The 57,128-nt window shown below is 61.5% G+C and carries 53 protein-coding genes (2 of these 53 cut by a window edge); 26 read left to right on the forward strand and 27 right to left on the reverse strand.

From position 1 onward, the window contains the following. From DH08_RS03625 to DH08_RS03635, 3 genes are all read right to left on the reverse strand, one after another. On the reverse strand, window positions 1–834 hold the 5' portion of the coding sequence (locus DH08_RS03625; protein ID WP_192177934.1) for a hypothetical protein. 21 nt of this gene lie to the left of the window's left edge; only the first 834 of its 855 coding nucleotides appear in the window; its start codon is at window positions 832–834; its stop codon lies beyond the left edge, outside the window. Window positions 835–968: 134 nt separating this feature from the next. Further along, a complete protein-coding gene (locus tag DH08_RS03630) occupies window positions 969–1,835 on the reverse strand; it encodes a hypothetical protein (protein WP_192177935.1) in 867 nt (288 codons plus the stop codon). A gap of 133 nt (window positions 1,836–1,968) precedes the next feature. After that, window positions 1,969–2,682, reverse strand: coding sequence for a GntR family transcriptional regulator (locus DH08_RS03635; RefSeq protein ID WP_192177936.1), 714 nt, complete (start codon window positions 2,680–2,682; stop codon window positions 1,969–1,971). A gap of 263 nt (window positions 2,683–2,945) precedes the next feature. Between DH08_RS03635 and DH08_RS03640 the strand changes: the two genes are divergently transcribed. The 6 genes from DH08_RS03640 (at window position 2,946) to DH08_RS03665 (ending at window position 8,913) form a co-directional block, all read left to right on the forward strand. Further along, entirely contained in the window at window positions 2,946–4,034 is a 1,089-nt protein-coding gene (locus DH08_RS03640) for an ABC transporter ATP-binding protein (protein ID WP_192177937.1), read from the forward strand. Between the two features lie 34 nt (window positions 4,035–4,068). Then, entirely contained in the window at window positions 4,069–5,358 is a 1,290-nt protein-coding gene (locus tag DH08_RS03645) for an ABC transporter substrate-binding protein (RefSeq protein ID WP_192177938.1), read from the forward strand. A 225-nt stretch (window positions 5,359–5,583) separates the two neighbouring features. Then, a complete protein-coding gene (locus DH08_RS03650) occupies window positions 5,584–6,498 on the forward strand; it encodes an ABC transporter permease (RefSeq protein WP_192177939.1) in 915 nt (304 codons plus the stop codon). 1 nt (window position 6,499) lies between these two features. Next, complete coding sequence (locus DH08_RS03655) at window positions 6,500–7,318, forward strand: ABC transporter permease subunit (protein ID WP_192177940.1); 819 nt, start codon at window positions 6,500–6,502, stop codon at window positions 7,316–7,318. Between the two features lie 8 nt (window positions 7,319–7,326). Continuing rightward, window positions 7,327–8,073, forward strand: coding sequence for an aspartate/glutamate racemase family protein (locus tag DH08_RS03660; protein ID WP_192177941.1), 747 nt, complete (start codon window positions 7,327–7,329; stop codon window positions 8,071–8,073). A gap of 6 nt (window positions 8,074–8,079) precedes the next feature. Next, the gene (locus tag DH08_RS03665) at window positions 8,080–8,913 is read left to right on the forward strand and encodes a GNAT family N-acetyltransferase (protein WP_192177942.1); all 834 of its coding nucleotides are present in this window, start codon (window positions 8,080–8,082) and stop codon (window positions 8,911–8,913) included. 62 nt (window positions 8,914–8,975) lie between these two features. Here the strand turns inward: DH08_RS03665 and melA (DH08_RS03670) are convergent, their stop codons facing one another. The 6 genes from melA (DH08_RS03670) to melA (DH08_RS03695) form a co-directional block, all read right to left on the reverse strand. After that, window positions 8,976–10,346 carry an alpha-glucosidase/alpha-galactosidase gene (melA, locus tag DH08_RS03670; protein WP_192177943.1) on the reverse strand — a complete coding sequence of 457 codons (1,371 nt, stop codon included), beginning with the start codon at window positions 10,344–10,346 and terminating at the stop codon, window positions 8,976–8,978. 21 nt (window positions 10,347–10,367) lie between these two features. Beyond that, window positions 10,368–12,035 carry an ABC transporter ATP-binding protein gene (locus DH08_RS03675; protein ID WP_192177944.1) on the reverse strand — a complete coding sequence of 556 codons (1,668 nt, stop codon included), beginning with the start codon at window positions 12,033–12,035 and terminating at the stop codon, window positions 10,368–10,370. A 10-nt stretch (window positions 12,036–12,045) separates the two neighbouring features. After that, entirely contained in the window at window positions 12,046–13,185 is a 1,140-nt protein-coding gene (locus DH08_RS03680) for an ABC transporter permease (RefSeq protein WP_192177945.1), read from the reverse strand. A gap of 1 nt (window position 13,186) precedes the next feature. Further along, entirely contained in the window at window positions 13,187–14,194 is a 1,008-nt protein-coding gene (locus DH08_RS03685; RefSeq protein WP_192177946.1) for an ABC transporter permease, read from the reverse strand. 94 nt (window positions 14,195–14,288) lie between these two features. Beyond that, entirely contained in the window at window positions 14,289–16,373 is a 2,085-nt protein-coding gene (locus tag DH08_RS03690) for an ABC transporter substrate-binding protein (protein WP_192177947.1), read from the reverse strand. Between the two features lie 117 nt (window positions 16,374–16,490). Further along, window positions 16,491–17,957 (reverse strand): alpha-glucosidase/alpha-galactosidase, encoded by a 1,467-nt coding sequence (gene melA, locus DH08_RS03695; RefSeq protein ID WP_192177948.1) that lies wholly within the window; start codon window positions 17,955–17,957, stop codon window positions 16,491–16,493. Between the two features lie 305 nt (window positions 17,958–18,262). Here melA (DH08_RS03695) and DH08_RS03700 point away from each other — a divergent pair, with 305 nt between their 5' ends. The 6 genes from DH08_RS03700 to DH08_RS03725 all read left to right on the forward strand — a co-directional run bounded on the left by DH08_RS03700 (window position 18,263) and on the right by DH08_RS03725 (window position 26,223). Beyond that, entirely contained in the window at window positions 18,263–19,060 is a 798-nt protein-coding gene (locus DH08_RS03700) for an AraC family transcriptional regulator (RefSeq protein WP_246800679.1), read from the forward strand. Window positions 19,061–19,289: 229 nt separating this feature from the next. Beyond that, window positions 19,290–20,681, forward strand: a complete 1,392-nt coding sequence (gene eglC, locus DH08_RS03705; RefSeq protein ID WP_192177950.1) for an endo-1,3-1,4-beta-glycanase EglC — start codon at window positions 19,290–19,292, stop codon at window positions 20,679–20,681. 478 nt (window positions 20,682–21,159) lie between these two features. Beyond that, a complete protein-coding gene (locus DH08_RS03710) occupies window positions 21,160–22,401 on the forward strand; it encodes an FAD-dependent oxidoreductase (protein WP_192177951.1) in 1,242 nt (413 codons plus the stop codon). Between the two features lie 10 nt (window positions 22,402–22,411). After that, the gene (locus tag DH08_RS03715; protein ID WP_192177952.1) at window positions 22,412–22,663 is read left to right on the forward strand and encodes a sarcosine oxidase subunit delta; all 252 of its coding nucleotides are present in this window, start codon (window positions 22,412–22,414) and stop codon (window positions 22,661–22,663) included. A 1-nt stretch (window position 22,664) separates the two neighbouring features. Then, window positions 22,665–25,559 (forward strand): FAD-dependent oxidoreductase, encoded by a 2,895-nt coding sequence (locus DH08_RS03720; RefSeq protein WP_192177953.1) that lies wholly within the window; start codon window positions 22,665–22,667, stop codon window positions 25,557–25,559. A 169-nt stretch (window positions 25,560–25,728) separates the two neighbouring features. Then, complete coding sequence (locus DH08_RS03725) at window positions 25,729–26,223, forward strand: hypothetical protein (RefSeq protein WP_192177954.1); 495 nt, start codon at window positions 25,729–25,731, stop codon at window positions 26,221–26,223. Window positions 26,224–26,367: 144 nt separating this feature from the next. On the opposite strand, the gene DH08_RS03730 is transcribed toward DH08_RS03725, so the two are convergent. Then, on the reverse strand, window positions 26,368–28,203 hold the full coding sequence (locus tag DH08_RS03730) for a patatin-like phospholipase family protein (RefSeq protein WP_192177955.1): 1,836 nt from the start codon (window positions 28,201–28,203) through the stop codon (window positions 26,368–26,370). 243 nt (window positions 28,204–28,446) lie between these two features. Then, complete coding sequence (locus DH08_RS03735; RefSeq protein ID WP_282595015.1) at window positions 28,447–28,755, reverse strand: NnrU family protein; 309 nt, start codon at window positions 28,753–28,755, stop codon at window positions 28,447–28,449. 1,444 nt (window positions 28,756–30,199) lie between these two features. Between DH08_RS03735 and DH08_RS37050 the strand changes: the two genes are divergently transcribed. Continuing rightward, window positions 30,200–31,048: an OmpA family protein gene (locus DH08_RS37050; RefSeq protein WP_345892341.1), complete on the forward strand. Its 849-nt coding sequence runs from the start codon at window positions 30,200–30,202 to the stop codon at window positions 31,046–31,048. 329 nt (window positions 31,049–31,377) lie between these two features. Here the strand turns inward: DH08_RS37050 and DH08_RS03745 are convergent, their stop codons facing one another. The 5 genes from DH08_RS03745 to DH08_RS03765 form a co-directional block, all read right to left on the reverse strand. Further along, a complete protein-coding gene (locus DH08_RS03745; protein WP_192177958.1) occupies window positions 31,378–32,193 on the reverse strand; it encodes an oxidoreductase in 816 nt (271 codons plus the stop codon). Window positions 32,194–32,265: 72 nt separating this feature from the next. After that, window positions 32,266–33,567, reverse strand: a complete 1,302-nt coding sequence (gene fabF, locus DH08_RS03750; protein WP_192177959.1) for a beta-ketoacyl-ACP synthase II — start codon at window positions 33,565–33,567, stop codon at window positions 32,266–32,268. Continuing rightward, on the reverse strand, window positions 33,568–34,827 hold the full coding sequence (locus tag DH08_RS03755) for a multidrug effflux MFS transporter (RefSeq protein WP_192177960.1): 1,260 nt from the start codon (window positions 34,825–34,827) through the stop codon (window positions 33,568–33,570). It lies immediately after the preceding gene. Beyond that, window positions 34,827–35,309 (reverse strand): PaaI family thioesterase, encoded by a 483-nt coding sequence (locus DH08_RS03760; protein ID WP_246800680.1) that lies wholly within the window; start codon window positions 35,307–35,309, stop codon window positions 34,827–34,829. The genes DH08_RS03755 and DH08_RS03760 overlap by 1 nt, the downstream gene beginning before the upstream one ends. 2 nt (window positions 35,310–35,311) lie before the next feature. Continuing rightward, window positions 35,312–35,917 carry a TetR/AcrR family transcriptional regulator gene (locus DH08_RS03765; protein WP_192178022.1) on the reverse strand — a complete coding sequence of 202 codons (606 nt, stop codon included), beginning with the start codon at window positions 35,915–35,917 and terminating at the stop codon, window positions 35,312–35,314. Window positions 35,918–36,047: 130 nt separating this feature from the next. On the opposite strand from DH08_RS03765, the gene DH08_RS03770 reads away from it, so the two are divergent. After that, window positions 36,048–37,112, forward strand: coding sequence for an efflux RND transporter periplasmic adaptor subunit (locus DH08_RS03770; protein WP_192177961.1), 1,065 nt, complete (start codon window positions 36,048–36,050; stop codon window positions 37,110–37,112). Next, window positions 37,112–40,222, forward strand: coding sequence for an efflux RND transporter permease subunit (locus tag DH08_RS03775; protein WP_192177962.1), 3,111 nt, complete (start codon window positions 37,112–37,114; stop codon window positions 40,220–40,222). The genes DH08_RS03770 and DH08_RS03775 overlap by 1 nt, the downstream gene beginning before the upstream one ends. 381 nt (window positions 40,223–40,603) lie before the next feature. Here the strand turns inward: DH08_RS03775 and DH08_RS03780 are convergent, their stop codons facing one another. Continuing rightward, complete coding sequence (locus DH08_RS03780) at window positions 40,604–41,359, reverse strand: SDR family NAD(P)-dependent oxidoreductase (RefSeq protein ID WP_192178023.1); 756 nt, start codon at window positions 41,357–41,359, stop codon at window positions 40,604–40,606. A 362-nt stretch (window positions 41,360–41,721) separates the two neighbouring features. On the opposite strand from DH08_RS03780, the gene DH08_RS03785 reads away from it, so the two are divergent. The 7 genes from DH08_RS03785 to DH08_RS03815 all read left to right on the forward strand — a co-directional run bounded on the left by DH08_RS03785 (window position 41,722) and on the right by DH08_RS03815 (window position 47,535). After that, window positions 41,722–42,318 (forward strand): L,D-transpeptidase, encoded by a 597-nt coding sequence (locus DH08_RS03785; RefSeq protein ID WP_192177963.1) that lies wholly within the window; start codon window positions 41,722–41,724, stop codon window positions 42,316–42,318. A 205-nt stretch (window positions 42,319–42,523) separates the two neighbouring features. Beyond that, complete coding sequence (locus tag DH08_RS03790; protein WP_120019056.1) at window positions 42,524–42,664, forward strand: ABC transporter; 141 nt, start codon at window positions 42,524–42,526, stop codon at window positions 42,662–42,664. A 141-nt stretch (window positions 42,665–42,805) separates the two neighbouring features. After that, a complete protein-coding gene (locus DH08_RS03795; RefSeq protein ID WP_192178024.1) occupies window positions 42,806–43,378 on the forward strand; it encodes a hypothetical protein in 573 nt (190 codons plus the stop codon). 159 nt (window positions 43,379–43,537) lie between these two features. Then, window positions 43,538–44,131: a protein-S-isoprenylcysteine O-methyltransferase gene (locus DH08_RS03800; RefSeq protein ID WP_192177964.1), complete on the forward strand. Its 594-nt coding sequence runs from the start codon at window positions 43,538–43,540 to the stop codon at window positions 44,129–44,131. A 9-nt stretch (window positions 44,132–44,140) separates the two neighbouring features. Next, a complete protein-coding gene (locus DH08_RS03805) occupies window positions 44,141–44,920 on the forward strand; it encodes a hypothetical protein (protein WP_192177965.1) in 780 nt (259 codons plus the stop codon). Beyond that, window positions 44,917–45,807 (forward strand): SDR family NAD(P)-dependent oxidoreductase, encoded by an 891-nt coding sequence (locus DH08_RS03810; protein ID WP_192177966.1) that lies wholly within the window; start codon window positions 44,917–44,919, stop codon window positions 45,805–45,807. Before DH08_RS03805 ends, DH08_RS03810 begins: the two co-directional genes overlap by 4 nt. A gap of 252 nt (window positions 45,808–46,059) precedes the next feature. After that, window positions 46,060–47,535 carry a histidine kinase gene (locus DH08_RS03815; protein ID WP_192177967.1) on the forward strand — a complete coding sequence of 492 codons (1,476 nt, stop codon included), beginning with the start codon at window positions 46,060–46,062 and terminating at the stop codon, window positions 47,533–47,535. Between the two features lie 101 nt (window positions 47,536–47,636). Here the strand turns inward: DH08_RS03815 and DH08_RS03820 are convergent, their stop codons facing one another. Further along, window positions 47,637–47,879: a hypothetical protein gene (locus DH08_RS03820; RefSeq protein ID WP_192177968.1), complete on the reverse strand. Its 243-nt coding sequence runs from the start codon at window positions 47,877–47,879 to the stop codon at window positions 47,637–47,639. A 683-nt stretch (window positions 47,880–48,562) separates the two neighbouring features. On the opposite strand from DH08_RS03820, the gene DH08_RS03830 reads away from it, so the two are divergent. After that, window positions 48,563–48,775, forward strand: a complete 213-nt coding sequence (locus tag DH08_RS03830) for a hypothetical protein (protein WP_192177969.1) — start codon at window positions 48,563–48,565, stop codon at window positions 48,773–48,775. Window positions 48,776–49,094: 319 nt separating this feature from the next. Further along, entirely contained in the window at window positions 49,095–49,268 is a 174-nt protein-coding gene (locus DH08_RS03835; RefSeq protein ID WP_192177970.1) for a hypothetical protein, read from the forward strand. A gap of 326 nt (window positions 49,269–49,594) precedes the next feature. Here DH08_RS03835 and DH08_RS36780 read toward each other — a convergent pair whose 3' ends face one another. The 9 genes from DH08_RS36780 to DH08_RS03880 all read right to left on the reverse strand — a co-directional run bounded on the left by DH08_RS36780 (window position 49,595) and on the right by DH08_RS03880 (window position 56,207). After that, complete coding sequence (locus tag DH08_RS36780) at window positions 49,595–49,729, reverse strand: hypothetical protein (RefSeq protein WP_282595012.1); 135 nt, start codon at window positions 49,727–49,729, stop codon at window positions 49,595–49,597. A 30-nt stretch (window positions 49,730–49,759) separates the two neighbouring features. After that, entirely contained in the window at window positions 49,760–50,449 is a 690-nt protein-coding gene (locus DH08_RS03845) for a recombinase family protein (RefSeq protein WP_192177971.1), read from the reverse strand. A 307-nt stretch (window positions 50,450–50,756) separates the two neighbouring features. Next, complete coding sequence (locus tag DH08_RS03850) at window positions 50,757–51,188, reverse strand: hypothetical protein (RefSeq protein ID WP_192177972.1); 432 nt, start codon at window positions 51,186–51,188, stop codon at window positions 50,757–50,759. Between the two features lies 1 nt (window position 51,189). Beyond that, window positions 51,190–52,437, reverse strand: coding sequence for a site-specific DNA-methyltransferase (locus tag DH08_RS03855; RefSeq protein ID WP_192177973.1), 1,248 nt, complete (start codon window positions 52,435–52,437; stop codon window positions 51,190–51,192). 140 nt (window positions 52,438–52,577) lie between these two features. Next, window positions 52,578–53,588, reverse strand: coding sequence for an AAA family ATPase (locus tag DH08_RS03860; protein ID WP_192177974.1), 1,011 nt, complete (start codon window positions 53,586–53,588; stop codon window positions 52,578–52,580). Further along, window positions 53,582–54,007 carry a hypothetical protein gene (locus tag DH08_RS03865; protein WP_192177975.1) on the reverse strand — a complete coding sequence of 142 codons (426 nt, stop codon included), beginning with the start codon at window positions 54,005–54,007 and terminating at the stop codon, window positions 53,582–53,584. The genes DH08_RS03860 and DH08_RS03865 overlap by 7 nt, the downstream gene beginning before the upstream one ends. Window positions 54,008–54,136: 129 nt before the next feature. Beyond that, entirely contained in the window at window positions 54,137–54,343 is a 207-nt protein-coding gene (locus tag DH08_RS03870) for a hypothetical protein (RefSeq protein ID WP_192177976.1), read from the reverse strand. A 6-nt stretch (window positions 54,344–54,349) separates the two neighbouring features. Then, window positions 54,350–54,565, reverse strand: coding sequence for a helix-turn-helix transcriptional regulator (locus DH08_RS03875; RefSeq protein WP_192177977.1), 216 nt, complete (start codon window positions 54,563–54,565; stop codon window positions 54,350–54,352). Between the two features lie 139 nt (window positions 54,566–54,704). Further along, window positions 54,705–56,207, reverse strand: coding sequence for a hypothetical protein (locus tag DH08_RS03880; protein ID WP_192177978.1), 1,503 nt, complete (start codon window positions 56,205–56,207; stop codon window positions 54,705–54,707). 439 nt (window positions 56,208–56,646) lie between these two features. Between DH08_RS03880 and DH08_RS03885 the strand changes: the two genes are divergently transcribed. Beyond that, on the forward strand, window positions 56,647–57,087 hold the full coding sequence (locus DH08_RS03885) for a DUF2924 domain-containing protein (RefSeq protein ID WP_192177979.1): 441 nt from the start codon (window positions 56,647–56,649) through the stop codon (window positions 57,085–57,087). Continuing rightward, window positions 57,084–57,128 carry the 5' end (the start) of a recombinase family protein gene (locus tag DH08_RS03890; RefSeq protein WP_192177980.1) on the forward strand. Its footprint extends 1,287 nt past the window's final position, so the window shows 45 of its 1,332 coding nt (coding positions 1–45); its start codon is at window positions 57,084–57,086; the stop codon falls past the right edge of the window. The genes DH08_RS03885 and DH08_RS03890 overlap by 4 nt, the downstream gene beginning before the upstream one ends.

The following is a 57,128-nucleotide window of genomic DNA, read 5'->3' on the forward strand; positions in this document are numbered from 1 at the left end:
GAAGGCAGCATCGATGATGGCGAGCTTGACGGCCTGGGCGGTCATGTATTCGCGGTAGAAGTCGTTCGACACCCACATCACCGAATTGCCGCGCTGGCCGAGCCAGCCGACGCTGCCGAGCTCCTCGGCGTCGCGGAATTTGCGCCCGAGATGGGTGCGCGAGAGCTTCAGCCATCTGGCGAAGTCGCCGATCGAAACCACGCCGGTCGGAATGTGGTCGAGGCCGGCATGATCGGGGTCGACGCCCGAGATCAGCCAGTCCATGACGACGCCGCCATTGTTGAGCCAGGTGAACAGCGAAAAGGTCTGCCTGGGTTCGCGCACCGGGTTGGAGGAAAGCAGGCCCTCCGCCACCAGCGGCTGCAATCCGGCCAGCATTGCCGGCTGCTCGAGGAACCGGGTCAACCGGGCCCCGCCTTCGAGGCTGTCCAGCGTCTGCAGATGGGCAAGCATCCAGTCCGTCACCGCCTCCAAAGTGAGCTGCGTTGGTTGCAGGGGCCGAATGCGCCCATCCTCGCTCGCCGGCACAAGCTGGATGAAATTGTAATGCAGCATCTCCTTGACGAAGGCGTCGGCGGTGTTGCGGCTGGCCACCTGATGCTGGCGGATCACGTCGATGAAACGGGCGGTCGTCAGCTCCTTGCGGTAGTCGCGCGGATCGCGCCTGAAGTGCAAAGCGAGCCCGATATGCGCCATCAGCCAGCGCTGCTGGGTGGCAAAGACGGAAGCAAGTCGCGGGTTCCCTTGATAGGCCCGGAGCAATGCCAGCGCCTGCGCCCGGACACAGCGGTGCAATGCCGGATGACCGGAAATCTCTTCAGCGTTCAGCGCCATCCCCCGAGATCCCGCTCACGTCTCGTGACTATCAAAAAGCCGATAGCAGTTTCCATTTGCCGCCGCCAGACTGCGGACCGACAATGCCGAAGACATGATCAGGCGTGCGCGGGAAAGCCGCTGCGCGTTGGCGCTCAGCGATCTCCCGATGGCGGAAAACAGGCTTCGAAGGCGGCATCGACGATGGCGAGCTTGGCCGCCTGGACGGTCATATATTCCTGGTAGAACCCCTTCGAGACCCACATCAGCGAATGTCCGCGCTGGCCGGCCCAGCCGATGCTGCCGAGTTCCTCGGCGTCGTGCAGTTTGCGGGCGAGGTGGGTGCGCGAAAGCTTCAGCCATCTGGCGAACTCGCCGATCGACACCACACTGGTCGGTATCTGGTCGAGCCCGGCATTCTCGGGATCGATGCCGGACATCAGCCAGTCCATGACGATGCCGCCATTGTTGAGCCAGATGAACAGCGAGAAGGTCTGCTTGGGCTCGCGCACCGGCACTGATGCCAGCAGGCCATCCGCCACCAGCGGCTGCAGTTTGGCGAGCTGTTCAGGGTGCTCGAGGAAGATGGACAAGCGGCTGCCGCCGTCGAGGCTGTCCAGGGTTTGCAGATGGGCGAGGACCCAGCCAGTGAATGTCCGCACGGTGGCCGCCGTCGGTTGCATGGGATGAGCGCGCCCGTCCTCGCTGGTCGAAAGATATTCGGCGATCTTGTAGTGCAGCATCTCCTTGAGGAAGGCTTCGGCGGTGTTGCGGCTGGCGACCGAATCCCGGCGTATGGCCTCGATGAAACGCGCCGTCGTCAGCGCGGTATGGCGGTCGCGCGGATCACGCCTGAAATGCAGGGCAAGGCCGACATGGCCCATCAGCCAGCGCTGCTGGGTGGCAAACACGGCGGCGAGCCGCGGACTCGTTTCAAAGATCTCTATCAGCGCCCGCGACTGTGCCTGAACAGCGCGGTGCAACGCCGGATGGCCGGCAATATCTTCGGCTTTCAGCGCCATCCTCCAGTGCTCCGATTCAGCCCCCCGAACCGTGAAACACACATCACATTTTCAGCCTTAACCGTCTGTGTCCAGCGCCGAAAACCCGGCAAAAAGGTCCAAACGGATTGCGGCCGGGCATGAAGAGCGCTTTTCAGAATTCGAGCGCTTGCCTCAGCGCCGGTCCGCTCCTGACGCGGAGGTCGAGATCGGCCTCGATATGGTCGATGTGGTGCAGCATCAGCGCGCTGGCGCGGCTGGCATTGCCGGCCTCGAGCGCCTCGAGGATCTGCAAATGCTCGTTGTGGCCGCAGCTCGAAATGCCGGAGCGGCCATAGAGCGCGATCACCAGCGAGGAGCGTGCGACCAATTCCTCCATGAAGCGCTGCAGGATGACGTTGCCGGCCACCGATGCCAGCAGCAGATGGAAATCGCCCGACGCCTTGATTTCCGACCGCCTTGCGGTTGGTCCGCGTTCGGCAATGAAGCGGCCCTCTTCCTCGAGCTGGGTCTTGAAGGCAGCGACATCAGCCGATGTCATGCGACCGGCGGCGGCGATGGCGATGCCGGGTTCGATGAGCCGGCGTGAGGCAAAGACCTGGCGGGCTTCTTCCGGCGAAGGGTTGGCGACGAAGGCGCCGCGATTGCGCTCGGTGCGCACCAGACCCTCGAAGGAAAGCATCTGCAGGGCTGCGCGTGCCACGGTGCGGCTGACGTCGAACAGCGTGCCGACCTCGCCCTCCGACAGTTTGGTTCCGGGCGCCAGACGGCGGTCGACGATGGCGTCGCGCAGCTGGTCGCGGATCGCCTGGGCGCGATCCTCGTTAGCGCCGTCGATAGCAGGGAATGTCTGGTCGGCTATGTTCATGGCGGCAAGGTTCCCAAAACCCTTCTAGCCTGAATCGGGTTACTTGGACGAGAGCCAAAGTGAACGCGATCTTGGAAAAGATTGCATACGATTTCTGCCGACATCGCAGACAATCGCCCATAATTTGTGCACCGCACAAGGGTGCTGTTTCTCGGGCAGGGGGCTTCGGTGCCGATTCTTGCAGGGATTCAATTACTTGATGATCGCCGCGGGCAATTGGCACGCATGATGCTTTGGTTCAGGCGACCAAAGCGAGGAACGGAATGTCCAAAGCCGCCGAAATCGACATCGTGTCCGTTTCGAAAGTCTATGGAACGACGACTGCCGTCGAGGCCATCAGCCTGAAAATCCCGGCAGGCACCTATTGCTGCCTGCTCGGCCCGTCCGGCTGTGGCAAAACTTCGACGCTGCGCATGATCGCCGGGCATGAGAGCATTTCGAGCGGTGACGTCCGCCTCGGCAATACCGTCGTCACCGACCTGCCGCCGGCCAAGCGCGGCACCGCGATGATGTTCCAGTCCTATGCGTTGTTTCCGCATCTCGATCTCATCGACAACGTCGCTTTCAGCCTGAAGATGAAGGGCGTCGGCAAGGAGGAGCGCCGAGCCAAGGCGCTCGACATGCTGAAGCTGATGCAGATGGAGGCTTATGCGGCGCGCCGTCCGGCGCAGCTTTCCGGCGGCCAGCAGCAGCGCGTGGCGCTGGCCCGCGCCCTGATCACCGATCCCGAGGCGCTGCTGCTCGACGAGCCGCTTTCGGCGCTCGACCCGTTCCTGAAAATCCGCATGCGCGCCGAGCTGAAGAAGCTGCAGACCTCGCTCGGCATCACTTTCGTCCACGTCACCCATAGCCAGGAAGAGGCGATGGCGCTGGCCGACCTGATCGTGGTGATGAATGACGGCCGCATCGAACAGGCGGCACATCCACGCACCGTGTTCGAGCGGCCGGCCACCGCTTTCGTCGCCCGCTTCATGGGCGACCACAACGTCGTTGCTGGCCGCGTCACCGGCAGCCGCGACGGCATGGTGGTGTTCGACGTGCCGGGCGGTGCTTCGCTCGCCGCCAGCGGGCAGGGCCGGGAGGTCGGCGAGCCGATCGACATCGCCATCCGCACCGACCATGTGCGCATCGGCGAGCCGCCGGCTAAGGGGCTTGGCTTCACCGGCATCGTTGCCAACGTCGAATACCGCGGCTCGACCGTGAAGCTCTCCGTCAACGGCGCCGGCATTGAGGATTTCACTGTCATCGTCGACGACACCGACTTCTTCGCCAAACCCGTCGCCGTCAGCGATGCGGTGCCGATTGCATGGGATGCCGAGGACGCAATCGTCCTTGGCCGTCTCGATTCCTGAACCAGCATAACCAACCAGAACAGGGGAACTGACCATGACCAACACAACAAACAAGAAAGCAGGAATTTCACGTCGCTCGCTGCTGAAGACGGGTGCCGCCGCCGTCGGCTTTGCCGCCGGCTCCGGCGCGATCACCGGCTTCCCGACCATCTGGGCGCAGACGAACATCACGCTGCGCCAATTCGGCACCGGCGTGTCGAACCTCAACGCCATCGCCGACAAGTGCAAGGCCGATCTCGGGATCACGCTGGAGATGACGGCGACCGATTCCGACGCCGCCGCCCAGCGGGCCGTGACGCAGCCCGACAGCTACGACATCGCCGACATCGAATACTGGATCTGCAAGAAGGTGTTCCCCACCGGCGTGCTGCAGCCGATGGATGTCAGCAAGTTGAAATATTACGACGAGCTGGTGCCGCTGTTCAAAACCGGCAAGCTGACGCCGGACAGCGTCATTGCCCAGGGCACGGCGCCGCACACGGTAGGCTATGTCGAGGCGCAGGACAGCAAGGTCTTCGCCAAGGCGCCGACCAACTGGTTCACCATGGTGCCGACCATCTACAATGCCGATACGCTCGGCATCCGCCCCGACCTCGTCGGCCGCGACATCACCACCTGGGCCGATATCATGGACCCGGCCTTCAAGGGCAAGACCGCGATTCTCAACATCCCGTCGATCGGCATCATGGACGCGGCGATGATCATGGAAGCCATGGGCAACATCAAATATGCCGACAAGGGCAACATGACCAAGGAAGAGATCGACAAGACGATCGACTTCCTGATCAAGGCCAAGCAGGATGGCCAGTTCCGCGCCTTCTGGAAGTCCTTCGACGAGAGCGTCAATTTGATGGCTTCGGGCGAAGTGGTGATCCAGTCGATGTGGTCGCCTGCCGTCGCCGCCGTGCGCTCCAAGGGCATCCCCTGCCGCTTCCAGCCGCTCAAGGAAGGGTATCGCTCATGGGGTGGCGGCCTTGGCCTTGCTGCCCATCTCAAGGGTGCTGAGCTCGATGCGGCCTATGAATACATCAACTGGTACACGTCGGGCTGGGTCGGCGGCTATCTCAACCGCCAGGGCTATTACTCGGCCAACATGGTCTCGGCCAAGAAGTTCATGTCCGAGGACGAATGGGGCTACTGGATCGAGGGCAAGCCGGCCAAGGGCGAGATCAGGGCGCCGGACGGCACCGTCATGGAAAAGGCCGGCGCGGTTCGCGACGGCGGCTCTTTCGAAGAGCGCATGGGCAGGGTCGCCTGCTGGAACTCGGTGATGGACGAGGACCGCTACATGGTGAAGCGCTGGAACGAGTTCATCGCGGCGTAAAGCGGACGCGTTCACTGTGATGCTGCGATCCTTCGCGCCCCCCTCTGTCCTACCGGACATCTCCCCCACAAGGGGGGAGATTGGCAGCTTCATGGCCGGCTCTTCCTTAGCAACGTTGGAGATTGGCGAAGGCAGTTGTGAGAGTTCAATCTTCCCCCTCGTGGGGGAGATGTCCGGTAGGACAGAGGAGGGCGCGAAGGATTGCGGGTCAGGAGGCCTTTCCCCATGACCGTGGCTCTCGACCAGCCTGCGGCCACGACGGTGGCCAAGCCCGCCAGACGCCGCCGCTTCTCGCTCGGCGCCGTCGCGCCGTATCTGCAGTCGGCGCCGCTGGCGCTGATCCTCGGTGCCTTCCTGCTTTTGCCGATCATCATGATCGTCGTCGTCTCCTTCTGGGACTACGACTTCGCCGCCATGTATCCGGATTTCCTGACCACCAATTATTCCGATGTGCTGGGCTCCTGGGTCACCTGGAAGACCTATCTCAACACCATCAAATTCGCGGTCATCGTCTGGGCGCTGACCTTGTTCATCGGCTTCTGGGTCGCCTATTTCCTCGCCTTCCACATCCGCACCACGGCCATGCAGATGGTGCTGTTCCTGGTCTGCACCGTGCCGTTCCTGACCTCCAACATCATCCGCATGATCTCGTGGATCCCGGTGCTTGGCCGCAACGGGCTGATCAACTCGACGCTGGTGCATATGGGCCTGGTGCCGAAGCCGATCGAATGGCTGCTCTATTCCGAATTCGCCGTGGTTCTCGCCATGGTGCATCTCTACACGCTGTTCATGGTGACGCCGATCTTCAACACGCTGATGCGCATCGACCGCTCGCTGTTCGAGGCCGCGCGCGACGCCGGCGCGTCCGGCTGGCAGGTGCTGCGGAACGTCGTCATCCCGCTGGCCAAGCCCGGCATGGCGATCGGCACTATCTTTGTCGTCACGCTTGTCATGGCCGACTTCTCGACGGTGCAGGTGATGTCGGGCGGGCAGAGCGCCTCGGTCGCGCTGATGATGAAGAACCAGATGTCGCTGCTGCAATATCCGGCCGCCGCCGCCAACGCGGTTGTGCTCCTGGTGCTGGTGCTGCTGATGGTCGCCGGCATCCTGCGCATCGTCGACATCCGCAAGGAGCTCTGATGTGAGCCACGAGAAGCGCACCCTCGAATTCTACGTGCTGGCGGTCTTCTTCGCGCTGTTCGTGCTGTTCCTCTACGGCCCGCTTTCGGCGATCCTGATCCTGTCCTTCCAGGGCGAGAATGGCGGCCTGACCTTTCCCCTCAACGGTGTGTCACTGCACTGGTTCGCCAATCTGTTCGAACGCCAGGCGGTCGGTGACTTCGGCGGCAGCTTCAAGCGTTCGCTGGTGCTGGGGGTGATGGTGATGGTCGTCACCGTCGTGGTGTCGCTGCTGGCGGGCCTCGCCTTCCGCCGCAGGTTTCGTGGCGCGACGGCGCTGTTCTATCTGGCTGTCGCCAGCCTCGTCGTGCCGTCGATCATCATCAGCCTCGGCATCGGCGTCGTCTTCCAGCAGATCGGCTTTCGGCCGGCCTGGTACACATCCGCTTTCGGCGCGCATCTGACCTGGACCTTGCCGTTCGGTGTGCTGATCATGTTTGCCGTCTTCAACCGCTTCTCGCCGGCCTATGAGGAGGCCGCGCGCGACCTCGGGGCATCTTCCTGGCAGACCTTCGCCCATGTCGTGCTGCCGATGATCGCGCCCAGCCTGATCGGTGTGGGCCTGTTCGGTTTCACACTCTCCTATGATGAGTTCGCGCGCACGCTGATGACCTCGGGCACGTTCAACACGCTGCCGCTCGAAATCTACGGCATGACGACGAATGTGACGACGCCGGTGCTCTACGCGCTGGGCACGGTGACAACCGTGTTCTCCTTCCTGGTGATCCTGCTGACGCTCGGCGCCATCCTCTATGTCGGCCGTCGCCGGGCAAGGGCTTGAGAACCGCAGTGCAGATCCTTGTCGTCAATCCGAACACCACGGCCAGCATGACCGCAATGATCGGCGGCGCCGCGCGATCTGTCGCCGGCGCCTCGACCGAAGTCGTCGCCGTCACCTCATCCATGGGGCCGGTGTCGATCGAAGGCTATTATGACGAGGCGCTGGCCGTACCGGGCCTGCTGGTCGAGATCGCCGCCGGCGAGCGCGCGGGGGCGCAGGCGGCCATCATCGCCTGTTTCGACGACACCGGGCTGGACGCCGCGCGCGCCATGGCCAACATCCCGGTCGTCGGCATTTGCGAGGCGGCGCTCAGCATAGCGTCGTTCACCGCCCAGCGTTTCACCGTCGTGACGACGACCAAGCGGTCGTGGGTTCCCGTCGAGGCGCTGGTGCAGCGCTACGGCATGGCCGGCCGGGCGCGCGTTCGCGCCGCCGACATCCCGGTACTGGCGCTTGAGGACCCGGCTTCGGGCGCGGCCGGGAAACTGCGCGGCGAGATTGCGCGCGCGCTCGACGAGGATCGCGCCGAGGCGATTGTGCTCGGCTGCGCCGGCATGGCCGATCTCGCGGCAGAGCTGCAGCGGGAATTCGGCGTTCCGGTGATCGACGGCGTCGGCGCCGCCGTCAAACAGGCAGAGGCGCTGATTGCACTTGGCCTGTCGACATCCAAACGCGGTGCCTATGCAAACCCGCTGGCAAAGCCCTATCTTGGTGCATTGGAATCCTTTGCCCCTGGTGCCGTCGCCGCCGAGTGATCGCAAATGCCCCGAACGATCCGGACCCTGACCTCAAAGGAGGTTGAAACGCTTGTCGACTGGGCGGCGGGCGAGGGCTGGAATCCCGGTCTCGGCGATGCCGCCCTGTTCCAGGGGGCCGACCCCGAGGGTTTCATCGGCGCCTTCGTCGACGGCGAGATGGTGGCCGGCATTTCGGCCGTCGGCTATGGCGCCGGGTTCGGCTTCATCGGCCTCTATATCTGCCGCCTGGACAGGCGCGGCGAGGGGCATGGCAAGGCGGTCTGGGACGCCGGCATGGCGCGGCTCGGCAACCGCAGCATCGGGCTCGACGGCGTCGCCGAGCAGCGGGCCAACTACCGGCGCATGGGGTTCGTGCCAGCCTATGAGACCGTCCGCTACAGCGGGCGTGTCGCCGGCCTCGCCGGCGGCGGTAGCATCAGACCTGTGGCAGCCGAGCACATCGCCGACATCCTGGCTTACGACCGCAAATGTTTCCCCGCGCCACGGCAAGCTTTCCTCAACGGTTGGCTGCAGCCGCCGCACATTGCGCTCGTGGCGATGAATTCAGCAGGCGTTTCCGGCTATTGCGTGGCGCGACAGTGCAGGGAGGGGTTCAAGGTCGGACCGCTCTTGGCCGACGATACGCACGTCGCGTTGCAATTGCTGGGGGTGCTGGCAGCGGCGATGGCGGGGGACGCGCTTCACATCGACGTGCCCGCGGCCAACAGCGGTTTCATCGCCGCGCTTCAGGCGGGCGGCTTGACACCGGGCTTCACGACAACCCGCATGTACCGGGGAAGCGTGCCCAGGATTGCCTCGTCAAAGGTGTTCGGGATCACGACCCTGGAACTGGGCTGATCCCGACCTGAAATCTCACGCACGAGCAAGCTCCCGCCAGCCGGCGGGATCGGCAGCGAATGTCAGGCCGCCCGGACCCCGGGCGTCTTGCGCGCCCAGGCCGGCAGCCAGTCGCCATGCGTGGCGAGCAGTTCATCGACCAGCGACCATATCTGGTCGAGGTCGAGTTCAGCCGCCGTGTGCGGGTCCATCATCGCCGCGTGGTAGATATGCTCGCGGTTCTCGGTCATCAGGGCCTGGACCGTCAGTTCCTGCACATTGATGTTGGTGCGGATCAGCGCCGTCAACTGCGGCGGCAACGCGCCGATGAAGGTTGGCTGGATGCCGGATGCATCGACGAGGCACGGCACTTCGGCCGCGCAATTTTCGGGCAATGAGGTGATGCAGCCGTTGTTGCGAACGTTGCCGTAGATCACCGAGGGCTCGCCCGTCCACACCGAATTCATGATCGAGGAGGCGTATTCCTTCGACTGCTCGACCTCGATCTTGTCGGCGGAGCGGTAGGCTTCCGCTTGCCCCTTCCAACGCTCGATCTGCTCGATGCAGCGCTTCGGATATTCATCAAGCGGGATGCCGAATTTCTCGATCAGATCCTCGCGCCCTTCCTTGATGAAATAGGGCGTGTATTCGGCAAAATGTTCCGAGCTTTCGGTGACGAAATAGCCGAGGCGAGTCAGCATTTCGTAGCGCACCTTGTTCGGGCAGCGCGGGTTCCAGCCGGGTTTCGGCGCGCGGCCCTCACGGTAGGCGCGCACGAGATCCGGATAGAGGTTGCGATAGGAGCCATCCGGCTGGCGATGCTCGAACTCGAGATAAAACGCCATGTGGTTGATGCCGGCCGAGCGGTAGCGGATTTCCTCGTAGGGAATGTCAAGGTCGTGCGCCAGTTCCATCGCGGTTCCCTGTACCGAATGGCAGAGGCCGACCTGCTTGATGTCAGGATATTTCTCGGCGATCGCCCAGGTGTTGATCGCCATGGGATTGACGTATTGCAGCATGATCGCCTGCGGGCAGACGGCGAGCATGTCCTCGCAGATCTTCCACAGATGCGGCACGGTTCTGAGGCCACGCATGATGCCGCCGACGCCGAGCGTGTCGGCGATGGTCTGGCGCAGGCCGTATTTCTTCGGGACTTCGAAGTCGGTGACCGTGCACGGCACGTAGCCGCCGATCTGGAAGGCGACGACGACGAAATCGGCACCCGCCAGCGCCTTGCGCTGGTCGGTGTAGGTCTCGGCTTTGGCCTTTACCCCGAGCGTCGAGATCAGCTTGTTGACGACGATGGCGCTCTCTTCGAGGCGCTGCGGGTTGAGGTCCATCAGCGCGATCGTCGCACCGGACAACGAGGGACGCTGCAGCACGTCGCCGACGATGTTTTTCATGAAAACGGTGGAGCCAGCTCCGATGAATGCGATCTTGGGATTTCTTGCCATAACAGTCTCCGGCATATGCGATCAGGCTACCTCGAAAGCGGCTTTGACGAGCCGTTCCGTGTAAGCGGTTTTGGGATTGGACAGAACTTCGTTGACGGGACCCTCTTCCATGATCTTGCCGTGCTGCATGACAATCACGCGGTGGCATAGCGCCCGCACGACCTTGAGATCGTGCGAGATGAAGAGGTAGCTGAGGCCCCGTTCGCGCTGCAGCTTGCGCAGCAGTTCGATGATCTGCGCCTGGACCGAGAGGTCCAGCGCCGATGTCGGCTCGTCGAGCACGATGAATTCGGGCTCCAGCGCGATGGCGCGGGCAATGGCGATGCGCTGGCGTTGGCCGCCGGAAAACTCATGCGGGAAGCGCGACAGGATATTGCCCGGCATGCCGGCGCTGACCAGCGCATCGCGCACCCGTTCGATGCGGTCGTTCCTGGTGACGCCGATGCTGTTGACGATCAGCCCTTCCTCGATGATCTGGCCGATCGTCATGCGCGGGTTGAGCGATGAGAACGGATCCTGGAACACGACCTGCATGCGCGAGCGCAAAGGCCGCATCTGCGATCGCGATCTGCCATGGATAGGCTGGCCGTCGAAATGGATCTCGCCGCTGGTGGCGTTGTTGAGCCTGAGCAGCGCCTCGCCGAAAGTCGTCTTGCCGGATCCGGATTCGCCGACCAGCCCCAGCGTCTCATGGCGGCGAAGGCTGAGGTCGAGACTGTCGACGGCGACGAGTTCGCGCCAGTCAGGCTTGAAGAAGGTGCCATGCCGCAGCATGAAGGTCACGCGAACGCGTTTGGCATCGAGAATGATGCCGGACCCTTCCGGCAGCGGATTGGCCTGGCCGCGCGGCTCGGACCCAAGCAGGTGCTGTGTGTAAGGATGCTGCGGATTGGCGAAAAGCCTTTCCGTCACATTGTGCTCGCACATCGCCCCGTGCTGCATGACATAGACATAGTCGGAAAACTTGCGCACCACGGTCAGGTCGTGGGTGATCAGGATCACCGCCATCCGCAATTTCTGCTGCAGGTTGCGAATGAGGTTGAGGATCTGCGCCTGGACGGTGACGTCGAGCGCCGTCGTCGGCTCGTCGGCGATCAGCACGTCCGGATCGTTGGCTAGAGCCATGGCGATCATCACACGCTGCCGCTGGCCGCCGGAAAGCTGATGCGGATACTGTTTCAGCCGCGCCGCGGGGTCGGGGATCTGCACCTGCTGCAGAAGTTCGAGCGCGCGTGCCTCGGCCTGCCTGCGGCTCGTCTTGCGATGCACCCGTATTGCTTCGACGATCTGGCTGCCGATCGTATAGATCGGGTTGAGCGAGCTCATCGGTTCCTGGAAGATCATCGAGATGCGGTCGCCGCGCAGTTTGCGCCGGGCCCGCTCGGAAAATTTCAGGATGTTCGCCCCGTCATAACAGACGGTCGACTTTGGCGACACGACCGCGCGTTTGGACAGCAGGCCCATGACAGTGCGCGCTGTCACCGATTTGCCCGACCCGGATTCGCCGACGATGGCGATGGTCTCGCCGCGATAGAGCTGGAAGGAGATGTCCTTGACGGCCTGGACCATGCCGTCCTCGACCTTGAAGTCGACGGCGATGCTGCGGGCATCGATGACAGGGTTTTCCGAACGCCCGGCATGGTCGAGCCGGACAGGCGGTGCGAAGGTATTGACGAGCGCGACAGCCATCACATCCCCTTCAATACGGATCGACTGCATCGCGCAGCCCATCGCCAAGCGCGTTGAAGGCGAAAACGGTAACAAGCACGAAGCCGACGGGGGCGAGGATCCAGGGATAGGTGCCGATGACCGAGTACGTGGCGGTGTCCTGCAGCATCAGCCCCCATGAGATCAGCGGCGGCTTCACGGCGAAACCGAGAAAGCCCAGGAATGATTCAAGCAGGACCACACTCGGGATCGCCAGCGTGACGGCGACGATGACGTGGCTCATCACGTTGGGAAAAATGTGCTGCATGATGATGCGGCGGTCGGTGGCGCCGACCGCCATTGCCGCGCGAACATAGTCGATGCGGGCAAGCGCCAGCGTCTTGCCGCGCACTTCGCGCGACATCTGCGCCCAGCCGAGCGCCGACATGATGACGATGACGAAAGCGAGGAAGACATTGGTCGGCGCCGTCACCGGGACAAGCGATGTCAGCGCGAGGTAAAGCGGCAATTGCGGGAAGGCGAGCACCAGTTCAACGAAGCGCTGTACCCAGACATCGAACGTGCCGCCGAAATAGCCCGACACCATGCCGACTGTGGTGCCGATCACGGTGACGATGAAGACCACGGTCAGTGCGATCATCAAGGAGATGCGCGACCCATAGATGGCGCGGGCCAGCACGTCGCGGCCGAATTTGTCGGTGCCGAGGAAATGCACCGGCTGGCCGTCGGTCGAGCCGAAGAAGTGCCGGTTCGCGGGGATCAGGCCAAGCAGCCTGTAGTCGGCGCCCTTGACGAAGAAGCCGAGCAGCCGCGGATGGTCATAGTCCGGTCCGACGACCGGCTGGAAGGTGACGGGGTCAAGTTCCTCGGAATCCGCCAGCGCATAGACGCGCGGCTGGAAGACGAAATTGCCGTTCTTGTCATGGAAGCTCATCACCTGCGGCGGGGCGAAACCGACATCGGTGACCTTGGGGTCCATGGGTGCGAAGAAATCGGCAAACACCGCCATCAGGACAAGAAGCACGACGAGGATGAGCCCGGCCATGCCGGTCCACGATCGTTTCAGGCGGCGCCAGACAAGCGCCAGATAGCTCTCATTGCCGTGCGGCCGTTTCTCTTTCTCGACCGATATTTCGGGCGGTGGCGGCAGCGAGGGCTCGCGGGCAAGCATCTCAGGTCCCTCCGTACTGGCGGACACGGGGGTCGAGCAGGGCGAGCAGCATATCGGCGATAATGTTGCCGACGATCAGCGTCGCCGACAGCACCATCATGAAGGTCGCGGTGACATAGACGTCGCCGACCGCCATCGAACCGACGATCGCCGGGCCGACGGTCGGCAGCGCGAAGATGATCGCGGTCTCAATCTCGCCGGTGAGCATGTAGGGCAGCACGACGCCCTGATACATGACCAAAGGATGCAGCGCATTGGGCACCGCATGGCGCATGACCACCGCACTGCCGCTCAGGCCCTTGGCACGGGCGGTCTCGACATATTGCGCGTTCAGCGTGTCGAGCAGATTGCCGCGCATGACGCGCATGTTGTAGGCGAGCCCGCCGAAAGTGGCGATCGCCACCACCGGCCAGACATGTTTGACGAGGTCGACGAACTTCGCCCAGGACCACGGCGCGCCGCCATATTGCGGGGAGAAGAAGCTGCCGATCTCGGACACGTTGAACTGGAAGACCAGCAGATAGACGATGATCAGCGCCATCAGGAAGCGCGGCACCGTCATGCCGAGGAAGGAAACAGCCGACAGCGCGCTGTCGATCCAGGAATATTGCCGGGTCGCCGCCCAGATGCCGAATGTGATGCCCAGCACCGAGGCGAGCAGGTGGCAGACCAGCGCCAGCAGCAGCGTGCGCGGCAGGCGTTCGCCGACCACGTCGGCGACCGGCTTGTTGTAGTAGAGGCTGTAGCCGAAATCACCGCGGGTGACGATGCCGGTGATCCAGTTGAAATACTGGACCGGCATCGGCTTATCGAGACCGTGCTCGACCCGGTAGGCCTGCGCCTGGGCGTCGGCCTCGGCGAAGGAGGCGCCGCCCTGGTTGATGAGCTGCGAACGGATGTAGTCGGCGTAGTCGCCGGGCGGCGCCTGGATGATGGCGAAGGTGACCAGGCTCAGAATGACGAGAACCGGTATTGCGGATGCTATGCGTATCATCAGGAATCGCAGCATCGGACCGTTTCTCCTCCTTGCATTCGGGTTCGGGTATCCTTGTCCCCGGCCGCGCCGCAGCGCGGCCGGGGAACTTCGCAGTCAGGGAGGAAACTCAATTCGTCGTACCCTTGTCCCCGGGCTTTCCGGGCAGCTGCTCGGGGAACAGTTCGTATTTCTGCTGCTTGTCGGCGGCGACCCAGACCCGCTCGCGGACGATCGAGTCCTCGGCCCAGTTGAACATGAAGATCGGCGTTCCCTGGGGAATGTTCGAGAAGCGCTTGTTGATGATCAACGCGCCGGGATATTCGGTCAGCCCGACGTTGTAGACGTGTTCTGTCGAGATCTTCTGGAACTTCTTCATCAGGCTGGCGCGCTCGTCATTGTCCTCAGACGAGACGAACTTGTTGACGATGTCGACGAGGTCCTTTTCGAACGGCATCAGGTCGACCTCGCCGCTTTCCGGCGCCCGGTGGTTCCAACTGGTCTTCGGGCCGACAGGAGCGAGCTGCTCGGTGTTCTGCACGACCGACGTCAGTTCCTGGTCGTTGCGCCTTACCAGCCAGTCGAAGCGGCCGGAATATTGCGAGGCGTCGCGCTGGGTACCGTTCAACCCGTTCAGAACCACCCGAAGCCCGAGCTTTTCCATCTGGCCGACGACACCTTCGGCAAGGCTCTTGTCGGTGGTGTAGTCGTTGTTGACCAACATGACGATCTCGACATTCTTGCCGCCGGCGGTGCCAGCCGGGAAATTGACGAAGCCGTCGCCATCCGTGTCCTTCAGGCCTGCCTTAGCGAGTTCCGCCTTGGCGCCTTCGAGATCGAATGGATAGTAGACGGTCGAATTGCGGTCATAGAAGCTGGTGCCCGAGGAGAAGCCGCCCGGATAGATCGCTGTGAAAGGACCCTTGACCAGCGAGTCGCCGAGCGCCTTGCGGTCGAGCGCCATGGTGACGGCCTTGCGGAAGTCCTCGTTGCGGTTCAGTTCGCGGATTGCCTGGCCGCGTTCATCCGGGTTGCCCCAGCCATTGGCCGAGAAATTCATGCGCAGATTGTAGCCGATCAGGCGCGGGCCGAAGGCAAGGCGGGCCGGCGCATCCTTATCCGCCGCACGCTTCAGCGAGGCGACGAAGTTCTCAGGCTGTTCGAGGTTGGAGACGTCGGCTGAGCCCGCCACCGCCTGAACGTCGCGGTCGGCCCAGGTCGATAGCTTGTAGTGCAGTTCATTGAGATAGGGAAGCTGGTTGCCCTTCTCGTCGACCTTCCAGTAGTAGGGATTGCGGCGCATGACGACGATGTCGTCAGGGCGATACTCCACCGGAACCCAGGCGCCCATCACGGGAATGTTCATGTATTCCGGCGGGAAGGCGTTCTTGAACTGCTCGTAGGTGTTCTTCGAATATTTCGGATGCTGCGGCTTCAGGATGTGCGCCGGACCCGGGCAGAAGGTGCCGTAGGCCATGGCATAGAGGTACTGCTTCGGAAACGCGTCTTTGAAGGTCCATTCGACGGTGTAGTCATCGATCTTCGTCAGCGTCGTGCCGACGCCGAAGGTTTCCTGGGTCGCGCCATTGAGCGGCGAGACATTGGGGTCGACGACTTCGTCGTCCCAGTAGAACATGACGTCGTCGGCATTGAAGGGAACGCCGTCCGACCACTTCGCGCCTTCGATCAGATGCATGGTCAGCTTGTGGCCGTCCGTCGACCAGTCCCAGCTCTTGGCCAGGTTCGGCAGCGGCTCGGTGTCCTTGGCCTCGACCTGGAACAGCGGCGCGGTGCGGGTCAGGCATTCGGAAAGGCCGATATCGATGCCGCCCCAGCCTTGCGTCTGGCCGGCGCCATAGTTCCAGCCTTCCGGCCGGCCGCCGATGACGTGGCGCATGGTGTCGCCATAGACGCCGATGCCGTCCGGCATGTTGCCGGTCTTGAAGACCAGCGGCTCCTTCGGCAACCGATCCTTGACGGGCGGCAGCTTGCCGGCCTTGACGTATTTCTCGGTGACCCAGTCGGGCTCGTGGTATTCGGGCAGCGCCTTGAACTCCAGAATGGAGTCGCGCGCGACATATTTGATCTTCCCTTCGGCGGGGAATTGCGCCGGCGCCGGCGGCACGGTCGGTTCGGATGCGTAGGCACTCAGCGCCGTGGCGGATACGCTCAGCGCCAGCCCTGCTAAAATGCTGATGTTGCGGAAATTCCTCATCGTCTTCCTCCCATTTGTTGGGAGCGTGCTTTACGCCGCTCCATTTCTCCTCGAACGAATTGCATGCACTGTGGCTGCGTCTTCCTCCCGGAAATTCGCCGCTATGCTGTGTGAAACTCAGACGGCCTGTTTCAGGGCCGCTTTTTCGGCGCGCAATTCCTCGATCGAGCGGACGTCGCGCCGCGCGGCACCCGCCCATTCCCTGGTCCGGACCTTGGATTTCGATAGCCGCTCCTTGGCGGCCGGAATTGCATCTGCGTATTGCGGCAGCCAGCGAGCCTGGGCAACGACCATCTCGTCGACCATCTGCCAGACTTCCTCCGGCGTCGACACGGCACCGACCAGCGGATCATGCAGCACGGCGAGCTTCAGCAGGTCGATGTCGCCGCTGATCGCCGCATGCACGGACATGCGCTGGACGTTGATCGAGGAAGTGCAGGTGGCGGCGCAGGCTTCCGGCAGCGTGATGCCAGAGGTCATGTTGATGCCGAAGCGATCGACGAAGCCGGGCGACTCGATGATCGCGTCCTGCGGCAGGTTGGTGATGACGCCATTGTTCTTGACGTTGAAATGGCCGCGATAGACGCGGTTCGTCTCCAGCGCTTCCAGAATATGGCTGGCATGCTCGTTGGAGCGTTTGGCAGGGTCGATCGGCTTCGATGCCGCCTCGAGAAACTGCGGGAATTCCGTCTCGAACCAGTTGCGCGTTTCGGTCGAGTAGCGAAGGTAGCCGCCGGTCTCGCCATGGATCCAGTCGGACATGTCGATCCAGCGGGTGATTTCGTCGGGCCGCTTGCGATACCAGGGAAGATATTCGGACAGGTGGCCGTTGCTTTCGGTCGAATAGACGCCGAAGCGCTTCAGGACGTCGATGCGCAGCTTTTCCTGCTGCGAATAGACCGGATGCGCCTCGAAAGCGGCGACCAGCTCGTCCTTGCAGATCCTACGGCCGTTGAGGCGCAGATCGATGAACCAAGTCTGGTGGTTGATGCCGGAGCAGATGTAGTCGAGATCACTGTGGGATTTGGCGCCGAGCACTTCGGCGATCTGTTCGGCGCCGTGCTGGACACCGTGGCAAAGGCCGACCGTATCGACCTTGCCATATTCGATCGCCGCCCAGGTGTTCATGGCCATCGGGTTGGCATAGTTCAGGAATTTCGCGCCAGGCTCGGCAAACTCGCGAATGTCCTTGCAGAAATCGAGAATGACCGGAATGTTGCGCTGGCCGTAGAGGATGCCGCCGGCGCAGATCGTATCGCCGACGCACTGGTCGATGCCATATTTCAAGGGAATGCGGATGTCGTCGGCATAGGCTTCGAGCCCGCCGACTCGCACGCAGCTGATCACGTAGCGGGCGCCTTCGAGCGCCTTGCGACGGTCGGTGGTCGCCGTGACTCTCGTGGGCAGTCTGTTGGCCTCGACGATCCGGTCGAGGATCGCCTTGATCATCTGGAGGTTGTGGTCGCTGAGGTCGGTCAGCGCGAATTCGATATCCTGGAATTCGGGAACGCACAGGATGTCGGTGAAGAGTTTCTTGGTGAAGCCGACGCTCCCCGCGCCGATGATAGCGATCTTGAAACTCATCTGCCTGGCCTCGATCTGATCGAAAAAAGTTGGGTAAGGGCGGTGAAAAGAGGTCCGCTCCACATGCCGGGGCATGTGGCCAAGACAAGCCGGAATCCGGCGTCTCCTCCCGTCCGTTCCTCGACCGCTATTTGTTTTGCACTGCGGTTTGTTTTGCTTTTCGTAACGCATTATGCGCCTAATCGAGCAAGCGACCAGAGAAGGATTATGCTTTCAGGGGTAATTTTGTGCTGCGAAAGCTGATCGACACCGGGCCGTCGGCCAGGACAGTCTCGCTGCCGCGCGGCCGCCAGCGCTTGCACACCATGCCGACGAGCTCCGGCTACGAAGTGCGCGAGAACGAGGTCTATGACTGGGACGGGCGCAAGCGCGGCCAGACGCCGTTTACGGTGCTCCAGCATACGATCAGCGGCACTGGCCGGCTGCGCTACGAGAGCCGGAATTACCGCCTGCAAAAGGGCGATACGCTGCTGGTCCTGGTGCCGCACAACCACCGCTATTGGCTCGCCAAGGGCGAACGTTGGGAATATTTTTGGATCTCGATGAACGGCGAGGAGGCGCTGCGCATCCACAAGTCGATCCTTTCCGCGGTTGGTCCGGTGCTGCGGCTGCAGCCGTCGACGATCGATCATCTCGCCGATTGCAGCGTGCGCCTGATCACGGCAGCGGTCACGCCTGGAGCTGCGTCGGCCGTGGCCTACGAGGCGGCGATGGCGCTCTATGACGATGTCTTCGGCTCGCATGCCTTTGCCGACGAGAAGAGTGCCATGCAGCCGGTGGTCGACCACATCAAGGCCAATCTCGACAGGCCGCTCCGCGTTGCCGATCTCGCCGAGATCAGCGGGCTGAGCCGCGCGCATTTCTCGCGCTGCTTTGCCGAGAGCGAAGGCATTCCGCCCGCCGAATTCGTGCTGCAGCAGCGGCTGCAGCGGGCGGCGAAACTCTTGACGAAAGCCGATTTCCTGCCGGTGAAGGAGGTGGCCATCATGTGCGGCTTCGAAGACGCCAACTACTTTTCGAAAGTCTTCCGCCGCTTGTACGGCACCAACCCGACGCAATTCCGCACCACCGGCATGTATGCCAGCATGGGAAACCACCGCTAGATGGGATGTCCATCCAAGCCGCAGTCGCGACGCACAGATTGCACCGACTCGTGACCAAAAAAAGTGCTGGCGGCCCAATCCTTATGCATTCGAGGCAATGAGGGCGGCCGGACAGCCTGCGTGTTAAGTTCCTGGTAACTCTCCTAAGTCGACGACCAAATAAGGGGTTGGCTTCTCTTGCTTGCCATAGATGCTAGGGCCGGCATCGAAGCGAGACGAGGAGACCAGAATGGCCACCGTCCTGAACGCCAAGGGCGTCGCACTCCCCTACAGCGGGTCCTCGACAAAGTGGTACTCGGCGACGAATTCCGGCCCGGCACTTTATGGCAGCATCTACAACGACTCGATCTACGGCGACGCTAGCGTCAGCGTCACGATGTATGGCGGCAAGGGCGACGACATTTACTATCTGTATTCCACGAAGAACAAGGCGGTCGAGCTGGCCAATGAGGGTGTCGACACCATCTCGACCTGGATGAGTTACAGGCTGCCAGCGAATTTCGAGAACCTGACGGTCACGGGCGACAAACACTATGCTTTCGGAAACGCGGCTAACAACATCATTACCGGCGGCTCCGGCCAACAGACACTCGACGGCTTGAAGGGCGATGACGTTCTCAAGGGTGGATCCGGGGCGGATATTTTCGTCGTGGCCCCCGGCAACGGCAGTGACCTGATCCTGGACTTTGGCGCCACGGATACTGTGCGCATTGGGAGCTACGGCTTCAACTCGTTCGAGCAGGTGCAGGCCAACATGGTCCAGTCGGGAGCAAACGTCCGGCTTAACCTGTCCGACACCGAGTTTCTCGTCTTCGCCAACAAGACCGTCGACCAGTTCACCGCAAGCCAGTTCGATCTGGCCCTCGACAGGTCGCATCTGGAACTCACCTTCGCGGACGAGTTCAACACGCTGAGCCTGTGGAACGGCTCGAGCGGCACCTGGGACTCGAACTTCTGGTGGGGAGGCGCGAACGGCAGCTCGCTTACGGGCAACAATGAGCTTCAATGGTATATCGATACCAGCTACGCCCCGACGAGTACCGTCAACCCGTTCAGCGTCAATGACGGTGTTCTCACGATTACCGCTGCCCGGGCTCCCGAGGCGATCAAGCCTTATATAAACAACTACCAATACACCTCAGGCTTGCTGACGACCTACGAATCCTTCGCGCAGACCTACGGCTATTTCGAAATTCGGGCCGACATGCCCGAAAAGCAAGGCGTATGGCCGGCCTTCTGGCTTCTGCCGGAGGACGGCTCCTGGCCACCGGAACTGGATGTCATAGAGATGACCGGTCAGGATCCAAACAAGCTCCTTTTGACAAGCCACTCGAACGAGACGGGAAGTCAAACGACAGTGGCCTCGACGGCCTTTGCCGCGAATACCGAAGGGTTCCACACATACGGGGTGCTGTGGACGGAAGACGAACTCGTCTGGTATTTCGACGACGTCGAAGTTGCCCGTGCGGCAACGCCTGCCGACATGCACGACCCGATGTACATGCTGGTCGATCTGGCGGTTGGCGGCATCGCGGGAACGCCCGCCGACGGGCTCGCGACGCCAGCGGAAATGAAGATCGACTATATCCATGCCTACGCGCTGAGCGATTGGTTTGTCTAGAGCTGTTCAGCTTTGATAGAATCGCCGACCTGCTCTAACTCTTTGTTTTTACGCAATTCCGGACGGAAAATCGCTGCGCACTTTTCCTGGAATTGCTCTAAAGCGCGTCGCATCCAAACGGATTCATGCGACGCGCTTTAGCTTCTTGTTTCTATGCACATCGTTGTCGCAAAACGCTGCGCATGCGGCTTGGGATGAAGTTTCTCAGTGGGCCAATGATGTCCGAGGCTTGGTGCTGAGGTGTTGCCCTGACGCTGTAATGCCGAGAGCATCCAGCCGGTCGCGACACGGCAAGGCCGGGTCAATGGCGGGACCAGCCTCCCGGAAACGCCTTGAGGGGAGGTTGCGCATGGAGACCCCATTCAGATTTTCCATGCATTACGAAAACGAGGTCACTGGGTAAAGAACGATTTCTTGCGCCAAGCCGGCCTGGCGGGTCTTCTAAGGCTCGATCCCAGCTGCTGAACCGCAGGAAACCATGCCTTTCTCCTTGCTGAAATACGGTCTGCGCGCCAGGCACGCTTCCTTTCGCGACATTCCTCTGACGCCCGAGCTGAAGCGATCCTACGACGTGGTGGTCATCGGGGGCGGCGGTCACGGTCTTGCGGCGGCTTACTACCTGTCCAACGTGCATGGCATTCGCAACATCGCCGTGCTGGAAAAGGGCTATCTCGCAGGCGGCAATACGGCGCGCAACACCACCACGATCCGCTCGAACTACATGACCGAGGAATCGATCCGCTTCTACAAGGAAGGCGTCGAACTCTTTGAGACGATGTCGCGGGATCTCGGCTTCAACGTCATGTTTTCGCAGCGCGGGCAGCTGACGCTGGCGCATTCCGAAGCGACGCTGCGCAGTTTCCATCTGCGTGCCGAGATGGGCAAGCATGTGGGCACCCGCATCGAAGTGGTCGATGTCCAGACGGTGAAGGAGCTCTGCCCGCATCTGAACCTGGATCTCGGTGGCCAGCACGAAGTGATCGGCGGGCTCTGGCATGCCGACGGCGGCACCGCCCGCCATGATGCCGTGGCATGGGGTTATGCCAAGCATGCCAGCGAGCGTGGTGTGGAGATCCACCAGCGTACCGAGGTCACTGGCTTCGAGCGGGCGGGCGATCGGGTCACCCACATCAAGACCAACCGCGGCACGACTGCCGCCGGGCAGGTGCTGCAGGCCGTGGGCGGGCTCAATGGCCAGGTCGCCGCCATGGCGGGCATCAAGCTGCCGATACGCTGCTTCCCACTGCAGGCAATGGTGACGCAGCCGTTGAAGCCATTCCTGCACATACTTGTCTCATCCGCCAATTTGCACACCTATCTGGTGCAATCCTCCCGTGGCGAGGTCGTCATCGGGGGCGGCTCCGACCCTTACCAGCTGGCGTCGACCCGCTCGACGCTGGACCAGAAGGAACATCTCGCCGAAGGCGCGCTGCACCTCTTCCCCTTCCTGCACAAGGTCAAGCTGCTGCGGCAATGGGCGGGGATCACCGACATGACGCCGGATTACAGCCCGATCATGGGAGCCTCACCGCTGCAGAACTACTGGCTCGACTGCGGATGGGGAACCTGGGGCTTCAAGGCGACGCCAGTGGCCGGCAAGCGCATGGCCGAGACCATCGCCAGCGGGCGCGTGCCCGATGTCTTGAGACCATTCGACCTGCGCCGGTTCGACAGTTTTGCGCTGCTGAACGAAATGGGCGCCACGGCCGCCAGCCATTGACGAGACTTCCATGAAACTTCTGACCTGTCCGGTAAACGGACCTCGTAACATCACCGAATTTCAGTATCTCGGGCCGGTCTGTGCAGCCAGCGCCGAACAGCCCGAGCAACTGATCGAATCCCTGTTCTACGCCGAGAACCCGCTCGGCGTGATGCGCGAGTGGTGGCGGCACACCCCGTCCAACACCGTGTTCGTAGCCGAACGCCATACCGTCAGCGACCAGATCCTTGCCACCTATCTTCCGAGCCGAAAGCCCGCCTGACATGACCGAACGGCTGCCACTTCCCTGGGGATCGCGTCTCGATCGCGCCCGCAAGATCCGTTTTGAATTCGACGGCCGTCCTCTCGAAGGTTTCGTCGGCGACTGCATTGCCTCCGCCATGGCTGGAACCGGCCGCTGGATCCTGTCGCGCTCATTCAAATACCACCGTCCGCGCGGAATTCTGACCATGGCCGGGCAGGACGCCAACACACTGGTGCAGCTGCCGGATGAGCCGAATGTCCGCGCCGACCTGCGCACGATTGGCGAAGGGTTGAAGGTCACTGCCCAGAACGTCAACGGCACGGCCGAGCGCGACCGTGGCGCGGTGCTCGACAGGCTGGGGCGCTTCATGCCCGTCGGGTTCTACTATCGCAGCTTCTTTCGCCCCGGCGCGAAGAGCTGGTTGAAATTCTGGGAGCCGATGATCCGCAAGTCGGCCGGCCTCGGCAAGGTCGATCCGGCCGCCGGTCACGGCCACTACATCAAGGAGAACCTGCACACCGACGTGCTGGTCGTGGGCGCGGGCCCGGCCGGCCTGTCGGCCGCCATCAAGGCAGCCGAAGCGGGGGCACAGGTGCTGCTGGTCGACCTGAACCCGGAACTCGGCGGCGCACTGACCTATGCGCGCTTCGGGCTCGAGACGGCAGAGGCAGAGGCGACCCTGAAGACGCTGCGCGAAGCGGCCGGAAAGCTGGGCAATCTGCGGGTGCTGACCGGTGCGACATGCAATGGCTGGTTTGCCGACAACTGGCTTCCGGTGCTGCAGGGCGAGGTGCTCTACCGGGTTCGCGCGAAGCAGGTCGTGGTGGCCGCAGGTTCGCATGAACAGCCGCTGGTGTTTCGCAACAACGACCTGCCGGGTATCCTTTTGTCGTCCGCGGCGCAGAGACTGATGCGACACTATGCGGTTCGTCCCGGTCAGCGCGCCGTGGTCTTTGCGGGCAACCGGGATGGATATCTCACGGCTCTCGACCTTCTTGACGCGGGCGTATCGGTGTTCGCCGTTCTAGATCCCGCCGCCGATGCGGCCGGCAAGATACTCGCGCAACGCCTCGTCGAGCGCGGCGTTCGGATCATCCCGAATGCCACCGTCACGGAAGCATTGGGGACCGGAGGCAATCGCCATATCAGAACCATTCGTTTCAGCACACCCGAGCGTGGCGCGGAACAGCTGGACTGCGATCACCTCGTGGTCGCGGCTGGCTACACGCCATGTTACCAGCTGCCCTTGCATGCCGGGGCAAAGCTGGGATTTGACGAGGCCAGTCGGCAATTCGTGCTGAGCAATCTGCCGGAAGCGTTTCATGTCGCCGGATCGGCGGCAGGATATTTCGACCTGAAATCGGTGCTGCGCAGCGGCGAGATCGCGGGCGCAGCCGCGGCGCAGGGCGCCGGCCATGCCTGCGTCCACCCTGACATCATCCCGGATGCCAGCGCGCCGGAGATGAATTATCTGCAAGACCTGTCCCCCCATCCCAAAGGGCGGGATTTCGTGGATTTCGACGAGGATCTGCAGATCAAGGATATCAAGAACGCCGTCAGCGACGGTTATCGCGAGCTTGAGCTGGTGAAGCGCTATTCCACCGTAGGCATGGGGCCGTCGCAGGGGCGGCATTCCGCCCTGGCAACGGCCCGGATCGTTGCTCGAGAGACCGGGCGCAAGGTGGGCGAAGTGGGGATCACCACCTCGCGTCCGCCCTTCGGCCCCGAAAAGCTTGGCCTGCTCACAGGCCCGAACCATGTGCCCTACCGCCATACCGCCATGCATGCCGAACATGTCGCCGGCGGAGCGAAACTGGCACCGGTCGGGGCCTGGTGGCGGCCGCTGCACTACGCCGGAAATCGCGACGTCAAGAAAGCGATCCGGGATGAGGTCACGCTTGTGCGCAATCAGGTCGGCATGCTGGATGTCTCGACCTTGGGGAAGCTGGCGATCCGAGGTCCGGATGCCGGCGCTTTCATCGACCGGATCTATACGATGGCCCATGCCAGGCAGCCGGTGGGTCGCGTCCGCTACTGCCTTATGCTGAACGACATGGGATCCGTCATCGACGACGGGGTGGCCTTCCGCCTGTCCGAGACCGAATTCTACGTGACCGCCACCACCGGCGCCGTCGCCCGCGTCTTCACCGATATGCTGTTCCTGAACACGCAATGGGGCATGCAGGTCGATATCCAGAACGTGACCGCCGCCTTCGCCGCGATCAATGTCACCGGACCTGCGGCCCGCACGGTCCTCAAGGCCCTGGGAGGCGACATAGATCTCTCCCCGGACGGCTTCCCCTATCTCAATGGCCGTAGCGGCGTGATCGGCGGGTGCCCGGCTCGCATCATGCGCATCGGGTTTACCGGCGAGTTGAGCTACGAGCTTCACGTGCCGCAATCTTTCGGAGCGGCACTTTGGCGAAAGCTGCTGGAGGCAGGGGCACCCTACGGTCTGCAACCCTACGGGCTGGAAGCCTCGCGTATCCTGCGTCTGGAAAAGGGGCATATCATCATTGGGCAGGATACCGATGCACTCTCGGCGCCGGATGAGCTGAGCATGGGTTGGGCGCTGTCCAAGACCAAGGCCCGATATGTGGGGAAGACTGCCGTAGAAGCGCGCAGCAAGCTGGGCCTGAAGCGCAAGCTGTGCGGCTTCGAACTGCCCGAGGGGCACGGCATCCGGCTGGCGGAATCCTGCCTCGTGCTGCGGGACGGACGCCCGGTGGGCTTTGTCACATCGACCTGTTTGTCGCCAACCCTGAACAAATGGATCGGGCTCGCCTATGCCGACCCGCGTGATGCGACGCCGGGATCCAGTCTCCGCATACGTGGCCTGTGTGGCAAGGAACTGGAGGCCAGAGTGGTGCCTACCCCATTCTATGATCCCGAAAACCAGCGGCAGGAGATGTAAGATGCTTCCGCGCCACCATCCTGGGATCTCGGTCGGAATTGACCCGAGCTTACGCCACAGCGCCTTGGCGCAACGCCTTGCGCGAAGAGATGCGCTCCCCGGGGCGCATGAGAACGTTGTTTTCGACTGTACCCAGACGGAGCGTTTTGGGTTGCGTGGCCCAGGTACGATGGACTGGCTCGGTGAAGCAGGTCTGTCCGCACCCGAGTCGGTGAATACTGCGCTTGCCCTGCCTTGCGGCACGTCAGTGCTGCGGCTGGGTCAACATGAGGTGCTGCTGACGGCGCCTCCCGGTGGCAGCGGTGCGCGGTTGCGCGAGTTGCGCAAGGCCTGGCACGACAGTGAGCTTCCGTCCAAGGGATACGAAGCCTATCGCGACGAGGGCTGGGCGTGGTTCGTGATATCCGGCCCCGCAGCGCCCGCGCTGATGCGGCGGATCTCGATGGCCGATCTGAGGCCGGAGAGCCTGAAACCGGCTCATCTCGCCCAGACCCGCGCCTTGCATCTGGATGCGGTTGTGGCTCGTTTCGACCGTTTTGGCGCGGTGTCCTACGACATCTTCATCGACATCGCCTCGGCGGCGTTTGCGCTGGATGTCCTGACCGAGACCGCGGCCGGAACGGATGCCGGCTTTCAATTGGCTGCTCTTCATCCCGCTGAATAGTTCGGCTCTCTCCTGGTCCTTGCCCGCAGCAGCCGGAGCGCACCGTCGTCGCCGCGTCTATACCGCGGCAACCAGCTGCACCTCCACGGGCGCATTGCCCGGCTTTTTTTGATGTTCGGGCTGCCGGTATCGCGCTGTGATGCGCTAAGTATGTGCGTTACCGAGCACCGCCCGGAGCCCTGAGTCGTTCTGGCGGAGACGTTCCTCGATCCATTGCGCCGTGCGGTCGTAGGCGTCCGAAAACAACTCGGAATGCCGACTCCAATCCATGAAGCCGATCGTGCTCGAAACCTGCGGACAGACCAAGACATCCTCGTCGCCGACGGCAATGTCCTGCGGCCCGTGTGCCAGCACACTCGCGGCTATAACCTGAAGCATGCTCGGAACCTGCGGCAAGGGGGCACGGCCGAAAGGGTTCAGCAGGGCGACCGCCAGTTCCGATCTTCCGGGGATGCGGTCATAGTCGATGTGGTATTTTTGCGGTCCACTGGACCCAAAGCTCACGATGACATTGGGGCCGGTCTTGAGTTCCCTCATCTGTTCCAGCGGCAAATTGTTCATGATGGCGCCGTCCACCAGCATATCGCCGTCAGCCGTAAAGAACGGTGGCAGGACACCCGGGAGCGAGCCGGATGCCCGAACGGCTTGCCAGAGTTTTCCACGACGGTGGACATGGGGCTGACGGCTGCTCAGATTGGTCGACAGCGCAAAGAACGGAAGCCAAAGATCTTCGATCAGAACGTCGCCGTATTCCTCCCGAAGGGCTCGATCGAAGGCTTTGTGATCCAGAAGCGCGAAACGCGGCAAGGTGGGGCGCCGAAACGCCCGACTCTTGACAAATATGTTGTGCGTGCCGCGGTCGATCTGCTCCGCATCCAACCCTCTTGCGAAGCCGGCCATCATCGCCGCTCCGGAACTCGTCCCGCCGAGGTAGTCGAAGCGCCCGCCCGCCTCGACGAAGGCCTTGTAGACGCCCAGATGGGCGCTGCCCAGGGACCCACCCCCCGCCGCCACGAAGCCACGTGCCTTGCAGGAAATAAATCGGACCAGGCGCTGGATATCAGCCCCGTCCTCCAGCGCAACATGATGATGCTGGCCGACATAGGGACGGTCATCGAGCCACGCAGAGGTGCCGGAGACCGCAGCCGAGCGATTGTCGTGAATTAGGACAAGCCGACCGGTCGATGGTGGATGGACCGATAGCACCAATTCCTCGGACGTGTTCAAGCGAGGCGAGGAGGACGCGTTCGCCAGCAACAGGACGGTATCGGCCTGGCGAATGCAGACTCGTGTCCATTCATTAGGTTCTTCATCGGCGACGTAGACAACGAATTCAGCTTGCGCCTCCAGTTCGTTCAACCAGTTAAGGATCGGCTGGTCGTCGATCGGACGACCTGCGAACTTCGCGTGGACATCAAGCCGGGAAACGAACTGAGCGCGCGTGACCGCGCCGAGCTCTTGCTGTAGGTGCCCGATGAAAACCGGTGAGATGCGACTTCCGCCGGCTGCAATGATGGCAAGCGTTCGGATCTTGGCAGGTTTCTGGAGACGTGACAAAATCGGAGATTGCGTGGCGAACCGGCGCGCCAGAGATATTGTGACCGCCTCTCTCAGGTTCGGCAAAGCCTCGGCCGCCTTCTCGAAATGATTACGACTGATTTCAAGGACGATCGAATCGCGCGCTGCAAGGACAGTGGCCGTACGGGGCAGCCCTGCAAAGAAACCAATTTCGCCGACTAGTTCGCCCTGTGCGATCTCGGCGACCGAGCCAATCGGATCTCCTTTGTGTACCGTAAAGCGACCGGACAGCACGACGAAGAACCTGTCCGATGGATCGCCTTCGCGAACCAGGACCTCACCGCGCCTCAGGACCCGACGGTCGGATTCGGCAGCCAAAGCCTCGAGCGCCAGCAACGACGCCCGATCGAACATCAATGTCGCCGACAATAATCTCGCGGCGAGAGAATCGACGGAGGACATTTGAGCCATCCCGGGTACGCATTCGCTCCGGTAATTGTTGTACCGCTCGTGTTTGCAGCGTCGCAAGGCGCGATCCGAGCCGAACCGCAACGTTGCCGGCTGGAGCCCGTCTATGGATCAAAATTCTGATGTGCCGACCTTATGCCAAGCATTGGTTCACTGTGGTGTCTGCGAGACGCTCGATCCGCGGCAACTGGTGGGATTCGCCAGGCCATCTCGAAGGCGCGCCGTCGCTGCGGACGTTCAAGCGAAGGGCGAGACTCCGAACAGCCAGCCGTGCAGCCAGAGCCCGAACAATGCGAAAGCCACCAAGCCGATGCCCACAGCAATCAGGTCGCTAAGCGGTCGCACGACCGCGGGTGCCGGATCCCCGCGTGGAATGACGGCAATGAGATCGACAATCGCGTAAACCAGAAACGCTCCGAAGACTAGGAGCGAGGCAAGGTCGCCATCGGCCAGGAGGTGGCCGATGGCCCATAGGATGATGCCCACCAGCACCGGGTGCTTCAGCCGATGCTTGATTGCACCCGCGGGCAAGTAAGCGGCTGCCAGAAAGACGGTCCGCTTTGAACATCCGAGGCCCGAAGCTGCCGGTCCTCTCGGCCCGAAACGCGCGTCCGAGTAGTGGCTTGGCGATGTCCGTAGTTGCGCAAGCCGGACCTAGCGAGCGACCGCATAGTTGTGGTCGTCATTAGACAGACGAGCGAACCGCAAAACTGCCCGCACTAAGGCATTGATATTGCTGTTGTCAAAACCTGGAGATTTTGGAGCTACTCCCCAGCTTTCGGCCGCACATCCGGCACACTCTGGGCTTTCGGGAAGCCATGACCGAACCGGAGAATTGTTTGGACTTTGAGGGTGGTAGAGGGAGAGGAACCGACATCCAACCTTCTCCAGCAGAAAATGCGTTCCGCGCGTGTTGCGCGACCCTTTGAACGCTTTCCAGCGTCTCCTCGGCCAAAACCACCGCCCGGGGCGGATCATCGTTTTCGGGAGTGCGCAAAGGCGAAACGACCAAAATCGTTAGCCCCACGGCTTCGTACCAGCTGAAGCAGGCTCAGCCTATTGGAACGATTGGGATCGAGAAGTGTTCTCATGGCGACGGGACACGTCTCAAAGGAACTCCAAAACCATGAAGTACAAACAACAGATAATCTCGGGGACCGCGCTTGGCTTGCTGATGGCGTCCTCGCCGATAGGCGCCTACCCGTTGCAAAACAGCGCCGACCTTTCCAGGCAGGCGACGCCGCTTATCCTAGTGCAGTCCGTTTGCCAGGAGGGCGAAAGCGCCGAGGCCTGTGCCGCTCGCCAGGCCAACGAGGCGCCAGCTTCCGAGCAGCCGGCACCACCGGCAGAACCTGCTCCGGCACCCGCGCCAGCGCCTGAGGCCGCACCCGTGCCTGCGGAAAAGGCCCCTGCAGAAGCTGCACCTGCGGCAGAGCCTACCCCCAGTCCGTCAGAACAGGCCCCGGCCGAGCCGGCTCCTCAGCCCCCAGAACAACCCAAAGCGCCTGCGACCGAGCAGCCTGCTGCTACGCCTCCGGCTGCGACCGAGCCGGCTCCGCAGCCTCAAGCTCAACCGGAAGCGCCTGCTGCAACCGAGCAGCCTGCTACCACGCCTCCGCCCGCGAAGGAGCCAACTGCACCGCAAACCGAGGCTCCGGCAACGGGGGCTCCGGCTGCAACTGAGCAGCCCGCAAAGGCGGGTCAAGCACCCGCCGACGCGAGTGCCGCACCTGCGAACCCCGACGCAGCCCCTGTTTTGGACAGTCAGAAGGAATCTGCTCCGACCAATGGACCAGCACCCGCAACGACGGGAGAGCAGACGGCCCAACCGGCACCGCCAGATGCGGGTCCCCCTCCGACGTCGGACGCTTCAGCGACCGAGGCTGCCCAGCCTAAGGAGATTGAGTCCGTAAAGTCAGAAGAAGGCTCGCGGCGCGACCGCTCGCCCGATGAGGAGGGGCGAAAGCGCGAGCGTCCGGAGGGAACCGACGTGGTCCGCGAGATCGGCGACCGGATCATTGTCCAGTTCGGCGACCATATCACGGTCGAAAGTAACGACCGGCCGCGCATGACTCGCGGCGCCAAGGAGGTCTACTATGAAGACCTTCCCCGTGGCCGCATCCGCGAGACGATCGTGCGCGAGAACGGCAATCAAATTGTCACTGTGCGGGATCGATATGGCAACGTGATCCGGCGCTCCCGCATCACTCCGGATGGCCGCGAGTTCGTGATGGTCTATGTTGACGATCAATACTATCGCGACAACAGCTGGCGGGATCCGGGCCTCGATCTGCCCCCAATCCGGCTCACGATTCCGGTGAATGAATATATCCTAGATGCGGCCGACGAAGACGACCCGCAGCGATACTACACGTTTCTGGACCAGCCTCCGGTCGAGCGCATCCAGCGACTTTACTCCGTTGACGAAGTGAAGCGCTCAGCCCGTCTTCGTGACATTGTCCGCCGCGTGGACCTCGATACGCTGACTTTCGAGACCGGGTCAGCTGATATACCTGAAGGCGAATTGGGAAAGCTGAAGGGTCTCGCCAAGGCCATGGAAAAACTATTGGGCGAGAATCCGGCTGAAACCTTTCTGATCGAAGGTCACACCGACGCTGTCGGCTCGGACGAAGCCAATCTCGCGCTATCGGACAGGCGTGCCGAATCCGTCGCGTCCGCCCTCACCAACAGCTTTGCAATTCCGCCGGAGAACTTGGTAACGCAGGGTTACGGCGAGCAGTATCTGAAGGTGAAGACCGAAGAAGCCGCTCGTGAAAATCGGCGGGTTGGCATCCGCCGCATCACGCCACTAGTCGCGCCTGTAGCAAGCGCCAACTAACGCAATAACAGCCGGCGATTGGTCATCAATCGCCGGCTGCCAGAAGTCCCGATCTCGGCCGACCCGGCACTTTTCGCGGCCGGATGCTTGGTAGCCGCTTTGGAGGCATGGCTGTGCCGTCCTCCATAAAACTACTCCCCGCGGCGGTGAACACCACACCAGCTGATTCAAACACATCACATATTCAAGCACATCACATACGGCGGCCCTGCTCCGTTGTCTTGGATGAGGATTCATTTTGAATAAGCCCCTCTACTCAACGCAAGACGTTGGCTATCTAGTACCTGCATCTGGATTTGAAGGCCTCGTTTTGTCTGCAGCCGAAATCGTCAGACCGGCAGCCCGAGCTGCTTTCGAAGGCTTTTGTCGAATGCGGACGCGGGGACGAAGCGGCGCAGGAGACTGACCTGGCGCGCCATTTTGCCCGCCGCATAGCGCCTCTTGGGCGCGGGATCCGTCGCAGCCGCCAAAATGGTCTTGGCTACCACTTCGGGCGCATCGCCTTTTTCCATCGATTTCCGCACGGCTATGGTCATGCCAGCGCGCGCGGAGTCATAGACATCAAGCAACTGATCGGGGGCGGCGAGATTGTCCTCGAATGACGTACGGGTATAGGCGGGCTCCACCAGTGAAACGCGAATGCCGAACGGGCGCAATTCGTGATCGAGTGATTCGGAATAACCTTCGATGGCATGTTTGGTCGCCGAGTAAAGCGCGAAATAAGGGGCTGGGATAAACCCCTGTACCGAACTCAAATTAACGATTCTGCCCTCCCCTTGGCGTCGCATTGCCGGCAAGACCGCGTTAGTCACGCGCAAAACGCCGAACACGTTCACGTCGAACAAAGCCTGAGCCTGTGCGATCGAGGACTCCTCCGCGCCGCCAAACAGACCCATGCCGGCATTGTTGACAAGCAGGTCGATACGTCCGGCCTTAGCCAGAACGTCATCGACCATTTTCGCGACGGACTCATCATCGGTCACGTCACAGGCCAGCATGGTAATGCCACCGGAGCTTTCGGCGGCTCCGCGACGGCTGGTTCCGAATACGCGAAAGCCAGCGCTTAGCAAGGCGACGGCGGTAGCCCGCCCGATGCCGGAAGATGCCCCTGTCACCAGGGCGACGCCAGGATTTGTCTTGTTCATGGAAATCATTTCTTTCTTTGTGTTGGACAGGAGTTGGGGAAGTATGAAAGGCCGGAGCGAAGGGGGGGTCAGCTATGAGCGCCCCTGGCGCTCTCGTCGGGTCGCTGGCGCGGTCCAGCGCCTGAACAAGGCGCTGGCATTCACGCCGCCAAAGCCGAAGCCATTAGAGATCGCGTACTCCATCTCCATTGGCCGGGGCTCGTTTGCGACGAAGTCGATGCCGTCGGCGGTCGGATCGGGAGCGCTCAAATTGAGTGTCGGCGGTGCCATCTGGTCCCTGATTGCCAAGATCGAGAAGATGGCTCCAAGCCCGCCGGCCGCGCCCAGCAGGTGTCCGGTCGCCGATTTCGTCGCGCTGACAGCTATCGCGAAATCGCGCCCGAATACGCTCTTGATCGCTTCGATCTCACCCAGGTCGCCGACTGGCGTGGAGGTCGCATGCGCATTGAGATGACGAACCTCGCGCGGCGAAATCCCTGCTTGCGCGATTGCGATCTCCATGGCCCGGCGCGCACCGCCGCCGTCCTCGGGACCAGAAGTGACGTGATGAGCATCCGCCGTCGTGCCGTAGCCGACGAGCTCGGCGAGCGGCTTTGCGCCGCGCGCCAGCGCGTGGCTCAACGCCTCGATGACCAGCACGCCGGCTCCTTCGCCCATGACGAAGCCGTCCCTCGACATGTCGAAGGGGCGCGAGGCTTGAGCCGGCGCCCAATTGAAGCCGGTTGAAAGAGAGCGTGCGGCAGCAAACCCACCGAGACTGACGATGTTCATGCACGCTTCCGTACCCCCGCACACGGCAATATCAGCTTCGTTCGCGCGGATGAGACGGGCCGCGTCGCCGATCGCCTGGATGCCGGCCGCGCACGCCGTCACCGGTGCGCCCAATGGACCTTTGAAGCCATAACGGATTGAGATCTGGCCCGCTGCGAGGTTCACCAGGAAGGACGGCACCGTAAAGGGCGACAGGCGGCGGGCGCCACGCAGGTCGACCGTGCGCACCGCCTCGGTGATGGCTGGGAACCCGCCGATCCCTGAAGCGATGATCGTGGCTGTGCGCAGGCGATCCGTCTCCAGGACAGGCTTCCATTTCGCCTGCGCAAGCGCCTCTTCCGCCGCCGCCAGCGCAAAGAGAATGAACCGATCTACCTTGCGCTGATCCTTGGCAGACAGGACGTCATCAGGATCGAAACCAGCGTCCGGATCTTCATCCAAGGAGGGAACCACGCCGCCAATCTTCGCCGGCAGGTCTCCCACCACATCGTCCGGAAGCCTACGGATGCCCGAACGACCGGCCAAAAGGCGTGACCAGGACGCTTCAACATCGGCAGCAAGGGGCGTGACCGCTCCCATGCCTGTGACAACAATCCGTCGCATTTATTTTCCTATCGATTCAGGTGCGCCGCCAGAACGACTCGGCTGTGCCTGGGGCCGGCCTAGCGCGACCGGAAGAAAGACCAGAAGGGCAAGCGCCGAACACGTGGTCAGGATGACGGCAAGGGAAGCGGACGGTTGCAGTGGCAAGATGCTGGCAAACGACGAGCCGATGGCTGCGCAGCCCATCTGCAGAAAACCGAGCAGCGCGGATGCCAGCCCGGCCTGCCGGCCAAAAGGATGGAGTGCGATCGCGGTGCCGAGCGGATTGATCAATCCCATGCCGAAAAGATACAGCGCGATGGCCATGGTGAAGGTCATGAAGGTCGGTGCTGCGGCGAACGCGAACATGGAGAGGCCGCCAGCATGTGCGATGACGAGGCCGATCGTTCCAACAGTACGCTGGCCCCAGCGACGAGCCAGGCGGGGCGCGAGAAACCCCGCCGCGATGACGATCAGAACCGTCGTCGCGAAGGACAGTCCGAGTTCGGAGGCGGTAAGGCCCAGCTCGCTCATCAGGACCGCGGGCGCCGCGGCGAAAAAGGTATAGAGCCCGCCGATGATAAGGCTGACTGAGAGGGCGGGAAGCAGAAAGCGCGGATCGATGGCTAAGCGGCCATAGGCGGATGCCACGGCCGAAGCCGCCAGCGATGACCTGCGGTCCGCCGGATGCGTCTCGCCGACGCGCCTGTAATAATGCAGCGCGAGGGCCACGGGGAATGCCGCAACGACAAGGAAGGTGATCCGCCAGCCGAAAAGGCCATCGAGCGCACTTCCGAGCAAAGGCGAAAAGCCCGGCGCAGCCGCCCCGGCAATCATGGTCAGTGCCAGAGCCCGTGCGAGCGCCTCGCCGTCGAACAGGTCACGTGCGATGGCGCGAGACAGAACCGAGGCAGCGCAAGCCCCTAGAGCCTGGACTACACGGCCGAGCACCATGAAGGACAAGGTGTTGGCGAAGGCACAAACGACGCTGCCCGCGACAAAGACTGCAAGGCCCCCCAGCACCAGCCAACTCCGGCCGAAGCGATCTGAAAGTGGTCCGGCCAGAACCTGTCCGAAGGCGAATGCAACGAAGAAGCTGCTCAAAGTCAGGCCAAGTTCCCGGGAGGAAACGCCGAGGTCGGCGCCAATCCGCGGAAAGGCGGGAAGGATGATGTTGGTGGCAAGCGCGCCGAGCGCAGCCAGACCGGCAAGCAGGAACAGAATTCCGCCGGTCAGGTGGCGCTCGGAAGGCGCGGGGTTCGCGATCGAAAGCGCGGACATCACGGCTTCCTGCTCACGACCAAGCATGTCGACGTGCCATGCGCGTGAAGCCTGCCCTGGGCGTCCTCTATCCTGCCCTCCAGCGTGATGACCGTCCGGCCGCGCGAGACCACACGGCCGATCACACGCATTTCGCCGGAATCGACGAAGATCGGGCGGACAAACTTAGCGGTGGTTTCATGTGACGGACAGGTTTCACCGGGCGAAAGCGTCGTCTGGGCGGCAAGTGCCATGACGGTGTCGAGCATCGTCATGATCCAGCCGCCGTGAACCGTATTCGTCAGGTTGTAAAAGCGCGGCTCTGGGGTGGCCAGGAGCCCGACCTTGCCTTCCTCGGGAGGAAGCAAGGTGAAAGGGAGCGTCTCCGCCATCGGCGGGCGGGGAATGCTCCCCTCCGCAAGCCTCGCAACCAGCTCAAGCCCGGACCAGCCCGCCATGTCGGCGATTGAAGCAATTGCGCTGCGCGTTTCCGCCGGGGACATCGTCACGTGCGCGCTCCCGGCTGGGCAACGACTACAGGCGACCCTGCCAGCACGTACTCGGCCGCCGATTGCAGGAATTGGCTCGACAACTGCTCGTCGTTGACGACGCGCGAGAGAAGCACGGCACCGACCATTGTCGATAGAATGGCCATGGCCTTAGCGCTGGGCTTTTCGCCGTCCGCCGGCCCAACCCAACTGCCGAGCATCTCAAGGTATTCCTTGATGCCGGCCTCGAATGACGCCTTCACCTCGTCGCCCTGCCTGGCAGCATCCGAACCGAGCGCAACGACCGGGCAGCCATCCATCCTTTCTCCGCGATGGTCCGTACTGAGATAGAACGAGATCACTGCCTCGAGCGGATTCTCCGGGTTTGCCGCAGTTGCGTCCGACCAACGGTGGGTGGCGCTCTCCATCGCCCGCTTGGACGCCTGCGCCGCCAGATCCTCCTTTGACGCGAATTGCTTGTAAAAGGCGCCCTGCGTCAGCCCCGCACCCTTCATCAGATCCTTGAGGCCGATGCCGTCAAAGCCGCGCTCGCGAAAAAGGCGGCTTGCCACATTGATGACGGTCTCGCGGTTTTCTGCGGCCTGAATTCGGCTCACTCGCATCGTCGCTCTCCTTTTTTGATTGCGTTCGTAATCTATAAACGATATAGAAGTCGAACGCAATCTATTTTGAGATGAGGCGACGAGCGTGAAAAAGAGAACCGTTATCTTATTGGGATCGACCCTGACGGCGATGTCATGGGCGGCGGCATTCGCCACGTTTGCTACTCCTGCGCAGGAGGCGCCTTTGGTGACCGACCCAAGGCAGGAAGCGCCATTCGTCAGACTTGTGTCGGCAGCGCCAGTGACCGGATCAGAGCGCGGCTTCACCGGCGTCATCGCGGCGAGGGTGCAGAGCAATCTCGGCTTTCGGGTTCCCGGCAAGATCGTGGAACGATTGGTAGACGTCGGTCAGGAGGTCAAAGCCGGTCAGCCGCTGATGCGGATTGACGATACCGATCTGCGCCTTGCGCTTTCGGCGAAACGCAATGCCGTTGCGGCAGCGCGTGCAACAGTCGTTCAGACTGAGCCGGATGAACGGCGCTACGCCAGCTTGCTCCGCGCCGGTTGGGTTCCACGGCAGCGCTACGAGCAGGCGAAGGCTGCGTTGGATACTGCCCAAGCGCAACTTGCCTCGGCCGAGGCCGACGCACGGGTAGCCGAAAACGAGGCGGCCTATGCAGTCCTGTTGGCGGACGCGGATGGAACGGTGGTTGAAACGCTTGGCGAGCCGGGGCAGGTCGTCGCTGCCGGCCAGCCAGTGATCCGGATCGCCAAGGCCGGCCCGCGCGAAGCGGTTGTCGCGCTTCCCGAAACGATCCGGCCGGCGATCGGCTCGGCAGCCGAGGCCAGCCTGTATGGTGGCGACGAGCGTCGATATTCAGCGCATCTCCGGCAGCTGTCGGACTCCGCCGATGCCCAGACCCGCACTTATGAGGCCCGCTATGTGCTCGACGGCGAGGCTGCCGCAGCACCTCTTGGTGCGACGGTCACCATTCGGCTCGCAAACCAGGTGAAACAGCCGGAGGTCCAGGTGCCACTGGGAGCCGTGCTTGATGACGGCCGCAAGACCGGCGTTTGGGTGTTGGAAAGCGCCACCTCAACCGTACACTTTCAGCCCGTCCAGCTTGTTCGTGTTACCAGCGAAACCGCTGTGATCTCCGGATTGAACTCCAACGTTCCTATTGTGTCGCTCGGCGCCCACCTCCTGCAGGAGGGCGCGCGCGTCCGGACTGAGTCCGAAAGTGGGAGCAACTGATGAGCTTCAATCTTTCCGCGATCGCTGTTCGCGAACGCGCCGTCACCCTGTTCTTCATCCTCTTGCTGGTGGCTGCCGGAGCCTACGCCTTCCTCATGCTCGGCCGGGCCGAGGACCCGAACTTCACCATCAAGACCATGACGGTCACGACGGCGTGGCCGGGCGCGACGGCGCGAGAGATGCAGGACCTCGTCGCCGAACCGTTGGAGAAGCGGCTTCAGGAACTGACCTGGTACGACCGGGTGGAGACGACCACACGGCCAGGTTATGCGTATATGACGGTCACGCTGAAGGACAGCACACCGCCATCCGTCGTGCAGGAGGAGTTCTACCAGGCTCGCAAGAAGCTCGGAGATGAAGCCCGCAACCTGCCGCCCGGCGTCTTCGGCCCTTTCGTGAACGACGAATATTCGGATGTGAGCTTCGCCCTCTATGCGCTGAAGGCCAAAGGCATGCCGATGCGGGAACTGGCAAGGCAGGCGGAGGTAATCCGTCAGGACCTCCTGCACGTGCCCGGCGTCAAGAAGATCAACATCCTTGGTGAACGTCCCGAACAGATATTCGTCGAGTTTTCCTACGCAAAACTGGCAACCCTCGGCGTGTCGGCACAGGACATCGTCGCTGCCTTGCAGCGGCAGAACACCGTCACGCCCGCAGGCTCGATCGACACCTTGGGGCCACGGCTCTTCATTCGGGTCGACGGCGCCTATGACAGCGTTCAGGCGATCGCTGACACGCCGATTGTCGCTGCTGGGCGGACGCTCAAGCTCTCCGACATTGCCGAGGTCAGCCGCGGTTATGAAGACCCTCCCACATACCTCATCCGGCGTCAGGGCGAGCCCACCATCATGCTTGCAGCGGTTATGCAGGAAGGCTGGGATGGTCGCGCGCTCGGCAAGGCACTGGAGGACAAGACTGCCGCGATCGCACAGGCACTGCCGCTTGGGATGACGTTGGACAAGGTGTCCGATCAGGCTGTCAACATCACTTCGGCGGTTGACGAATTCATGTTGAAGTTCGCGATGGCGCTCGGCGTCGTGCTGCTGATCAGCCTGCTCAGCATGGGCTGGCGCGTCGGGATCGTCGTGGCGGCTGCCGTCCCTCTGACGCTCGCCGTTGTGTTCCTCATCATGCTGGAAACCGGCCGGTTCTTCGATCGCATCACGCTCGGCGCCCTCATCCTGGCGCTTGGTCTTCTCGTGGACGACGCCATCATCGCCATCGAGGTGATGGTGGTGAAGATGGAAGAGGGCATGGACCGCATCAAGGCGGCGGCCTATGCGTGGAGCCACACTGCGGCGCCGATGCTATCCGGAACGCTGGTGACGATCGCCGGCTTCGTGCCGGTGGGCTTTGCGCGCTCGACGGCCGGCGAATACGCCGGCAACATCTTCTGGGTCGTAGGGTTCGCCCTCATTGTCTCCTGGATCGTCGCGGTGGTCTTTACGCCCTATCTCGGTGTCAAGATGCTGCCGGCGATCAAACCGGTCGAAGGCGGTCACCACGCCATTTACAACACGCCTAACTATCGACGTTTGCGGCGGCTCATCACCTTTGCTGTGCGCCATAAGTTCGTAACCTGCGGTATCGTCGGCATCGCGTTCGCGCTTTCCGTCGTCGGCATGGGCGCCGTCAAACAGCAGTTCTTCCCGACATCCGACCGCCCCGAAGTTTTGGTAGAGGTTCGCCTGCCGGAAGGTGGTAGCATCGAGACAACGACCGCCGCGGTCGAGAAGCTCGAAAATTGGCTGGACAGCCAGCCCGAGGCCAAGATCGTCACGAGCTACGTCGGCCAGGGCGCTCCGCGCTTCTTCTTCGCGATGGCTCCGGAATTGCCTGATCCAGCGTTTGCCAAAATAGTCGTGCTGACTCCCGACGCCGAGGCGCGTGAGGCGTTGAAGCACCGACTCCGAGAGGCAGTGGCGCAGGGGCTTGCGCCCGAGGCGTATGTCCGCGTCACGCAGCTCGTGTTCGGCCCCTACACGCCGTTCCCGGTCGAGTTCCGGGTCATGGGACCCGATTCCACGCAACTCTACAGCATTTCCGAAAAGGCCCTCGACATCATGCGGGGCGTCCCGGACGTGCGACAGGCCAACCGCGACTGGGGCAATCGAACGCCCGTACTTCGCTTTGTCCCCGATCAGGATCGACTGAACCTCATCGGCCTCTCGCCGGCGGAGGTGGCCCAGCAACTGCAATTCCTTCTCACCGGCATCCCCGTTACGCAGGTCCGCGAGGACATTCGCAATGTCCCCATCGTGGCGCGCAGCGCCGGCGGCGAGCGGCTGGATCCGGCACGTCTGGCGGATTTCTCACTCGTGAGCCGAGACGGCCGCTCGATTCCGCTCGACCAGATCGGCCATTCGGAAATCCGTCAGGAAGAGCCAATCCTGAAGCGCCGCGATCGCACGCCCGTTGTCACGATACGCGCGGACATCAATGAGGCGACCCAGCCTCCGGAGGTCTCCAAGCAGATCATGAAGGCCCTTCAGCCGCTGATTGCGTCCCTTCCGGTCGGCTATCGCATCGAAATGGGCGGATCGATCGAGGAGGCTGAAAAGGCCAACACCGCGCTCGGCAAGGTCTTCCCGGCTATGATAGCTGCCATGTTGATCGTCATCATGCTGCAGGTGCGATCCTTCTCAACGATGTTCATGGTCATGCTGACGGCACCGCTTGGCCTTGTCGGCGTCGTACCGATGCTGCTCACCTTCCACCAGCCCTTCGGGTTCAACGCCATTCTGGGCATGATAGGACTGGCCGGCATCCTGATGCGCAACACGCTGATCCTGACCGAACAGATCAAGGAGAACCGCGCTGCCGGCATTGACGACTATCACGCTGTCATCGAGGCCACGGTGCAACGAACGCGGCCCGTCATTTTGACCGCACTTGCCGCCGTGCTCGCCTTCATCCCTCTTACGCACTCCGTTTTCTGGGGTTCAATGGCCTATACGCTGATCGGCGGAACGGCGGCCGGCACGGTGCTGATCCTGCTCTTCCTTCCCGCGCTCTACGCCGCGTGGTTCCGGATCAAGCCGACTGCGGATGAGGTCCATGAGGTTTCGACGGAGGAACCAGAACTGCGACTGGCAATGGCTGCCGAGTAGGGCACTGTTGTCGAGCCTCGTTTTTCTGCACGGGGCGACTGGCGGGTTCGTGTTGTCGATGTGAGTGAGAGTAATCAGTGTGGCAGACGGTAGCGGATGTCCACGTAACTGATTGATCTTGTTGACCAAATGGTAGAGGGAGGGGAACCGGGAACCAACCTTCTCTACGGAGCCGCGCCATGACGGCAACTGAATGCGCCTCGGATACGTTGATGACGACCGGCCTCGCCGGAACCGCGCTTTGGTCGGCTCCCCAAACTCCGCCTCGCTCCGTGCAGATGGGCGTCTCTCACAGTCGACGGGCGGCAATAGCATGACGCCGTCTTGGCGCGGCCCGCCCGCTATTTCCAGAGCTGGACGAACTGCGGCCAGCCACTGCACCTAATGGGCGGTGTAAGCTCCGTCCACCAGATGGTAGCTTCCAGTGATAAAGCTAGCCTGGTCGGACAAGAGGAAGCACACAAGAGCCGCTACCTCCTCAGGTCTCCCGCGCCTGCCCATCGGCTGAAGCCCCGCAATGCGCCGGATGGCTGCTGCCTCCATTTGCTCCGATACGAGTGGCGTTTCGATCCAGCCAGGGCCCACGACATTGATTCGGATGCCCATTCTCGCATATTCCATCGCCGCAACCTTGGTCAGTCCAACGACCCCATGTTTCGCTGCCGTGTATGCGGACGCAGTTGGCAATCCGACGGAACCGAGAACGGAAGACATGTTGACTATTGCGCCTCCGCCCCGATCCAGCATGGCGGCGATCTCGTATTTCATGCAGTAGAAAATGCCATTTAAATTGACGTTTATCAACTTGTGCCAGTTGTCGAGCGGATAGTCTGCCGTTGCTTTTCGAACGCCGTCGATACCTGCATTGTTTACCGCCATATCCAGGCCGCCGCATTTCTGGACAGCGAACTCGACCAGCTTTTCCACGGCTGCCGCATCAGTGACATCGACCGCAAAGTCGTGAGCCCTGCCTCCTTGCGAGCGTATTTCGGCGGCTTTGCTGTGCGCAGCCTCAGCATCAAGGTCGGCAACAACAACCTCGGCTCCTTCTTGTGCGAGTTGCCGTGAAACAGCCGCTCCTATTCCGGAGCCCGCGCCGGTCACAACCGCGATCTTATCTTGGAAGTCATGCTTCATCTCTATCCTTGTGCCCACAGCGACATAACCGAATGGAGCCAGATGGTTGTCACAAGAGGCTTCGTTCATAGCAGATTTCGGCAGCCAAGGCCCCTGTTTGTCCTGTGAACTCTCCTGGCGCCCGACGCCCTCAGCCAACCTGCGTGGCGCCCAAATGAAAGGTTACATCAAGAAGCCGGCCTGACTGGAATTAAGGCATCACACCAGTGAAGCGGTTTGGCGAGCATGGCCGGTCGGCAACGCAACAACGCCGGGTTCCGGTTGTTCCAGGTCAGTTCGGGCAAGGCGCGAGACTTGGCCGACGGGCCTTGGAGTGTTAGAGACGACGGCGGTAGGGCTGACCATTTTCTTAGCAGGTGGAAATGGACAATAACCACATTGCGCGCCGGGGGCTCGTGCTGGGTAGTCTGGCTCTGATGGTTTCCGGATGTACGTCAGCGTTACGACAGGCGGCGGAGCCGATTTCATCCGCGTTCGCACCAAGGCGTGGCCTGGATCCTCGTTACCGACGGCAGCATGTGCGGTATTACGGAAACGAGCAGGCTGGAACGATCGTCGTTGATACTTCGCAACGTTTCCTCTACGCCGTCGAGAGGGATGGGTGGGCGACGCGCTACGGCGTCGGCGTCGGCGAACAGGGACTTTCGTTCAAGGGTACAGCCACCGTCGGCCGCAAGGCGGACTGGCCGTCGTGGACGCCCACCGACAACATGATGAGGCGCAAGCCGCGCCTAGTGCAATACGCCGGCGGGGTCCCCGGCGGACCAAACAATCCGCTTGGTGCGCGGGCCCTTTATCTCTATCGCGGCGGACGCGATACCCACTTCCGGGTGCATGGCACAAACGAGCCGTGGACGATAGGCACAGCGGTATCGAACGGGTGCATCCGTTTGATAAATGACGACATCATTGACCTCTACGACCGTACCCCTCTGGGCACGACGGTGCTGGTTATTTGATGGTCTGAGATGCGCCGCACGCCTGATCTCCGTTGGATGGTGAACTCTGCCAGCACGTCACCGTAAACGTGCCGCGGGGAACCGGGTGCCAATTGTGTCATTTCAGCACTAGGCCTTGGCGTAGTTTGCAGCTAATTTAGCGGGGCTGCATTATTATTTGTGGCGCTTTCATAGGCTATTCCGCCCCTGGGGAAAGGATTGCTTGATGAGCAGGATCTTGATTGCAATGGTTGCCATGCTCGCCGTTGCCAGCCTGAGCGGCTGCGCGAACGATTGGATCGGCAAAGGAAAGGGGAAGGCTCCTCCGCCGGAACCCGCTCCGGTAGAGCAGCCCGTGATTAAATAAGGACCGGCTTTCGGTGAGTATGGGAAGGGCCGCCAGGCCCTTCCCCGTCGATACGCAGGGCCAAGGCCGATAGCCTACGGCGCGATTGGCGGGCATAGGCTGTTCCTAGGCCTGCGCTTCGTGAAGTTCGAGAACGCGGCGATGACGCTTGTAAATGGCCGTCTCTTGCTTGTGGCCCTGCTGCCGCTCGCGGCAGCGGCATGTCAGACGAAAGACCTGCCGGCCCAGCCGAATTTCGTTTCTTTTGCCGATGGCAGAACTGCCTCTCAAGATAAGGACGAGCGGTTCTTCATCGAGTTCCGCTCCCGCTACGCCCTCAGCTACGGCCACACTTACGCAGTTTTTGGGCGCTTGAACCAAGACGGGAGAATGGTCGATCCCCAAGTCGCGGGCCTTCACCCGGCTTCGAATAGTGCAGTTCCCTACGTTCTGGGCCATTTCGTGCCGGTGCCAGCCGAAACCGGGTGGAGTGACGGTGATCTGGAAGAACAATACAGATCCGCAAGCTGGCGAGTCATGCTGACTCGGGACGAGTACAACAAAGTCGTTGCCTACATCCGGAAGCTGCAGGCGAAGTCCCATGTCTGGCAGGCAACTGTCTTGAACTGCAACAGCTTCGTGGCGGACATCGCGCGCTCCATGGGGTATAAGACCCCCGCTATTCAGCTCCGGCCGCAACAATTCATAACTAAGCTTCGGGAAATGAATACATAACCAAGTTTCGAGGAATGGATGGGGCCGAATGCGATCGGTACTGCCCCCCGGCTGTCGCATTAGCGGATCGCTGCGCCTGAAGGTCGGCTGGTGACGAAATCGAGGGGATGGGTGAAGTGGTACAGTCCCAGATCGCAGAAAGGGCGACGGTGGCCTGAAGTGAGCCTTGCAGTTGCCTCAGTTGGCGAGATCATATGGGTGATCGGCGTCATTGCTTGGTACGTGATCCGGTATCCCTTCGAGCGCCGGGCGAGGCGTGTGCGAATTGTAGCTGGCGGCCGCTCACGTTCCGACACCGTCGGGCTTGCATCGGCTCTTTTTGGCCTAGCGATCCTGCCTGCCTTCTATGTAGCCACCGGCATCCCTGGAGCGGCTGACCATCCGGCCAGCGCGTGGGCGGTGGCTCTCGGCACCATCATCTTCTGCTGCGCGTTGTGGATTTTTCGCATATCCCACAAGGAACTTGGCCGTAACTGGTCGATTACGCTGGAGATTCGCGAACGGCATGAACTGGTCTGCGCCGGGCCATACGCCCTAGTCCGTCACCCGATGTACACCTCGTTCCTGCTCATGGGGCTCGGCCAGATCTTTCTGCTGTCGAACTGGGTTGCGGGCATTTCGGGTTTGATTGGTTTCGCAGTCCTTTTTCTGCTGAGAGTGGATAAGGAAGAGCGTATGATGCTGGAGAATTTCGGCTCGCAATACCGTGCCTATATGGAAAAAACCAAGCGAATAGTCCCTTATCTTTATTAGAGGTCGTTGATGCGAGGCCGAGCCCTCAAGCTTTCGGCGCCCCGGCGCCTTGTTGGCGATCTGATGAGGTTTTCGATCGGCGTGCCACGGGTCGCAGTGCAGCGTCAGATGAACCTCGGCCCACTCGTAGCGGCTAGAATGGCGCAACAGACCAGGCCCTCTTGGACAGCGATCTTCCTGAAGGGATACGCGCTTCTCGCCCGAGAGCTGCCGGAGCTACGGCGCGCCTATGTCAAGTTGCCCTGGCCGCAGCTTTACGAGTATCCGGTAAGCGTAGCCTCGATTGCCCACGAGCGCGAGTATGACGGTGAGCCGGCCGTTCTGTTAAGCTGCATCAAGTGCCCGGAGCGCTATTCCATCACGGAACTTGAGGCATCGATCCACGCGGCGCGGTCACGGCCGATTCTTGAGGTCACGGAGTTCCGGCGTGCCTTGCGGTTGGCACGTGCGCCCGCGCCACTCAGGTGGCTGCTTATGTGGCTAGGCCTGAATATCGCCCGGCAAAGGGCAAATTACTTCGGTACCTTCCAACTGTCTGTCTATTCGGGTCTCGGCGCGGAATCACTCAACCCGCTCACACCATTGACCACGCTTCTTAACTACGGTCCGATCGGCGAAGACGGATCGGTGAATGTCCGCATCCACTACGATCACCGGGTGATGGATGGAGCGAACGTCGCACGAGCACTAGAGAGATTCGAAAAGATTCTGAACGGCGCTGTCGCCAATGAAGTGGTGCTGCTCGGTCAAAGTGTTGCCGCTCCTGCAAGGCAGAGGAACGCGACATGATTTCGCACTGTGAATTCCGGCCCGCGGTCGTCGTGATTGGCGGGTCGGCTGGAATTGGACGGGCAATTGCGAGCGTCGCTGCACGTGAGCGCGGTGCGGTTGTGCTCGTTGCCCGCTCGCCCGAGGGTTTGGCGGCCGCGGCGGCTGAGGTTCGGGAGGGGGGTGGCGAGGCATTCACGCTCGAGTTGGATCTCGTGGCAGGCGATGCGCCAACGCGCCTAGAGGACTTTCTGTCCGCACACGGCCTGGTCTGTGATGTCCTGGTCAACAGCGCAGGCTATGGCCTACGGGGCGCGGCGACGGCGCTCCCTATTGATGGCCAGCTCGGCATCATCGATCTAAACATACATTCCCTCAGCGAATTGACCCTCCATTTTCTGCCGGGAATGGTGGCGCGCGGGCGGGGCGGGGTGCTCAATCTCAGTTCCGTGGCCGGGTTCGTTCCTGGGCCTTATATGGCTTTGTACTTCGCCAGCAAAGGTTTCGTGCGCTTCTTCTCAGAAGCGCTTCATCAGGAATTGCGCCGAACCGGTGTGACTGTCACATGCGTGGCACCAGGGCCGGTGTCGACGGAGTTTCTCGAAAGGTCCCGCGCCTATCAGACGCCGCTCTTCAGTATCTTGCCCAAGCTGGATCCGGAGGATGTGGCCGAACGCGCGTGGCGAGGGTTCAAATCCGGTCGTCGCCTCGTCGTACCGGGAATCTCGGCCAAGTTGGCTGCCCTTGCGGCGGCGCTCCTGCCTTCTGCAGCGATGCTGCCCCTGATCGGCCGGCTGCAACGCGGCGGCAATGATCCATGTCCTTGCGGTTCAGGTGTGAAGTTCAAGAAATGCTGCGGTACCCGCCAGTTCCAGCTACGCCGGGGCCCTCGGGGAATTATCCCCTGATCGGACCAGCACGCCACTGCTCGCCATTCCAGAAGTCGCTGAAGGTCTTGGTTGCTGCTCAACGACCAAACGCTTCAGCAGCGAGGTGAACCACTTCGAAAAGGGAACCGGCCACAGGAGCCGATGAGGCCGTGCGACCCAAGCCGACGCTACGGTGCTTGAGTCTATCTCGGTTCGGATTTCGCTCGCGCCTCGTAACTGCTATCCTGAAGACGTGAACGGCAATCCGCGAGGTGCTCTGCACTTAAGATTATGACGGGCTATCCCTCAAGGACGTTGTTGTGTGGGGCCTGGCTGGTTGGAGCCTTCCTCTTATTTTCCGTGCTTGGGGCGAACGCAGCAGAGCCAAAGCGTGTACTTTTGCTGCATTCGTTCGGTCGTGATTTTGCGCCTTTCAGCGAGATGACCAAGAGTTTTCAGGCGGCGCTCGTGAAGCGATCGCCGGAGCCCCTTGATTTTTATGAGGCGTCGATTTTTACAGCACGGTTTCAGGAGCCCGAGAACGAAGGTTCGCTGGTCAAATATCTGCAGGATCTCTTTGCCGGGCGCAGGCTTGACTTGATTGTAGCTCAAGGTGGGCCGGCTGCGGCCTTCGTTGAGAAATATCGGCAACAGCTGTTTTTTGACACACCCATGGTGATAGCAGGGGTCGATGCGCGGCTCACGGCCGATGCCGCCAATACACCCAATGCCACCTACATCGGGGTCAAGCTCGATCTTCCAGCCTTCGTGGAGAATATTCTGCGCGTGCGGCCCGAGACAACAGACATTGCAGTCATCATCGGAAATTCTCCAAACGAGCAATACTGGGCTCGTGAATTGCATCGTGAGTTTCAACCGTTCGCGGATCGCGTGGAATTCGAATGGCTTGACGAGTTGTCGCTCGACGAAATGTTACGCAGGGTCGCCCGCCTGCCGCCGCAGTCAGCCGTTCTCTATTTCATGCTGGCGGTGGATGGAGCAGGTGCCGTGCACCCGCTGGATGCAGCCTTCACACGGATACGCGAAGTCGCCACCGTGCCTGTGTTCGGCTATGGCGACTACCATCTGGGGCAGGGCTCGGTTGGCGGGCCTGCGGATCAAACTCAAGCCATAGGCCAGCAAACCGCTGACGTTGCCCTGCGTATTCTTGCGGGCGAGCGGGCAGCCGATATCAAGACTCCGCTATTTGGACTCGGGATTCCAGCCTACGACTGGCGGGAATTGCAGAGTTGGGGGATTGGCGAAGCCATCCTGCCACCAAACAGCGAAGTTCGTTTTCGGCCGCCGAACGTATGGGATACCTATCGCTGGTACATTGTCGGAACGATCTCGCTGATCGTGTTTCAGACACTTCTCATTGCGAGCTTTCTCGTGCAACGAGCCAGGCGGCGCACGGCCGAGATCGGCATTCGCGCAAAGGAAAGCGAGCTGCGCGTCAGCTACGACCAGGTTCGCCAATTGGCTGGCCGGCTCATCTACGCGCAGGAGGAGGAGCGGACGCGAATTGCGCGGGAACTCCATGACGATGTCGGGCAGCGCGTCGCGTCGCTGTCAATCGGATTGAGCAGCCTCAAGCGGCGCGTCTCAATCCTGATGATACCGCACGAAGCGAGTTGTCGGGACTTCAGCAAGAGGTCGTGGGGTTGGCGAAGGACCTGCGGGATTTGTCGCACGAACTGCATCCAGGAGCGCTTGAGCATGTCGGATTTCTGGAGGCTTTGCGGGGCGACGGGAGAGAGGCATTGAGACCGCGGGTGATCCTTGCGGACGACCATGTGATGGTTGCTGAGGCAATACCTCGACTGGACGACTCCACCTCGAAACTACCCTCGAGCATTCTGACGCGCTCACGCATGACGGAATGACGACGGTGGCGACGGTAGGTAGATGTCGAGGTCGCCGATGGATGGTCCGAAGTCGCGGACGACATCGAACTTTGCCTTTACAGGGTCGCACAGGAAGCGCTTCGCAACATAACGAAACATGCCCATGCCAGGACTGCCCGCATATGGCTTGAGCCGCCGCGCGCGCTCGACGAGTTGCTGCCCATCGGCGGCCCGTCCAACCAGATCGGCGACCTCATCGATCAACCGGCCAAGTGACGCGTCGGAATGGTCATGTCGTGATGCGGATTACCGACGACGGACGTGGATTCCAGGAGAACGGCTCGAACGGACAGCATGGGATCGGGCTGCTGAGCAAAACCAAAGAGCTAGCCCCTCTGCCTCTCAAATCGGATGAGCCGGAGTTGAATCTCTCGTTTCGGAGAGAACCTGACGACCGATCCGAAATTGACGGTCATGACCACTCGCGGAAGAGAGTTCTTGGAACGGTGGCTTGCCGACAACGTGCCCGACCTCGTCGGCGCCGACGTGATTTCAGCGGGCACGGCGACCGATAAACTGTTTGCTGACGCTGGGCAGAAATCGTGGAAGAGACGGGCACGGGTAGCGTCTGAGACGATCCTCGACGCCGTTGTTCATCACCATGGCCCACGGTTGGCAGCGAATTCTCGGTTTGTCACTATGTGCAAGGTCACGCCGAGCACAGCTCCTGTGTCCCATTCCGGGAAGCAAATCCTGGCATCCATCTTGCACCGCCAGCTTGCCGGTTGATCCCGGTCCTGATCGCATACTCTGATCAGGTTAGGCTCGCCGGGCTCGAGGTGGTTGGGGTCTTCGCCCGGCGAGTTTCCATCGCAATACGCCTTGCTCGCATCATCGATGCAGGAATATAATCCTCTAGTTGCGGCGACCCTTCAACGGAGATCGCCATGCCCCAAAAGACCCTCGCCGACACCCTGGCCGCCCGCGAAACCCTCTACGTCAATTGCGGGCATCCGATGTGCTGCAAATCGACCAAGCTCGATATCGCAGCACTGATCGAAAGGCTCGGCCCCGATCACGGCTCAATGCATGACGACCTGGTCGATCTCTTCGGCTGCTCGAAATGGCTTACCACGCCGTCTTCGATGACCCGAACATAAAGCTTGTTTCCAAGTTCCTCGATCTCGACCGAAGTCTTCCACGGTTGCTTGTTCATCAAATTACCCCCTCTGGTTGCTGAACGTCAAAATGTTCCAACCCGCCCGCTGCCGCAAGGTGGCGGGTCTTTACACTTTTGATCTAGTTCGGCCTTCTCTCGAAAGTCGGTTTCCAGTCGTGGTTGCGCGCCCGCTGCTGGCCTTCGTAGTCAGGAACGCATGTGAAGAACACCGGGCTGCGGTCGCGGCCTTCTGCCTTGCATTCATTTAGGGAACAAGCACGAATGGGTGACGTTGCAACCATCTGGGAGAGGAAATTCAGATGGCGGAGGAACCAATCCAGCCGCCCCCGCGAACGGATGAAGAACAGCTTATCCGACGCTTGGTGCAAGCGGCCAATATCACCGAAGATCAAGCTCGCGAGCTAATCACTGTGTTGGGCTACGACTGGGCGTCGCTCATCCGGGAAGCTCGCATTTTGAGCCGCAAAGCCTGACGACGATGGGCGCACATGGCGCGCTACAGGCCCCACCGACAGCCCGGCTAGACAATCTTCGAGAAGCTCCAGGCGAAACTTGTGCCAACGCAACTGTTGGCCAAGCTGGGCCATCTTGAACATTCCGACAGCACAAGACGCTTTTTCGGTTAGTTCGCATTGCAGCGAAGCGATCTGCTTCCGCAATTTCACGGCTTCGGCGAGCCGCTGATCTCTGACCCAACCCCGACCATGCATGGTCCTTACCCACATGAGCAACCCAGGCAGAGGATAGCGCTGCCGGCGTTAATCAAAGAGATGTTCAATTAGTACTATTCTAGCGACTGCTAGACGGCCGCCTGGTCGGTCTTTCTGAGCCTCACCCCGGCGCCGCCGCCGTTCTCGGGGATGAACTCGACGCCGGCGGATTCGAACCAACCGATGCGGTTGTGAATGCGTCGCCTGGAGGAAAGCAGAACCATCTGGGCGTCGCGCTCGCGTGTAGTTCCCGCCTATAAAAGGAGTTTCGCAACAAATTCGCGCGCAAGAACGTTACGGACGTTCGAGACCTGCCACCGGCCGTTCCGCGCTGTGCGCACGCCGCGATTGTTCAAGGCGACTGCCAGACCACGTAGACTGGTGACACCGGAGCGCTGAATCGACGCGATGATTGGCAGCACCGTCTGGGCAAATCGATCAGCTTCATCAATCGATATCTTCCGGCCCTTAGCCGCGGCCTCAGCCGTATTGCTCGGGTTGCCGAGTTTCATGCCGGTCGTCTTGCGAGAGGCGAGGGCGGCTTTGGTGCGTTCCGAGATCAGGCGGCGCTCCTTCTCGGCTAGAGCGGCATAGAGGTGAAGCATGAACGGATCGGCATCGGCACCGAGCTCTGCGACGATGAACGGAATCCGCTGCACCATCAGTCCGGCGATGAATGCGACGTCGCGAGAGAGCCGATCGAGCTTGGCAACGACGACAGGGCATTTGGTTTGGCGGGCCAGGGTGAGGGCAGCTGTTAGTTGGGGCCGTCGATCGAGGGCATCGGCGCCCTTTCCGGTTTCGACCTCAGTGAACTCTTGGATGACCGCAATGCCCTCGGCATCAGCAAAACGGGCCACCGCGGCACGCTGTGCCTCGATGCCCAGACCTGATCGGCCTTGCCGTTGAGTGGAGACCCGATAATAGGCGACTGCGCTCGTCATGCTGCTGTTTCCGGGGTGTTCAAACTGCAAACCACCGTTTGCAGTTTGCTCAAGCGGCCCTGACTAGCAAGTTCAAGCTGTTGATTTGGATGAGAATTCTACTTTGCCGGGTCGGTCGGTCGGGCGGTTTCTGGCCCTGCCAGAGCCTTCGGGGCTTCCTCGTATATCGTGTGAAAGACAACCGGCCCGCAAATTCCTGAACTGAGGTTTCTTTCCACCGCGCTCGCGTCTTCAGCCAGAAGATGGCCGCTGTGACCGATTCACGCCCTGTGCGTCTTCGTTTGGTCTTCGGCGTCGGCGGTTCCGGTCACTGTGGGCTCCACTTCGACCAGTCAGGCTCTTCGCCGAGATCCTCCGGCGCAACTCCCCGCAATGCCTTGATCTCCTTCCAGTCAGGCGGTGAAATGACGATACGCTCAATTTTCGTAACGGCTTGGATAGGTTCCCCGGTGTGTTCGTTGACGATCGTTTCCTTCCAATGAGCCCGAGATTTTAGCCAGAAGATTGCGGCGGTGACGGCCTCGCGACCCTCGCCAGTGGCCTTGCCGAAGAGGTTCTCGGCAACCTTGGCGTTAGCCTTAGTGTGGCCGTGGTCAAGTTCATAACGGTAGTGCTTTCGCAGGGTTTTCGGATCGATGCCAATCAATCCGGCAATGTCGGGCTCCGGCACGCCGTAGCCGGCCAGGGCTTCGACCTGCCGGCGATGAAGCGCGTCGGGCGTATGTTTTGGCCTGGCCATCTCAGGCGCCCTCCTGAGCCCGCTCTGCGGCGACAGCGGCAAAACTACGGCCGTCGCCCTCCAGGATCGCCTCGCTGCCTGTGAAGGCCTGCCAGCGCAGGACAGCAACGTCGACATAGGAAGGGTTGAGCTCGATCGCGTGGCAACACCGGCCGATCATCTCGGCGGCAATGATCGTGGTGCCAGATCCGCAGAGGGGTTCGTAGACCGCCTGGCCTGGAGAGGAGTTGTTCTCGATTGGACGGCGCATGCATTCGACCGGCTTTTGTGTACCGTGGCCGGTGTCGGACTTCCGGTGCGGGATCGCCCAGACAGTGGTCTGTTTGCGATCACCAGCCCAGTGGCCTTTCCTGCCCTTCCTGACGGCATACCAAGCGGGCTCGTGTTGCCAGTGGTAGTCACCGCGGCTGATGACCAGTCGCGTCTTGTCCCAGATGATTTGGGCACGCACGGCGAACCCACTGGCTTCAAGGCTGGTGACGACCGATCCCGAATGAAGGGCGGCGTGCCAGACGTACATGACGTCTCCCCGAAAGAGGGCCCAAGCCTCCCGCCAGTCGGAGCGATCGTCGTTGAGGACGGTTCCTTTCGCCAGACCCTCCGATGGGATGCCAAGGCGCATCCGCCAGGCCGGGTCGTAGTTGACGCCGAACGGCGGGTCCGAAACCAGCAGATGGGGTTTGACGCCGGCGAGTACGCGATCGACATCGGCGGGATTGGTACTGTCACCGCAGATCAGCCGATGCTTGCCCAGCACCCAGACATCGCCCGGCAGGGCAGTCGGATTCTCCGGTGCCTCGGGAACATCGTCGGGATCGGTGAGGCCAGAATTGGCGATGCTGGTGAGCGCTGCGATCTCGATCTCGTCGAAGCCAGTCAGCGACAGGTCGAAGCCAAGTTCACCGAGATCGGCGAGTTCGAGACCTAGCGTCTCAGCATCCCAGCCGGCATTCATCGCCAGCTTGTTATCGGCAATGACGAGTGCGCGTTTCTGGCTGTCACTGAGGCCAATCAGCTCGATGACCGGCACCTCCTGCATGCCGAGCTTGCGGGCCGCTAGCAGGCGACCGTGGCCGGCAATGATGCCGTTCTCACCATCGACCAGGATTGGGTTCGTCCAGCCGAACTCGCGGATCGAAGCTGCGATCTGAGCCACCTGGGCATCGGAATGGGTTCGGGTGTTTTTGGCAAACGGGACAAGCGCCGATGCCGGCCGATAGCGCACTGCAATGGCTGCTTCATCTCTCATAGTTTGATTCTACAGCAGCAGGTAAGGCACTGTAAGAACGACATTTTCCGACAAGTGTTCGCAGATGTTCGCACCCGTGGTGTCCGGGCCATAGCCCAATAACCCCGATAACCCGATAACCTGCTGACATGGATCTCCCCTCAATCCCCTCCCGGGTTACCGCGGTTATCAAGGTTATCGGGGTGTAGGAAATAGCGGCCCTTGTCCCGCAGAACTTCGCCCTTCTGCGCCATCTTGAACAAAAGCTGCTTCGTATTGTTTGTTTTCCACCCCAAAGCCGCGCCTAGATCGGTAGGGGTTATCGGTCCCCGGTTATCACTAAGGAACTCAACGATGACTGAGCGCTCGTCGGTGCGTCGAACCTCAGATGCGTCCCCGATAACCGTCCAGTAACCCGCGGTGAACTTCAGCGCACTCTCCTTCTCCTCGACATCGCGGCCACGGACGTAGAGGGTGACGCCGTTCTGATCCTTGTCCAACACCAGGGTCGTGTCTGCGCACGCCGACATCCCATTGGACCCACTCAGAGCTTCCAGAGGATCGTCGGCGCCACCCTTTTTCGTATGGTGAAGTGCTACCACCGCGATGCCGTTCCCGGTCGCCCATCGTTGCAGCCCAGACAAGATCGCATAGTCGCTCTCATAGGCGTTCTGATTGGCATTGCCCGGCGGCTTGATTCGCTGCAGGACGTCGATCACCACCAGCCGAGGTTCGCCGACGGAGAGGCGCCAGTCGTCGAGGGCGTCGAGGAAGCCGTTGTTCAGCATCGGCGCTTCGCTCACCCAGTCCAGGCTGGACAGATCAGGCCGATGGCGTGCGTCTGGGTATAGCGTCTCGATCCGTCGCTGAATGCGCCGGGGACCGTTCTCCAGGTCGATGTACAGCACGTTGCCCTGCTGGCAACTGATCGCGCCCATGGCGGTGCCGCCGCAGGCGACGGCGAGGGCGAAGTCGATCGCCAGCCATGTCTTGCCCAGTTTCTGGCGACCGGCAAGAATGGCTAGACCCTCGGGAACGTAACCCATCACCACCCACCGGATCGGCGGAAACACCGTCGCCATGAGGATGGTGGTGTTGGTACGCACCAAGCGCTTCGCATTCGTCTGCTCGCGCTCATAGTCTGCTATGGGAACCGGCCCCTGGTTCAGCATGCGACCATCTCTCGCTTCGACGTCATCACGAACAGCTCGGGCAGTCGAGCAGGACGCATGTGTCGCCGATAGAGAGGCAGCAGGGATTCCGCCAGGGCGATCCGGGGAGCGTCGCGGAGCTTGTCGAACGCGCGGTGCCACTGATCCGGCAGTACGACGATTCCGTCTCGGTTTCTCCGCAGCCAATCCAGTGGACGAGCAAAGATATTCAGAGCGCAGTCGAAGCTGTACGTGGCCGCCGCGCCGATCATCTCCTCACCGAGGGCAAAGGCATGACCGGAGTCGGTGGCAAATAGCTCAGTCTTCGGATTCCAGAAGACCAAGTCCTCCTCGGTCTCAACGACAAGCCAGCGGGCGCCGGCTGGCGTTGGCTCAAACAACCCGTCATGAGCCCTGGTCCCGGTTGCCGTCTTGATCATGCTCGGCCGCACGATCGTCGGGACCGACACGCCGGAGGTCGGGGAGAATAGGGTTCCGGGAGGCAAATCCGCAGCCCTCCAGACAATCATCTAGTTGTCGGGGTCGGACTAGGGTTTTCTGATGGACTGTCATTTGGCCCTCCCGGATGAGAAGGCCAGTTCGGCGATCACAAGCGCCAGGGAGAGGGACACTGCGTACTGGGCCACAATGCTGCGGACTTGAAGATCCATCGCGCTGGGCCTAGAATCGGTGACGTGAACCTTGCCAGACAGCATGATGACATCGGCCCGGCGAGCGCCTGCAAGCGCTGCCGGGTCTTCAATTTTGATGAGCATGACCGGTCACTCCCACGATCCGAGGATCGACGAGTGGGTCTCGGCGCGACGACGGCGTTCGTACGCTTCGACATCGTCGAGGGAGTACGTGACCTTGCCCGAAAGCTTGAAAAAGTGTGGACCGATTTTTAGCCAGCGCCAACGCTCAAGCGTGCGCGGGCTGACGCGCCAGCGAAGCGCGAGTTCGGTCTGGTTGAGGTATGTGGGGGAGGGCGCAACCATTCAAAGGCTCCTTTGCCTGGGTTCGCAGCGCTTCGAAAAAGTGACAGCGCGAACCGTTGTGAATGGCGGCAATTCTCAATCTTGCGACGACTTACAGATATGCTCAGACAACGATAAAGACGTGACGCTTGCCCCCTGTTTAGCCTTGGATTGTCTGGGCCCCAACCAAGAGTCGTGACGTTTTGACTTTCTGACGTGACGTTTGCGTGCTTCGCCCGAGTTGCTGAAGGCCCGTCTCCAGGAGGTAAGGATTGAGGCGATAACCCTTCCAGTTCGAGCTCTGGATGATGTCCTCTTCATCGAGCGCATACCCGGCCAGTGCCTCGAATTGCTGTTGCATTGATTGTCTAGCTCGCATGACGCGCTGGCGCAGATTTTCATCCAAGGTCTGGAGATCTTGGGCAAGGGCGCGGCTTGCAACGAAACCGTAATTTGATCGATCTACTCCGCTGTTGAGGTCAGCTCGGAATTGCAGTGCAAGTCGGAAGAAGAGCTCAAAGCCTCTTCCCTGCAGTTCCGGGCCGTCATCGAACAGTATGCGCCGGGCCTTGTCATCGACCGCAAATACAATGCGTCGCGATGCCAGCTGCGTGCTCTTGATTTGCTCGTCCGTCTTACGGGGCGATCGGCTTTGGCCCGGCCAACGATCCCGGACGGCCGTGCTTGAAACGGTGACCTTCGAGTATGCAGTTCTGAGCGGAGCATGTGCGAAGACCAGGTAATCGGCACCGTTCCTGTCAGACGCCAACTTCAGGTGCTCCCACTCGCGCGCAGGGATCTCTGAAACCCGTTCATCTGCATCTAGAGCTCTTGCTGAAAATTCGCCCTGTCCCAGCGATTGCCAGAGCTCTTCGCGCGCGGCGCTGATCGACATCTTCTTGAGAGTCTCCAGTTCATCGGCGTTGGTAACCTCGGAGTCAGCCAGCTCGAGCAAGGTGAGGTTGAGAGGTGGAAGTGTAATTAGCTCTTCTCCGTCCACTTCGAACCGTTCTGAACCGAGATCGATGGTGCGGCGACACCTCACCCACCTCCAGCAATGGGAGCGATATTGATCCATGGCCGCTCGGGCACCCTCAGAGGTTCTCCAGACGATCCACGATACGGCCATGCATAGGGTCCACCGCGGCAATTTCACCGCGTCGAACTTCTCGGCCGGCGGGTTGGACTCAAAAGGCGAAAGACGCCACTGACGCGCGATCCGTTCAATCTCGGTCGATGGCAGGAGTCCATCCAACGCAAGCCCCAACAGATGATCAATGAGAGCCTGATGGGCTGGCGAAGGACTTGCATGCGGATCAGTCCTGCGTGCGACCTTCTCAGCCAACCAAGCCTCAAACTGAGTTCGCCTGACGAAAGGAGTTCGGCCAACCAAGCCGTCCCAGTAACCGCCATGGCCGGGCACAATCTTTTCGCTCAGGAAGGCGCGCTCGGGGAAATGCACCGAGGCCCACGAGTCTTGGGGGATTGCAAAATTCTCAAGCGCACCAGGCGGTCTTGTCAACGCGCCAAGTGAGCCGGTGGCGAACGCGTGTTTGACTTCAGCAAGCATTGAATCGGCCACAGTGGCCAGCGATGCTTTGCTGCGTTCTACGAGGCGCGGTGGGCTTTCGGCATATGTCACTTTATCGCGAAGCTCGGCCACGGGGTCATGGCCGGACCAAAGTCCCGAAACGAACGAATCATACGCGGCACAGAGCGAAATACAGCCTTCGGGAATTAGGTCCGGCATGGGCAAAGGAATGGGTGAGAGCGTTCGCAGTAGTGCGCATGGTCACAGTTATTTTCGCGCCTTTCCACGGCAATTCGCGGGGTGCTGGAGCGGTTCGTTTTGACGGTTAAATCTTGCTCACCAAGAACAACCGGAATCGAACGATGTCCCCGGGTCCAAATCCTCTGCTGCCCGATCGTATGGTGGCGCAAGAGCGCCTTGCCGAGGTCGCGGAAATCCTCGCGGCGGGCCTCATGCGTCTTAGGGCGCGGCAGTCAAGCAGACTATCTGGCGGCCGGGAGAATAGTTACGTGGACTTCACCGCCATCCAGAGCGGTCGTGCCGTCGAAACCTTTGCGACGGAGAATGCTTAATGACCGACACAGTGCTGGCCCGCCTGGCCGAATTGAAGACGAAGGATATCGTCGCGCTAAAGTCCACGTGGCGTGACCTGTTTGCCGCGGAGCCGCCTCCTTACAACAGGAAATTCCTTGAGAGCCGGCTGGCATATCGCATCCAGGAGCTCGCCTATGGCGGGCTGAAGCCGGAGACCCTGAAGCGGCTGGCCGCGCTGGCCGGGGAGCTTGGGCCTCGCGGCTCGCGATCACCCAGCGAGAACAGGCCGATCGCCGGCACGCGGCTGATGCGGGAGTGGCAGGGCATCCAGCACACGGCGACGGTGCTCGCCGATGGCTTCGAATATGAGGGACGTCCCTACAAGTCGCTCTCGGCCATTGCCAGGACAATCACAGGCACACGGTGGAATGGTTGGCTGTTCTTCGGCCTGCGCAGTCAGAAGGGAGCAAGCCGATGAATGCCGCTGCTCCCACCTCGAAGCCGATCGTGCGAAAGCTG

The organism is Mesorhizobium amorphae (assembly GCF_014843845.1).
GTDB lineage: Bacteria > Pseudomonadota > Alphaproteobacteria > Rhizobiales > Rhizobiaceae > Mesorhizobium > Mesorhizobium amorphae_A.

What these genes read in the sequence shown, in the direction of transcription:
- DH08_RS03630 (WP_192177935.1), bottom strand. Translation starts at nt 1,835, where the DNA reads ATGGCGCTGAAAGCCGAAGATATTGCCGGCCATCCGGCGTTGCACCGC.
- DH08_RS03635 (WP_192177936.1), bottom strand. Translation starts at nt 2,682, where the DNA reads ATGAACATAGCCGACCAGACATTCCCTGCTATCGACGGCGCTAACGAG.
- DH08_RS03640 (WP_192177937.1), top strand. Translation starts at nt 2,946, where the DNA reads ATGTCCAAAGCCGCCGAAATCGACATCGTGTCCGTTTCGAAAGTCTAT.
- DH08_RS03645 (WP_192177938.1), top strand. Translation starts at nt 4,069, where the DNA reads ATGACCAACACAACAAACAAGAAAGCAGGAATTTCACGTCGCTCGCTG.
- DH08_RS03650 (WP_192177939.1), top strand. Translation starts at nt 5,584, where the DNA reads ATGACCGTGGCTCTCGACCAGCCTGCGGCCACGACGGTGGCCAAGCCC.
- DH08_RS03665 (WP_192177942.1), top strand. Translation starts at nt 8,080, where the DNA reads ATGCCCCGAACGATCCGGACCCTGACCTCAAAGGAGGTTGAAACGCTT.
- melA (WP_192177943.1), bottom strand. Translation starts at nt 10,346, where the DNA reads ATGGCAAGAAATCCCAAGATCGCATTCATCGGAGCTGGCTCCACCGTT.
- DH08_RS03675 (WP_192177944.1), bottom strand. Translation starts at nt 12,035, where the DNA reads ATGGCTGTCGCGCTCGTCAATACCTTCGCACCGCCTGTCCGGCTCGAC.
- DH08_RS03680 (WP_192177945.1), bottom strand. Translation starts at nt 13,185, where the DNA reads ATGCTTGCCCGCGAGCCCTCGCTGCCGCCACCGCCCGAAATATCGGTC.
- DH08_RS03685 (WP_192177946.1), bottom strand. Translation starts at nt 14,194, where the DNA reads ATGCTGCGATTCCTGATGATACGCATAGCATCCGCAATACCGGTTCTC.
- DH08_RS03690 (WP_192177947.1), bottom strand. Translation starts at nt 16,373, where the DNA reads ATGAGGAATTTCCGCAACATCAGCATTTTAGCAGGGCTGGCGCTGAGC.
- melA (WP_192177948.1), bottom strand. Translation starts at nt 17,957, where the DNA reads ATGAGTTTCAAGATCGCTATCATCGGCGCGGGGAGCGTCGGCTTCACC.
- DH08_RS03700 (WP_246800679.1), top strand. Translation starts at nt 18,263, where the DNA reads ATGCCGACGAGCTCCGGCTACGAAGTGCGCGAGAACGAGGTCTATGAC.
- eglC (WP_192177950.1), top strand. Translation starts at nt 19,290, where the DNA reads ATGGCCACCGTCCTGAACGCCAAGGGCGTCGCACTCCCCTACAGCGGG.
- DH08_RS03710 (WP_192177951.1), top strand. Translation starts at nt 21,160, where the DNA reads ATGCCTTTCTCCTTGCTGAAATACGGTCTGCGCGCCAGGCACGCTTCC.
- DH08_RS03715 (WP_192177952.1), top strand. Translation starts at nt 22,412, where the DNA reads ATGAAACTTCTGACCTGTCCGGTAAACGGACCTCGTAACATCACCGAA.
- DH08_RS03720 (WP_192177953.1), top strand. Translation starts at nt 22,665, where the DNA reads ATGACCGAACGGCTGCCACTTCCCTGGGGATCGCGTCTCGATCGCGCC.
- DH08_RS03725 (WP_192177954.1), top strand. Translation starts at nt 25,729, where the DNA reads ATGGACTGGCTCGGTGAAGCAGGTCTGTCCGCACCCGAGTCGGTGAAT.
- DH08_RS03730 (WP_192177955.1), bottom strand. Translation starts at nt 28,203, where the DNA reads ATGTCCTCCGTCGATTCTCTCGCCGCGAGATTATTGTCGGCGACATTG.
- DH08_RS03745 (WP_192177958.1), bottom strand. Translation starts at nt 32,193, where the DNA reads ATGAACAAGACAAATCCTGGCGTCGCCCTGGTGACAGGGGCATCTTCC.
- fabF (WP_192177959.1), bottom strand. Translation starts at nt 33,567, where the DNA reads ATGCGACGGATTGTTGTCACAGGCATGGGAGCGGTCACGCCCCTTGCT.
- DH08_RS03755 (WP_192177960.1), bottom strand. Translation starts at nt 34,827, where the DNA reads ATGTCCGCGCTTTCGATCGCGAACCCCGCGCCTTCCGAGCGCCACCTG.
- DH08_RS03760 (WP_246800680.1), bottom strand. Translation starts at nt 35,309, where the DNA reads ATGTCCCCGGCGGAAACGCGCAGCGCAATTGCTTCAATCGCCGACATG.
- DH08_RS03765 (WP_192178022.1), bottom strand. Translation starts at nt 35,917, where the DNA reads ATGCGAGTGAGCCGAATTCAGGCCGCAGAAAACCGCGAGACCGTCATC.
- DH08_RS03770 (WP_192177961.1), top strand. Translation starts at nt 36,048, where the DNA reads ATGTCATGGGCGGCGGCATTCGCCACGTTTGCTACTCCTGCGCAGGAG.
- DH08_RS03775 (WP_192177962.1), top strand. Translation starts at nt 37,112, where the DNA reads ATGAGCTTCAATCTTTCCGCGATCGCTGTTCGCGAACGCGCCGTCACC.
- DH08_RS03780 (WP_192178023.1), bottom strand. Translation starts at nt 41,359, where the DNA reads ATGAAGCATGACTTCCAAGATAAGATCGCGGTTGTGACCGGCGCGGGC.
- DH08_RS03785 (WP_192177963.1), top strand. Translation starts at nt 41,722, where the DNA reads ATGGACAATAACCACATTGCGCGCCGGGGGCTCGTGCTGGGTAGTCTG.
- DH08_RS03790 (WP_120019056.1), top strand. Translation starts at nt 42,524, where the DNA reads ATGAGCAGGATCTTGATTGCAATGGTTGCCATGCTCGCCGTTGCCAGC.
- DH08_RS03795 (WP_192178024.1), top strand. Translation starts at nt 42,806, where the DNA reads ATGACGCTTGTAAATGGCCGTCTCTTGCTTGTGGCCCTGCTGCCGCTC.
- DH08_RS03805 (WP_192177965.1), top strand. Translation starts at nt 44,141, where the DNA reads ATGCGAGGCCGAGCCCTCAAGCTTTCGGCGCCCCGGCGCCTTGTTGGC.
- DH08_RS03810 (WP_192177966.1), top strand. Translation starts at nt 44,917, where the DNA reads ATGATTTCGCACTGTGAATTCCGGCCCGCGGTCGTCGTGATTGGCGGG.
- DH08_RS03815 (WP_192177967.1), top strand. Translation starts at nt 46,060, where the DNA reads ATGACGGGCTATCCCTCAAGGACGTTGTTGTGTGGGGCCTGGCTGGTT.
- DH08_RS03830 (WP_192177969.1), top strand. Translation starts at nt 48,563, where the DNA reads ATGCCCCAAAAGACCCTCGCCGACACCCTGGCCGCCCGCGAAACCCTC.
- DH08_RS03835 (WP_192177970.1), top strand. Translation starts at nt 49,095, where the DNA reads ATGGCGGAGGAACCAATCCAGCCGCCCCCGCGAACGGATGAAGAACAG.
- DH08_RS36780 (WP_282595012.1), bottom strand. Translation starts at nt 49,729, where the DNA reads ATGGTTCTGCTTTCCTCCAGGCGACGCATTCACAACCGCATCGGTTGG.
- DH08_RS03845 (WP_192177971.1), bottom strand. Translation starts at nt 50,449, where the DNA reads ATGACGAGCGCAGTCGCCTATTATCGGGTCTCCACTCAACGGCAAGGC.
- DH08_RS03850 (WP_192177972.1), bottom strand. Translation starts at nt 51,188, where the DNA reads ATGGCCAGGCCAAAACATACGCCCGACGCGCTTCATCGCCGGCAGGTC.
- DH08_RS03855 (WP_192177973.1), bottom strand. Translation starts at nt 52,437, where the DNA reads ATGAGAGATGAAGCAGCCATTGCAGTGCGCTATCGGCCGGCATCGGCG.
- DH08_RS03860 (WP_192177974.1), bottom strand. Translation starts at nt 53,588, where the DNA reads ATGCTGAACCAGGGGCCGGTTCCCATAGCAGACTATGAGCGCGAGCAG.
- DH08_RS03865 (WP_192177975.1), bottom strand. Translation starts at nt 54,007, where the DNA reads ATGATCAAGACGGCAACCGGGACCAGGGCTCATGACGGGTTGTTTGAG.
- DH08_RS03870 (WP_192177976.1), bottom strand. Translation starts at nt 54,343, where the DNA reads ATGCTCATCAAAATTGAAGACCCGGCAGCGCTTGCAGGCGCTCGCCGG.
- DH08_RS03875 (WP_192177977.1), bottom strand. Translation starts at nt 54,565, where the DNA reads ATGGTTGCGCCCTCCCCCACATACCTCAACCAGACCGAACTCGCGCTT.
- DH08_RS03885 (WP_192177979.1), top strand. Translation starts at nt 56,647, where the DNA reads ATGACCGACACAGTGCTGGCCCGCCTGGCCGAATTGAAGACGAAGGAT.